This is a genomic window from Lutibacter sp., assembly GCF_021647475.1.
Classification (GTDB): domain Bacteria; phylum Bacteroidota; class Bacteroidia; order Flavobacteriales; family Flavobacteriaceae; genus Lutibacter.
This window is the reverse complement of sequence record NZ_JAKIUR010000026.1, coordinates 1-41563: the sequence shown is the minus strand read 5'-3', so window position 1 is coordinate 41563 and position 41563 is coordinate 1. Positions and strand designations below refer to the sequence as shown.

The window sequence follows — 41563 nt, the reverse complement described above, 5'->3', positions numbered from 1 at the left end:
TTCCCATAATTGCGTCAGGTGGAGCAGGAAATATACAACATTTTACAGATGTGTTTATAAAAGGAAAAGCAGATGCAGCTTTGGCTGCTAGTGTTTTTCATTTTAAAGAAATAGAAATAATAGATTTAAAGAAAGAATTAAAAAACAATAATATACCAGTTCGATTGTAAAATTGATTGGACGCTGAGCGGAGTCGAAGCGGTAATAATAACAATTGTGATTTTGACTCCGCTCAATCACCAAAAAATAAAATTATGAACATAAATTTTAATAAAAACAACGATGGTTTAGTACCAGCTATTATTCAAGATGCAACTACTAAAAATGTATTAATGTTGGGTTATATGAATGCTGAGGCCTACTCAAAAACAGTTGAAACGAATAGTGTTACATTTTTTAGCAGAACAAAAAATAGGTTATGGACTAAAGGAGAAGAAAGTGGTAATTTTTTAAAGGTAGTTTCTATAAAAAACGACTGTGATAAGGATACTTTGTTAATTGAAGTAAATCCAGCTGGACCAACTTGCCATAAAGGGACAGATACTTGTTGGGGAGAAACAAATAACCAATCCTTCGGTTTTTTATCGGAGTTGGAAAATGTAATTCAACGTAGAAGAGAAGCTGCTGATTCAGAAAAAAGCTACGTTGCTTCATTGTTTAAAAAAGGGATTAATAAAATTGCTCAAAAAGTGGGTGAAGAGGCAGTTGAAGTTGTAATTGAAGCCAAAGATAATGACGATAATTTATTTTTAAATGAAAGTGCAGATTTGCTGTTTCATTATTTAATTTTACTACAAGCAAAAGGTTTCACATTAAAAGATGTTGTGAAAATTTTAGAAGGAAGACATTGATAAATACAAAAAATAATAATAATTGTAGATAGAAATAAAATTTAATAAATACCTTTGTTTGTATTTATTTATTCACCTCAAGATTATGTCATTAACTGTTAAACGAAATAAATTTCGTTTTTATCCTGACCCTAAAAGAATTATCACTCGCTTTTACAGACCTAGTAGTGATAAAAGAGTTGAAATGATTATTAAAAACATTTTAAATCTTTCAGAAGAAGAAACCTATTTAGTATTAGATCAAATATTAAAAAACTTTTCTAAACGTCATAGAAACATCTCTAAGATTCTGAAAAAAAATTATGCTGAAGTTAAAGAAATAGTTAAAAGACTAAAGATTAATTATAAAGGTATTTCTAAAAAGAAAAAATTACTTATTGGAGCTTACTTTACGCAGGAATATTCTATAGAATCTGCTGCTTTTTTTAATCCATCAATTGTATTAGATCCTAATCAATTTAATTTAGAGGAGGGTGAAACAAGAGTAATTATTAGTTTTAGAGCTACAGGTGAAGGACATATTTCTTCTATAGTTTTTAGAAGCGCCATAATTGATGAAAATAATAAAATTGCTGTTGTTGATCCAGGATATCTTGTTGATGTACCTGAAACTATAAAACGTTATGTTTATGACAAAAAAAGATTTAAACAAAAATTTGAGGAAATTGAACATGATGGAGCTATACTTAATAATATTTTAGGTAGGCTTAATGATAAGTTTATTTATGGTGAACTTATGGGTAGCATTGTAGAAGTATTAAAAGATGAAAAGTTGTCTGAATATGATAAAGATGAAATAAATAGAATAAAATGGTTTGCAACTTCACATTATGAAACAACCTATTCTTTAGATACTGCTTTATCTGAACGCGTAATTTTTCCAGTTTCCTATTCAGAAACTAATGGAATTGAAGATGCTAGGTTTGTAAGATTTACTAATGATAATGGCAAAATAACCTATTATGCAACTTATACAGCCTATAATGGTCGTGCTATATTATCTACCTTATTAGAAACAAAAGATTTCTATAATTTTAAAATAGAACCTCTTAACGGTAAATATGCTATAAATAAAGGAATGGCACTTTTTCCTAGAAAAATTAATGGTAAATATGCCATGATTTCACGTTATGATGGTTATGCCAACTATATCATGTTTTCTGATAATTTAAATGTTTGGCAAAATGCAAAAAAAATACAAGAGCCTACTTTTCCTTGGGAATTTACAAAAGTAGGTAATTCAGGTTCACCTCTTGAAACAGAAAAAGGTTGGTTATTAATAACGCATGGTGTTGGTCCGATGAGAAGATATAGTTTAGGAGCAATACTTCTTAATTTAGAAGATCCTTCAAAGGTAATTGCAAGATTAAAAGAACCATTGCTTATGCCAAATGAAGAAGAAAGAGATGGTTATGTACCTAATATAGTTTATTCCTGTGGTTCAATTATTTTAAATGATGAATTAATAATTCCTTATGCAATGTCAGATTATGCATCTACATTTGCAACCATTTCATTGGATGAGTTATTTGATGAAATGGTATTTGAATAAGATTTTTCTTAAAATATTAATTTTATATCACCATGTTTAAATAGAGTTAATACCCGTTGTGCATTATAACTTTTTAAACTTACTGTTCCATCAGTTCGAGTAATTTTTGATAAAAAATTGTATCGAGAACTGGCTGTTTGTAAATAAAAAACCTATTCTCGATACTAATTTTAAGCCTAAAAAGGCTAAAATTTACTCGAATTGACGGAATTTTATCATAATGCACAGCGGGTAGAGTTAATGTGTAATGCTATTATCTAAAGCCTTTAAAATTTTTATATGTGCTATTAAGTAAGCTATGGTACTTTCTGCTCCCTGATTTTTGTTTATTCCATAACTTTCGAGACCATCAGCACAGCCCATAGTGTCAAAATTATAAAGTGGAATTCCTAATCTGTTCTCTCCTAAAAACCATAAATAGGAAGCATACATTTTTTTTAAATAAGCTTTGTTTTTTGTTATTTTAAAAGCCTGATAAAACGCAAGGGTTAATACTGTTGCATCTATAGGTTGTTGAGCAAAGCTAGCAGGTTCTTTTCCTTTTTCATACCAGCCATTATTTCCAACAATTTCAAGATAATCATTTTTAAAATTAATCTTTTCTAAAAAATGAATTACTTCTTCTGCTAAATTTAATATTTTGACATCTTTCAATATCTTATAAGCATATAAAAGCGATAAAGGAACAATACCATTGGCGTAGGTTAATTTATCGTTAAACCAAATCCAGTCTTTATCTTTTCCTTTATTAATACTTAAAACTATTTTATTGGTTAAATTTTTAAGTAAACTTATCATTTTTTCATCACTTGGAAAACGCTTCAAATATTGATATAATCCATTTATTGTTAATGCAATACTTCTAATTTCTTTTAGCGTTTTAAAATTAGGAAGTGCTTTCATAAAAATTTCTAAAGACATTTGAAAATATCCAGGATTAGGGGATCGCCGTATTAAATAACCTAAAGCCCAAATAGTTCTGCCAAAAGAATCTTCTGATCCTTGTTCATCAAGATATTGATTATTAAATCCTAGAAAATTTTTAAAAGTACCATCATCATTTTGCATATAATTTATAAAACCTAAATATTTAGGTAATAATTCAAGTGCATCTTCATCTTTGAGTTGCTCCCAAGCCATTATAGTCATTAGTAAAGCTCGTGAATTATCATCAATACAATATCCTGTTTTTAAATTTGGTACATTGTAGCTTGCATGTTGAATAATGCCTGTATTATAAGTTAATCGTTTAACATGTTTTAAAGAAAAATCAGGAAGTAACATTGGGTTAAAAACAGGATATTCATCAGTTTTAATTTGTTTTTTGTGTTTAACAATATCCTGAATTAAATTGGCATATTGTTCTCCAGCTTTTTGCCAAATTAATGTTCTACCATATACATACGCTTTTTTTTGTAAAGCAAGTGTTTTATCAGGATTATCAAGTAAATTAATTAGTATTTTAGATAAAGCTTTAGCGTCTCCAAAATCATAAAGTAAACCTCTTTCATCTGCTAACAATTCTTCGGCGTGCCAAAAAGGCGTTGCAATTACAGCACAACCAGCACCAACGGCGTAGGAAAGTGGTCCACTTGTCATTTGGGCTTTATTTAAATACGGAGTTATATAAATATCAGTTGCAGAAACATAATCAAATAATTCTTCATCCGTTACAAAGTGATCATAAAAATACACATAGGGTTCTAACGCATGTTTTTGAACAAATTGATGTAAATAATTTCTGTATTCTTCCCCAGTTTCTTTTATAACGTTAGGATGTGTTTTTCCTAAAATGATGTAAACAAAATTCTTGTGTTTTTTTACAACTTCAACAAGTGCTTTTAAAACAGTTTCAACTCCTTTATTTCTATTTAACAATCCAAAGGTTAGCAGTACTTTTTTACCTTTAAAATCGTGCCTTTTTTTCGTGATATTAGTATCGTTAAATTTAAAATCAGGCACTCCGTGTTCAATTTTTGATATTTTTCTTTCAGAAACTCCATAAATATTTTTTAAGAATTTAATCCCCAAATTACTCATAACAATAACCTTGCTAGCTTTGTTGCTTAATTTTTGGATAATTGTTTTTTGAGTATAAGTAGGTTCTTCTAATACGGTATGAAAAATAACAATAAAAGGTATTTTTAAATTATGGATAAGTGATAAAATATAAGTACCACTATCTCCACCAAAAATACCAAATTCATGTTGTATTATACACATTTTGGCATGACTATAATTAATAAATTTAGCCGCATTTATATAATCTGATAATTGATGTTGGCGAATAGTATGCTTAACATTTTTTGGATAAACAAACCCATCTGTATCTTTATCTATAGCAACTACAAAAGGATTTATTTTTATATTATTGTTTAAATTATTTGAAATTATAGCCTTTAACAAATTATTTGAAAAAGTAGCTATACCACATTCTCTAGGTAAAAATGTTGAAATATTAGCAATCTGAATTTCTTTCATAAGGCACATTATTTTTATCTATATAAAGGTAAGAAAAATAGAAACGTTTAAATTGTAATATAAAGTTAAAATTAAAGTATTTAAAACTATTGTAATAGGCTGATAGCTACTACTTAGTATTGGCTGTAATAAGAATTGGATTTTGAATTCAACAATAAATCGATATCGTAATTCATAGTTTTAAATCTTTTATATAAAAATTAAATAACCTTAAATTAAAATATAAAACATTTGTTAAATCAATTTTTCGAAAATTTTCGTAATCAAATTAGAAAATACTAGTACATTTACAAGGTTATTCAAATTTTTTATTGAAAATGTTTAGAAAATTAATACCAATACTATTCGTTGTTTTTGCATTCAGTGCTTGTAGCACTGACCAAAAAACAAAAAATGAATTAACGTATTGGTCTTCTAATAACATGCAAGAAATAACTTTTACTCGTTACTTTGTTAAAAAGTGGAATGATAACCACACAAATAAAATTAAATTTCAACCCATTCCAGAAGGGCAATCTAGCGAAGAGGTTTTAATGGCTGCTGTAGTTGGTAAAACGACACCTGATATTTATGCCAATATGTGGCAAGGTTTGGTAGAAATGTATGCCAAATCAGGTGTGTTGGTACAGTTGGATACCATAAAAGGATTTGTAGATTTTATTAAAAAAAGAAGTGGCGAAAAAGTGCTAAAAGAAATCACTTCTACCGACGGGCATATTTACCAAATTCCTTGGAAAATAAATCCGATAATGTCTGTATATAATAAAAAAGAAATGGACAAAATTGGATTACAAACAGCACCAAAAACATACGAGGCATTTTTAAAAGCAGGAAAAATGTTTTCAAAAGATACTAATAACGATGGCTATATTGATCAATGGATAGGTAATACATCTATAAAAAATATTTGGTATCAACGTTTATTTGATTTTTATTCTTTGTATTTAGCAGCCTCTAATGGTGGACATTTAATAGAAAATAATAAACCTGTATTTAATAATAAATATGCACTAGAAGTTTTAACTTTTTTACAACAATTATATAAAAAACAATACTTTGCTAAAGAAAATAATGCCACTGGAAGTGATAAATTTTTAGGGGGTCAATATGCCACAAAATGGACGGGACCTTGGGATATTAGTTATACCAATAAATTTAAACCAAAAGGTTTTGAATTTGGATATTCACCCATTCCTGTACCAAATTCACATCAAGGTCCTGTATATACTTATGCCGATCCTAAAAATATTGTAATATTTAACACGTGTAAAAACCCACTAAAAGCATGGGCGTTTATAAAAACTTTAATTAGCGAGAAAGGCGATTTAAAATTATTATCCTTAACGGAGCAATTACCAAGACGTCAAAAAATGGAAGCATCTATTTTATTTCAAGATTACTTTAAAACCCATCCAAAAATTGTTCCTTTTATCAAGCAATCTAATTACGTTTATGGTACTGATAATTGTGAACTTATGATTGAAGTTTTGAGCATTATTTCTGACGAGTATGAAGCCTCAGTGGTCTATAATAAAAAGACACCAAAAGCAGCTTTAGATGCAGCTGAAAAAGCGATAAATATATTGTTAGGTAATTTTAAAACTACAAACTAATGACTAAACGAAAATTTAAAATAGGTCCTTATTTATTAGTTTCGCCTTATGTCTTGTTTTTTTTGATATTTGTGGCTTTTCCCGTATTGTTTTCTTTTTATTTAACCTTTCATAAATGGAATGTTATTTCGCCGATGGAATATAGTGGATTATATAATTATGAAAAGATGCTTCACGACCGTCTTTTTTATAAATCCCTGATTAACACACTTTATTTTTTAGCGATTCACATTCCACTACAACTCGTTTTTTCATTAGGAATTGCAGTTTTACTAAACACCAAAATTAAATTTAGTAGTTTTTTTAGGGCGGCTTTTTTCTTACCGTTTATTGTATCAGGTGTTGTAGTAACAATTATGTGGCAACAACTTTATGGTTTTAATAGCGGGCTTATTAACAGACTTTTAACCGATATTGGTTTAGATAGAATTGGTTGGTTAACTACCGAAAAAATGTCAATGCCATCCATTGCAATTATGGCAACTTGGAAAAATGTTGGACTTTATATTGTATTATTTTTGGTGGGATTGCAAACCATTCCAAAATATTATTATGAAGTAGCCGATTTAGAAGGTGCAACCGATTGGCAAAAATTTAAATACATAACCTTGCCGGCATTAAACCCAACCATTTTTATGGTAGTTATTTTTTCTACCATTGGTGGTTTTTCATTATTTATTGAGCCTTATGTTATGACAGGTGGAGGGCCGTTAAATAGTTCACTTTCTTCGGTGTTATATATATACAAACAAGCTTTTGACTTTTATCATATGGGTTATGCAGCTACTTTAGGATTTACCTTTGCCATTTTTATTTTGCTAGTAATTGTTTTACAAAAACGATTTTTAGAAAAAAATTATTAACCTATGAAAAAAGCATTAATTTATATAATACTTATCGTTTTTGCTATTGCATTTATTTATCCTTTTTTTTGGATGTTAATAGCATCAATTTCACCAGAAACTGAAATAGGTAGTTTAACTTTTTTACCTGCACATTTTACTTTACATAATTATATAAGTATGTTTAGTAAAATTCCTATTGGTCGTGCCCTGTTTAATAGCATCCTCGTATCAAGTATTATCACTTTTTGTGTCATATTTTTTAGTGCAATGGTGGGTTATGCTTTAGCTAAGACCAAGTTTATTGGAAGAGATTTTATATTTTATATTATAATATTTACAATGACTTTGCCTTTTCAAATAACTTTGATTCCCAATTATATTACAATGGTAAAATTAGGTTTTGTAGATCATTATGCCGCCTTAATTATTCCTTTTGTAATAAATAATTTTGCTATTTTATTATTTAGGCAAGCATTTATTTCTACCCCACAAGCTTTAATAGATGCTGCTAAAATTGATGGATGTAACAATATGAGAATTATCTTTCAAGTCCTTTTTCCAAGCATTATACCAACCATTGTAACGGTAGGGATTTTAACCTTTATGTCAACGTGGAATGAGGTGCTTTGGCCTTTAATTGTTATTAGAGATCAACAATTAATGACCATGCCGCAATTGGTAACTTTATTCTCGGTTGGCGGTAGAGCCGAAGGGCAATTGGGCGTTAAATTAGCCTCGGCAGTATTATTAGCTTTACCTATAATTATAGCATACACATTCTTTCAAAAATACTTTATCAGGAGTATGGCAAGTTCTGGAATTAAATAATAATAAATGATAAAAATAAATAGATCAAAAACTGTTTTAAAAACAAATCCAAAACGTGTTATTTTACTGTATAACAAACTTGGCATGGATACTTATATAACAAAAGATAGAGTACAAGGTTTGGTAATGCGTGTTTTAGATTTACCCATCAATCAAGTTAAATCCGTTTACAAAGATGTACTTCTTAATTTTAACCATCGTCATCTAAATTTAGAAGATACTTTTATTAACCATTTTAATATAGTAAAAAAATCAATTCCTGAAAAATATAAGGTTTCTGATGATCAAAAATTATTGATAGGAGCTTATTTTACAAAAGAATATGCCATTGAAGCAGCAGCTTTATTCAATCCTTCTATAGTGGCTTTTAATCATAATGAGACCCCAGATAAAGAAGGGAAACAAGTAGTAATTAGTTTACGCTCTGTGGGTGAAGAGCATATTTCGTCTATCTCATTTTTTAGTGGTGTGTTAGATGAAAATGGACAAGTTTCGTTAACGGATGCTAATCCAAAATTTGCGATGAATTCAGAAAAATATAGTAATAAAATATATAATAAAGAGACTTATAAAAAAAGAACTCAAATAATTGAACATTTTAATCAGGATATTTTTGATGAATTTAATGATTCTTTTACGCAAAAAGATTATGATATTTTAGAACAAAAAGGCGTTTTTAAAAAATATGATAAAATAACGCAAGAAATATTATTTGAAATAATCGACACCAATTACGATGTTATTTTTGATAAATCAATTCCTATTTCACAACGAGTTATCTTTCCAAATGCCAAAGGCGAATCTAAAGGAATAGAAGATGTTCGGTTCGTTACCTTTACCGATGAAAATGGAGCTAAGGAATACATTGGCACTTACACTGCTTATAATGGTCATAAAATAAGTCCGCAGCTAATTATCACCAAAAATTTTAGACATTTTAAACTGCGCACTATGTATGGTAAATCTGTAAGTGACAAGGGGTTTGCCTTATTTCCAGAAAAAATAAATGGAAAATATGTGATGACTGCTAGGCAAGGAGGAGAAAATTTAACCATGATGTATTCCGATGATTTATTTAATTGGGATAACCATAAAATAATTATGAAACCAAAATTAAATTGGGCTTTAGTGCAATTAGGTAATTGTGGTTCTCCTATTAAAACCAAAAAAGGGTGGTTATTAATAACCCATGCAGTTGGTGCTATGCGACGCTACGTAATAAGTGCCATTTTGTTAGATTTATATAATCCTGAAACAATTATAGCTACTTTAAATAAACCGTTGTTAGCACCAAATGAATCTGAGCGTGAAGGCTATGTCCCCAATGTAGTGTACAGTTGTGGGTCATTATTACAAAATGATAATTTGGTAATTCCATATGCTATGTCAGACTCGGCTTCAAGTTTTGTAAATCTTTCTTTAACTGAATTATTAAATGAAATGACACCTAATTAATGAAAAATTTAAAGTTGCATATTATACTTTTTTTATTACTATCTTCCTTTACAGGATGTCAAGAAAAGATACAGGTTAAACCAACTTTAAATTATGCACATCTTGATTATTTATATAAAGAGGTTGTTTTACCAAATGGCGAAAATGGTGGAATTATTCATATTTATAGCAATTATCCTAATTACAAATATGCTATAGAACCCAAAGAAGGTTTTGCTTGTGTTGATGATGCTGCAAGAGCTTTAATATTGTTGTCACAAGATAAAAATCAAATACAAAAATCTAAAAAGCTGACTTCTTTTTTGTTGTATATGCAAAATAAAAATGGTTGGTTTAATAATTTTATTTGGAAAGATTTGAGTATAAATACAAATTATAAAACTAGCATAGCTGAACCTTCTTGGTGGTCTTGGCGTGCTTTTTGGGCTTTGGAAGCCGTATTGCCAAAGTTACAAAATAGAGATACAATTCTTGCTAGCAAAGTAAAAAAAACTATCGATAAATTGGTTCCAAATATAGAGTTGTATCTAAAAAATTTACCAGTTGGGCTAAAAACGGTTCAAGGCATTAAAGTTCCAACGCAATTACCATTTGAGTCTGCTGCAGACCAATCTTCAATTTTATTAGTTGGTTTAACTTTAAATTATAAAAGAACCAAAAATCCTGAAATATTAAAACTCATAAAACATTTAGCCGATGGCATATTACAAATGCAAATTGAAGATGGGATTGCCAAAGGTGCTTTTTTAAGTTGGGAAAATCAATGGCACGCATACGGAAATCTGCAAAGTTTTGCCTTGCTAAAAGTCGGTGCATCGTTAAATGAAAAAAAATATACCAATGTAGCTTTGTTTGAAATCAACCATTTTTATCATTATTTATGGGAACATAAAATGTTTTCTGATATTGAGTTCAGTAGCATCAACGGCGAAACTCAAATTACAAAATCAAATATATTTCCACAAATTGCTTATGGTATCAGACCTATAATTTATGCAAATGTTGAGGCTTATAAACAAACAGGAGAAATTAAATATAAAAAGAATGCCCTAAAATGGATGAGTTGGTTTGATGGCAAAAACATAGCCTCAGCAAAAATGTATAACTCGAAAAATGGGCGGTGTTTTGATGGAATTTTGTCAAAATTTAAAATTAATAAAAATTCAGGAGCAGAATCAACTATTGAAGCATTGTTGAGTATTGCTGCTGTAAATTCAATCACAAAAACCAATTAAAATTGGAAAGAATAATTAATATAGAAAATAAAAAAATAGCTTTAAATTTATCAAATGTGGTATATCGTTTTGATAAAAACCCGATACTAACTTGTCACGACGTAAATAAAGTGTGGACAACACCACATTTAAAAGTAATAACTGTTCATAATGCGGGCATCACAATTTTTAACGATGAAGTTTTAATGTTGTTTCGTTCACATTTAAGAAATGGGATGTCAATTTTAGGCATCGCCAGAAGCAAAGACGGATTAACAAATTGGAAAGTTGATGACCAACCCGCTATGTTGCCCTGCGATTTAAATAATAGTTTTGCAAAACACGCAAATAAACAAGAAATTATTGAAAATGAATCGGGCGGATTAGAAGATGCCAGAATTGCCAAAATTGGAAATGATTACATCATAACTTATAGTGCCTATCATAACAAAATTCAGAACCGTGTCCGTGTATCAATAGCCATTACCCAAGATTTTAAAACCTTTAAAAGATATGGTTCTGTTTTAGAAACAGATATGCGTAATGTGGTTATTTTTCCAGAAAAGGTAAACAATAAATACTATGCTTTGTTTAGACCCAACGATGCTACTGATGATCATACTGGTGGGGTTTTTAAACAAATTTGTTTGGGAATTTCGGACGATTATCACCTTAATAATTGGGAGGTGAATACTGAAAAACCAATTATGAAACAAGACGGAATGCCAAGTGCTTTTGCCGATAAAATTGGTCCTGGTGCTACACCTATTAAAACAAAACACGGCTGGTTAAATATTTTTCACGGTGTTAGAGGTACTATGGATGGAAATCCTTATTGTTTAGGTGTGGCTTTGCACGATTTAGAAGATGTTTCTAAAGTAAAAGTGTCAAATATTCCAATATTAATGCCTTCAAAAGCAGATTGTAAAGTAGCTGAAACAGATTATGTTCACGTACCTAATGTCGTTTTTTCTTGTGGGGCTATCCGAAAGGAAAATGGAGAGATTTATATTTACTATGCAGGTAATGATACGGTTATGAATGTAGCAATAACGCATGAAGATATTTTAGCGGAATTATGTAACAACTATCCTCAAGATCCTTTAACAGGGATTGCACAATACAATATTAAAGACTCTTTAAAAGGAACCTTTTAATTTAAAAAAATAAGCAATGGCAGAAGTAAAACTCATCAATATCGAAAAAGAATATGAAGTTGGTGTAAAAGCGGTTACAAATCTTAATTTATCCATTAAAGATAAAGAATTTGTGGTTTTGGTTGGTCCATCGGGATGTGGTAAATCAACAACTTTACGGATGATTGCTGGATTAGAAGAAATCAGTTCAGGTGAATTGTATATTGATGAAAAAGAGGTAAGCCAATTGCATCCTAAACTTCGCGAAATTGCAATGGTGTTCCAGAATTATGCCTTATATCCACATATGACAGTTTACGATAATATGGCTTTTGGATTAAAGATAAAACACGTGAAAAAAGAAGAAATAAAAGAACGTGTTATGGCCGCAGCAAAAATTTTAGAATTAGAAAAATTATTAACAAAACGCCCTGGAGAAATGTCTGGCGGGCAACGCCAAAGAGTAGCTATTGGTCGTGCTATAGTACGTAAACCAAAAGTATTTTTATTTGACGAACCTTTGTCAAATTTAGATGCAAAATTACGTGGACAAATGCGTACCGAAATAGCTAAACTACATAAATCCTTAAAAACAACAATAATTTATGTTACTCATGACCAAGTAGAAGCAATGACTTTAGGTGATAGAATTGCTGTTTTAAATAAAGGGAAATTAGAACAATATGATACGCCTATGAATTTGTATAATCATCCCACCAATAAATTTGTAGCAGGTTTTATAGGAACACCTCCTATGAATTTTGTTGAAGGTAAAATTGCAAAAGAAGATGATAATTTATTTTTTGTAGAGGATCATAAAAAACTAAATTTTGAGATTAATACATCTTCTGTTTTATTGAAATATGAGAACAAAAAAGTTATTTTAGGTTTTCGAGCAGAGGCCGTGGGCATTCAAAAATTTTCTAAAGTGAGTTCTTTTAAAGGAAAAATTGAGTCATTAGAAATTTTGGGTGCCGAGCAATATTTAACAGTTTCAGGATTAGATAATCTAATTATTAGTAAAGTTTCAGCCGATAAAATGTATCAGTTAAATGATACAATTACTTTAAATATTAATTTAGATAAAATTTATTTTTTTGATAAAAAAACTGAAAAGTGTATTCATTAAAATATTATTTTTTGATAAAATTATTTCTAAATGGGTTTAAAAAGAACAACAATCAATGATTTAGCTGCGAAATTAAAAATATCTAAAAGCACCATCTCAAAAGCGATTAAAGGTTACCCTGATGTAAGTGAAAAAACTAGAAAAAAAATTTTAAAACTTGCAAAAAAACTAAACTATAAACCAAATAGTATTGCATCAAGTTTAAGAACGCATCAAACCAAAACAATTGGCGTAATTGTTCCTTCCGTTGTACATGATTTTTTTTCTAAAGTTATTGATGGCATCATTCAAGAAGCTGAAAATAACAATTATTTAGTGATTATTTTACAATCTGGGGAACAAGCTGATTTAGAGGAAAAACAATTGAATTTACTTAAAAATAAACAGGTTGATGGAATTCTACTTTCCGTTTCAAATGAAACAGGAGTAAAAGAACGGTTAAATAAGGTTTTAGAAAAAGGAATTCCTGTGGTATTGTTCGATAAAATTATAAAATCCTTTGATTGTTCAAAAGTTATTATTGATGATAAAAAAGCTGCTTATGATGCAGTATGTTATTTAATTCATAAAGGTTATAAAAGAATTGCCCATTTTGGTGGGGTTTTAACTGCTCAAAATTCAATTGATCGATTTTTAGGATATAAACAGGCCTTAATTGACAACAATATACCCTACAATCCTGATTTAGTGTATGTAAACCCAAATAATGATGACATAAACGATGGGTATTTAAATGCACAAAAAATGTTAAAAGAACATACTAATATTGATGCTGTTTTTGCAATTACAGATCTTATTGCTATTGGTGTTTATAAATATTTTAATAAAATTAATATTAAAATTCCTGAAGATATTGCTGTATTTGGTTTTAGTAATTGGCTAGTATCTTCAGTGGTTACACCAAAAATGTCCACCGTAAACCAACCTAGTTTTGAAATGGGTAAAAAAGCTACAGAAATATTAATTGATGAAATTAAAAAGATGAATAATGATATTGAATTCTCTTTTCAAAAAGTGGTATTACCAACCTCTTTAATCATAAGAGAATCTACTTAATTTTTTAAGAATTTAATATTGCGTTGTAGTCCAGCAAATTTTGTTCGCTTTACAGCTGATTTTTTGAAAACTCGTTTAAAAACAGTTTCAGTAATTTCTTCCCAATCCTTTTTCATACTGGTTAATAAATCTGGATTTGGGATGAATTTTTCTTCATAATGTGGTTTTGAAAATCGATTCCACGGACAAACATCTTGACATATATCACAACCAAACATCCAATCTTCAAATTTTCCTTTTACTGATTTTGGAATTTCTTCTTTTAATTCTATGGTAAAATAGGAGATACACTTGCTTCCATCAACAGTATTATTTAGTAAAATTGCTTGAGTAGGACAGGCATCCACACAACGAGTGCATTTCCCACAATGATTCGTTTTAAATGGAGTATCATATTCCAATTCTAAATCCAATATCAACTCAGCTAAAAAGAAAAAAGAGCCTTTGTTTTTTTGAATTAATAACGAATGTTTTCCTCGCCAACCTAAACCACTTTTTTGTGCCCAAGCACGCTCCAAAACAGGAGCAGAATCTACAAAAGCTCTTCCGTTTACTTCACCAATATTTTCTTGAATAAAAATAGTAAGTTCTTTTAATTTTGATTTTAATACATGATGATAATCTTCACCATAAGCGTATTTAGCTATTTTATAAGTATCATTGTTTTGAATTTGTTCAGGAAAATAATTGAAGGATAAACTAATTACCGATTTAGCTCCGTCAACCAATAGTCGTGGATCAAGCCGTTTATCAAAGTAATTTTCCATGTATTGCATATTGCCATGATAACCGTTTTTAAGCCACATCTCTAAATTTTTGGCTTCTTCCTCTAAAAAATCGGCTTTGGAAATACCACAATTTTCAAATCCTAATCGTTTTGCTTCTTGTTTTATTAAATTGGAATATTTTTGATTGTTTTTCACGTACTACAAAACTAATAGAATTTCTTGTATTTAGTAAAATTCAATTTAGTTCTATTCAAAAAAAATATTATGGGTTTTATTAAATTGTTAATCTCCAAAACTCATCCCAATTCCTTTTGCTGTTTTTACTAATGCCGATTGTGGATTTATATAATGGTATTTACTAATAGCTTCTAAAAAAGGCACTGAAACTACATCCGGATGGTTGTAGGCAACCATTTTACCAAAAACTCCACCAATGGCTAATTCCATCGCTTTTACTCCAAATTGAGTAGCTAACACTCTATCAAAAGCAATTGGAACACCTCCGCGTTGCAAATGTCCGAGTACAGTTTCTCTCATATCTACTTCGCATCCGGCATCTTTTAAATCATTTAATAATTTATTAGCAATTCCTCCTAATTTTAAATTTTCATTACCTATTTCATCACTTTTAGCTGATAAAACTTCACCTCCTTTTTGTTTAGCTCCTTCTGAAACCACAATAATTACATGTCCTTTTCCGTCTATAATTCGCTTATTAATAGCCTCTAATATTTTAGGGATTTCATAAGGAATTTCAGGGATTAAACAAATTTCGGCACCTCCAGCAATGGCTGAACTTAATGCAATCCAACCCGCATCGCGTCCCATAACTTCAAGTATAATTACTCTATTATGTGAAGAGGCTGTAGTTACCAACCTATCCACGGCTTCGGTTGCTATTTGAACAGCGGTTTGGTAGCCAAAAGTATAGTCCGTGGCCGATAAATCATTATCAATAGTTTTTGGTACACCAATAATATTTAGACCTTTTTCAAATAATGTTTGAGAAATACGTTGCGATCCATCTCCACCAATATTAATTACGGCATTTATACCCATGTTTTTCAACTTTCGAATCATTTCATCAGATCTATCAACAAAAGACCAGGTTCCATCGTTTTCTTTTACTGGCCAAGCTAACGGACCACCTTTAGTTGTAGTTCCTAAAATTGTACCTCCTTGATAATGAATACCTGCAACAACCTTGTCAGTTAAATTGATAATTTCCGTAGGCTCTTGTAAAACGCCATCAAAAGATTGAATACTACCTACAACTTCCCAATCTTTAGTTTGAGCTGCTCGTTTAACAATTCCTCTTATAACTGCATTTAAACCTGGACAATCTCCTCCACCTGTTAATACTAATGCTCTTTTCTTCATAATTGTCTATTTTTTATTTATTCAATTTCTTTTATGGGTTAATCTCCAAAACTAATACCAACTCCTTTTGCTGTTTTTATTAAATTATGTGATAAATTAACCTTATTATATTTATTAATTACTTCTTTTAATGGCATAGATAAAACCTCCGTATTATGATGAATTGCCATAGTTCCAAATTTCTTTTCTTTCACTAATTCAAAAGCTTTTACACCTAATTCAGTAGCTAAAATTCGATCAATAGCAGTTGGTGTTCCACCGCGTTGTAAATGCCCTAAAATAGTTTCTCTAATATCTGCTTCAAAATTAAAATTCCTTAATTTATTCGCGATTTTACGAGCTATTCCCCTATGGTTAATTTCAGAAGATTTTCCTTTTAAATAAGCACCTTCAGCAACCACAACAATAGCAAATCCACGTTTATTTATAGCATACCTAGTATTTAATTTTTCTACAATTTTATTCATTGTAAAAGGAATTTCAGGGATTAAACAAATATCAGCACCACCAGCAATTGAAGCTTGTAAAGCTATCCAACCTGCATCTCTCCCCATAACTTCTAAAATTAAAACTCTACTATGAGAATTTGCCGTAGTTACTAATTTATCAACAGCTTCTGTTGCCACTTGTACTGCTGTTTGAAAGCCAAAAGTATAATCTGCTACAGATAAATCATTATTTATTGTTTTAGGAACTCCAACAATATTCATCCCTTTTTTAAATAATTTATAGGAAATTTTATGAGATTCATTACCTCCAATATGAATTATAGCATCAAAATTTAAAACTCTAATATTGTAAAATAATTTATCGCTTAAATCTACATTTTCTATAGAACCATCTTCTTGTTTAACAGGAAAATTAAAAGGATTTCGTTTGTTGTTTGTTGTTAATATGGTGCCTCCTTCAAAATGAATTCCTCTAACTCTTTTTTCATCAAGTAGAAGTAATTCTAAGGGTTCTTTCAAAATTCCATCAAAACCATTAATACTACCTATTACTTCCCAATTTGTATCATTATCAGCACGTTTTACAATGGCTCTAATAACTGCATTCATTCCTGGACAATCTCCTCCACTATTTACTATTAAAATTCGTTTTTTCATGTTATCATCCAGTTCTAAAAAGTGTTCTAAAATTGTGTGAGATAATTTACTAATTAAGTTTAGAGACTCACAATAAAGAAACGCAAAATTAAATAAGTACTGCCTAGTAGGCAAAAAAATGGATAGTTATTATTTTATTAATTTAGTAGCTTTCATTACGAAAACGTTTTCATAACCTCTATAAACTAAAAATCTGCTATTAACAATTTCATCAATGGTAGATTTTTACAACTAACTACTTAAATTTTTATTTCTTAATTTTCTTTTCAATGTAATAAACCGATTCATCTGGTTTAAAAGCTCGGTTAAACCACAATGGTCTTCGCTCTCCATTTGGTCCAGGAGCTGACCGTGTCATAGCCAACCATTCTTTATAAATTTCGTGCGATTTATTAGTATCTACAAATATATCTCCATATTTTTCATCTTTCTCTGGCTTTTCAATTCGTACTCGTTGATGCCAACAATGCATACCACTAATTGGATCAGGATGAACGGCGTGTGTTATATTTTGATGCACACCGCCATCTTTCCAAAAAATTCGTTTAGAATCTTTATCAGAAGATTCAAAAGGTTTAATACCTGAAATGGTATTCATTTTCCATGCTCCTTTCCCATCTCCTTCAATTTTTACGGTATTGGTTGCCCAACGATTTCCTGTTTTATCTTGTGGTCTTCTCCATCTTCCAATATGATGTGAACAAGCGACAACTCCAGGCTTCATACTTTGTGTTACCCAAACTTTATCAATAAAATAGCCAATATCTGTATTCATTTTTACCAAATCTCCTGTTTTAAAATCCCATTTTTTTGCATCATCAGGATGCATCCAAATTGGATTTCTATTGGAAATTTCAACCAGCCATTTTGCATTTCCTGAACGGGAATGAATTAATGTTGGCAATCTAAATGTTGGAACTAACACGTATTCTCCTTTTGATTTATCTAACACATCATTATGAATATGACTTTTGATATATGTTGGAGTAGCGTATTCTGGCCATTTCCAATCTACCATAGTTTGCGAATAAAACTCATTTTTACGAGATGGCGTAGGGAACCCTACACAAGGTTTACCATTTATCATCACTCCAATAGGTTTTCCATCTTTTGAAATTACATCATTAGTTGGGTCTACTCTAGTGCCTTTTAGTTGTTCTTCCGTAAGAAGATTTTCATTCATTTTATAGGACTCACCTTTTTCAATTTCGTAAGCACCATACTTTTTCATGTACTCAAGAGCAGCAAACTGTCCTGTAAATCCATCAGCTTTTGCTGTTTCATTTAATCCTTTAATTCTTTCAAAAATATATTGGTAATATTCATCAATTGTAATTTTTTCTCCTGGTCTGTATGGAGATTCAAATGTTTTGCGAATTCCCATACTTCCATCAGGGTCAATTCTCCAAGAAAGTTCAATGAAAAATTCATCTTCTTCCCAAACTTCTCCTGGATTTGCCTCATAGGTTAACTTCACTGGTTTTCCATTTCTACGTGCTGCCTCTCTTAATACTGGTTGTCTAAATGCTACCCAAGTTCCTCCGTGTGTAGCATAACTATTTAAATCGTGACGTTCAGATGCTAGTCCCATTGGCAATACAAAATCTGCATAAAAAGCAGTTTCATTCCATGTTGGAGTTAATGCTGCATGCAATCCGAATTTACTTTCATCAGAAAACATTTCCATCCAAGTAAATCCATCAGGATAGGTCCAAACAGGGTTAAATACTCGTGAAAAATACACATCCATTTTCCCTCTTCCTTCTTTTAAGAAATGTGGTAATAATTGACTCATTTCAAAGAAAGCTAGTGGGTATTCTTTTGGAAAATGCAATTCATTCCATTTTTTTTGTGGTGCAGGTGGATTTGGTTGTGTTGGTTTAAATTTATTCCACGAATTAGGAGAAGTTCCTCCTTTTGCTCCAACAGCTCCTGTTAAAACCGATAAGAAATGTAAACAACGAGCCACTGCCCAACCTCCTAAGTTTGAAGCTCCTGCAGCACGCCAGTTATGTGATGCAAATCGTTCACCGGCTTCCCCAATTTTATGTGCAATTTCAACAATCATATCCGCTTTTACACCTGATTCTTTCTCTGCATATTCTGGAGTAAATTCTTTATACTCTTCAATCATTGCAGCAATATAATTCTCAAATGTAATTTCTTTGTCGCTATGACGAGCTTGTAAATATTCTTTCCAATTAGTCCAATTTTCTAAATAATCTCTGTTGTATAATCCTTCTTCTAAAATTATTAATGCCATAGCTAATAAAACAGCTGCTTCAGTACCTGGATATGATGGTAACCAGTAATCTGACATACTAGCAGTATTCGATAAACGGGGATCCATGGTCGCTAATTTAGCGCCTCTCATTTTTCCTTCAATAATACGTTGTGCGTGCGGATTGAAATAATGACCCGATTCTAAATGTGCAGATATCAATAAAATAAATTTTGCTTCTGCATGGTCAGGTGATGGCCTATCGTAACCATACCATAAATTATATCCAAAACGAGCTCCTGAAGAACAAATATTTGTATGCGAATTATGTCCATCAATTCCCCAACCTTGTAAAATCCAGTTCATGAATTTTTCATTACCTGGTCTTCCAACGTGGTACGCTATTTCATTATGACGATCTTCCAAAATTGCTTTTCTAATTCGAGCTGCAATAGTATCTAGAACTTCATCCCAAGAAACGCGTTCCCATTCTCCGTCTCCTCTTTTTCCTTTTCGTTTTAGTGGAAATAAAATTCTGTCTGGATCTGTAACCTGATTAATGGTAGCAGGACCTTTTGCACAATTTCTACCCCTACTTCCAGGATGAAAAGGATTCCCTTCAAACTTTTTTACTTCTTGTGTTTCTTTATCAATAAAAGCTGTTAAACCACAGGCACTTTCACAATTAAAGCAAGTTGTAGGTACAATTTGGTATGTTTTTTTCTCTTTTCTAGGCCATACTTTCGGATTGTATTCTACCCAATTATCCCACTTTTCTGGTGGAGGAAAATTTTCGTATAATTGTGCTACTTCTTCGTCAGAAAACTGACGCATATCGCCATCAAATTCTTGATATCCTTCTTTGTGCAGATTTGGAATAATTCCTAATTTTTCTGCTATATTTTCTATAAACGATGGTTTTTTATAACCCATGATAATTTATGATTTACAAATTTTTTAATTATGAATTACGAATTGTTCGTTAGACTGAGAATGGATTCCTGCCTTCGCAGGAATGACAAATCATCACCTTTCAGCTTTTGAACTTTGCTTTTCAAACTTTTAGATTTCGATATTTTAATATTTAATTTTTTCATTTAAAATTCCACTTTTAGAATTACGAAGAATCTAAGCTAACGGAATTCTTTGAGGTGCTTCAATCCAGATTTTTTCTGTTGCGTAAATTCCTAATAACATTAATATTGCTACGATTGTTAATATACTTCCATCAAGAGATTCCTCGATTCCTCGGAATGACAGTAATACTAATGGCAATACATTTCCTACAAACACAACTCCTATCCAAAATAGATTTTTATATCGTCCTTTAGTAATCATTTTAACAACCGTTTTTGCGGCTGTTGTTGGGTGTGTAATTGTTAGTTCTGTTACTAGCGTAAATAAATTAACAACCAATGCAATTATCATGGTGTTTTTTAGAATACTCATCCAATCTTCGTTTCCAAAAATTAAAGCAGCTATTATAAAAATGGAAGCACCTGCCATAACACTGTGCACTAACATATGCAATGGTAATGTTGGACTTTGCCAAAAATCACGCCCTTTTGCTTGTGCAAATAAGAATGCCGTATAAATTGCTAACAGTACGGCAAAAACAGCTGTAACCCACAGTAAAATAGTTTCTCCTGTATTTATATTAAAAAATGTCATTGCTCCCCAAACGGTTACCAACAATCCGAAAACAGTAATTGTATAACCACCTTTTACCAACCAAGAGTTCCATTGTGGACGTAACAAAACATTTAAAAAACGATCTGGTCTATCTAAGTCCATCACCAAGAATAATCCTGTTAATGCTAAAAATGTTAATGAAATTCCTGCCGACCATAATTTAGCTGTTGAAGAAACCTCATAGCCAAGCATTATAGCTATAAATGGAATTAAAAATGCACCTGCGGCAATTGCCTTTGTAAATACGTAGGTTGAAACTTCCCAACCCCATAAAATCCCTTTATCTGGTGTATCATAAACTCTACGTGCTTTGCCTGTTAACACATCAATATAATTTGGATTCTCACTTTCTTTCTTTTGATATGCTGCTTCAATTTCATTATTTATTGTCATTTGCAATAAATCTACATCATCATTTGTATGCATCATTTTTTCAGCCGCTTTTGCAAAATGCCCAACACCACGAGCTTGTGAGCTCCATAAACTTGGCCCTGATTTATCCGTAGCTTCAGGAACTAATGAAGCATCATCAGCATCAATATAAAATAAGTTTGGCTTTGTTCCTTTTTCTGGTTTTCTAACTTTTACTGCTTGGCGTGCCAATAATTGAGAAATCTCAGTAGTTGGATTTTCCATATCTCCTGCAATAATTGCGTGTTCAGGACAAACAGAAACACAAGCAGGCTCTCTACCAACATCAACTCTGTGTGCACAATAATTACATTTTGCTGCTGTGTTGGTATCAGGATCAATGTATAATGCATCATACGGACAAGCTTGCATACAAGATTTACAACCAATACAACGGTTGTTATCAAAATCTACAATACCATCTTCACGTGTATATAATGCTTCCACCGGACAAATTTCTACACAAGGAGCATCTGTACAATGATTGCATCGCATTACAGAAAAAATTCGCCTTGTATCTGGAAATTCTCCTTTTTCTATTTGTTTAACATAGGTTCTGTTAACACCAATAGCCACATCGTGTTCTGATTTACAAGCTGTTGTACAAGCATGACAACCAATACATTTACGATTGTCAATAATAAAACCGTACTTCATATTTTATTTTAAAGTTAGCATTCAACAAATTTAATTATTGATAGTATTAGTATTGTGATTAGAATCACATTGAATATTATTTAGATTAAATATAAATAGTGGGAATATCCTTTATTAAAATTTGGCTTATCTTTGTATAAATTTATACATTATTAATGACAATTCAACTTTTATTTTTTGGGATTACAGCTGATTTGGTTGGAGACAATAGTTTGGACTATAAAATTGATAAACCCATTAGTATTCAAAAGTTTAAAGAACAATTAGTAAGTGATTATAAGGTATTGAAAAATATAAACGAATTTGTAATTGCAGTAAATGAAGAATATGCAAATGACGAATTAATTATAAAAGATGGTGATGTTGTTGCTATTATTCCACCTGTTAGTGGTGGTTAGTTTCTAAGATATTTCTTATCAATATAAAATGTTCCAAACGGAACTAGTGATGCTCCAAGAATTATCCAAAAAGTTTTAGTTTTCCACTTTAATTCATATTTCAACATAACTACCAATATAACATAAGTAAGAAATAATATTCCGTGTGGCATACCTAGCATTTTTACGTACGTATCATTATCTACTAAATATTTTATTGGAGTTGCAATAAATAACAATAATATAAATGACAAACCTTCTAACAAACTAATAACTCTAAATGTATTTTTCATTTGATTTCCTTAAAATTAAAGATTTTGCAATAATAGACTTTAGATTTGTAAATTTGTATAAATTATAGTTAAAATAATGATTGAAAGAACATCTATAAAAATAACATCCGATACGTTAAATTTACAAGATTGCACTAATTTTGTTGATGATGCTTCTTGTGGTGGCGTAGTGTTATTTGTAGGAACAGTAAGAAATTCTACTAAAAATAAAACCGTAAACTTACTTGAATTTAGTGCATATGAGCCTATGGCGGTTAAAGAACTACAAAAAATAGCCGATAAAGCTTTAACACTATTTCCCATTTATAAAATTGCAATACATCATGCTGTTGGTAAATTAAAGATAGGTGAAGTTCCTGTAATTATTGCAGTATCTTCAGCGCATAGAAAAGCTGCTTTTGAAGCTTGTGAATTTGCCATTGATACCTTAAAAGAAACGGTTCCTATTTGGAAAAAAGAGTATTTTGATGATGGTGAAATTTGGGTAAATTCGCATCCTTAAACTATTTTCATTTTAGTTAACAAAAAAGAAGCATTCATATTTTTACAAACTCCTTCTTTTAATTTGTAATCAAAATTTAATTCATCCTTTATAATTTCAGCATCAAAATAATAGTTTTTAACTTCTGGTAACTCCTTTTCTACTTCACACAAGCTTAAATCATGTGTTGCTATAATTCCTGTTGAATTTGAAGCGACTAATTTTCTAATAAATTTTTTAGAGCCAATTGCTTTATCTGTACTATTTGTTCCTTTTAAAATTTCATCTAAAATTATAAAATACTCATTATCTGCTATTTTATCTACAATAAACTTTAATCGTTTTAATTCAGAGAAAAAATATGATTCATCATCAACTAAAGAGTCTGTAGTTCGCATACTGGTAATAAGTTTTATTGGAGCATACTTGAATTTTTTGGCACAAACGGGCAAACCACTATTTGCCATTACAATTGCCATGGAAACTGTTCTTAAAAAAGTACTTTTCCCAGCCATATTGGCACCGGTAATAATAAAAAATTGGTGCTTATCAATTTTAAAATCATTACTTATTCTAACAGTATCATTCAATAAAAAGTGTCCTAGATTTTTGGCTTCTATCATATTTTTAGAATTTTGAATTTCTGGAAATTCATATTCTGGATGATTGAATGCGAAATTTGCCAATGAATTTTGTGCATCAAAAAAGGCAATAACTTTAAACCATTTCTCAACTTTTTCTTTATAATTAATTATCCATTGTTCTATTTTATAAACTTGTTGTAAATCCCATAATAAAAATCCGTTTCCTAAAAAACCAACTATCAAATTATTACGCTGATCTAAGGCATCTAATATTTTTGAGAATTTAGCAACTATTTTTGAAGCTTTTTCAGTTTCATTTTTAATTTCTAGTTGTTTTTCTTTTAAAATTGTTGATGTAAATGAAGTGTTTTCAATTTCATTTAACAATTTATGGTATTGTTTAAAAGTATCTTTTGTTTTGTTAGCATATTTGTACAATATGTTTACTTTTTTTAGAAACATGCTAGATATTCCTAATCCAATAAAAAACCAAATCCATAAAATTTTATTTGGAATAAATTGAAAACTGGTAAGTATTATTACGATTAATGAGATTACTGAAAATAGTAATGGCAAAACTGCCAAATATTTTGGAAAAACTATTTTGTAATTATGTATCCACCTTATTAAACTTTGAGTAGAATATTCAACTTTTACTAAACTACCTAGTGCAGAAAATTGTTGTCGCCATTTTGATTTTTCACTCAATTCTTTAATTCCGCACTGCTTTTCTTCAATATTAGAAATATCGTTTTTTGTAATATATGCAGCAAACTCCTTTTTGCCATCACTTGTTACCGTTCTATTACAGTATTGAAAAAAAGAACCTTTTCCAAACAAATCTATATCATAACTAAAAAAATGAGATGGGTTTATAAATTCTTTCCCTTCATTTAATCTATTAAAATCACCTTTTAAAACAGCTAATTCTGTGTTATTTATTTGAAGTAATTCTTTATTAAAATTCCATTTATATTGTAATTTACTATGTCTTAAAATTAAAAATATAAACAAAATAATCCAGCTTACAATTATGGAAATCATAATTCTAGAATTTCCAAAAAAGAAATAAATTCCAAAAGCGGCAATTAAAAAAACAAATAAACGTATTGTACTAGAAACAGCTAACTTGTGTTTTAACTCTTTTAATTTTCTCTCAAAATATAGTTTTTGAGTTGTATAAAATTCTACTGGATTTTTCATTTAATAATTTTGTATTCCTTCCGATAAACTCAATACAGAAAGTAATGGATATTTTTCTTTTAATTTTACTACTACATCATAACTTGTAATTCCTTTTTTACAAATAATCACATAATTTTTATTGAAGTTCGGTTTAAATTCATCCATCTCAAATTGTGAATATGGTATTTTTTGAGTTACTGGAAAAGGAAGTTCTATATCAATATTATTAATAACGCTAATAATTTCTAAAGAATTATTTTCTAATTTTTGTTTTAATTCCTTTGATGAAATTAAAAACTCAGCGTTTTGTGTAGCACAATATTTTTGCTGATAATCTGAATTTAAAAACAGCTCACTAATATTTAACGCATCGTTCTTTTTAAGTTTTATTTTAAGTTGTGAATTTTTTAAACTATTATAAATCAATAACGTATTGGTTAACAAATTACCTGTTTTAGTAATTAATTTTATTACTTCATTTACTTGCAACAAAGCTATTATTCCAACAATAGGATTTAACGTTCCAGCTTCTTCGCAGTTAGGAATATCAGTAGCTATTTTTGGAAAAGCATCTCGTAAATTACACGTATAATTTCCATCTTTATTTAAAACATTAAACGTTGCTACATAACCATCAAATTTGTATAACGAACCATAAACCAATGGTTTTTTTGTTAAAAAACAAGCATCATTTATTAAATATTTTACAGGTAAATTATCGGTAGCTTCAACAATTACATCATATTTTGAAAGTACATTTAAAATAGAATCTTTTGCAATTGCTATTTCTGAGAATGTGACTTTTGTAAAAGGAGCTCTCTTTTTTATTTCATTTGCTAAAATTTTCGCTTTCGATTGTTCAACATCTTCTACTTTATAAAAAACTTGTCGGTGTAAGTTTGAAATAGAAATGGTATCAAAATCTACCAAATGAAGTTCTCCAACTCCGCTAGTTGCCAAATAAATTGCTATTGGACTCCCCAAACCTCCACAACCAATAACCAACACTTTTGCTTGTTGCAATAATTGTTGCCCTTTTTCGCCTATTTCTGACAAAGTGGTTTGGCGTTTAAAATAGTTTGTTTTGTTTAGCTCCATTCTTAATTTAATATTATTGATCGTCCTTAATTAATCATAAAATGTTCGTCACCCTAAACTTGTTTGAGGGTCTCACTTTATTATGTTGATTTACAATCATCATGAGATTCTGAAACAAGCCTGCCTTGCCGACAGGCAGGTTCAGCATGACGTATAAATATGATACAAAACGGATATACATTTTAATTTTTTATCATCAATTTTATTCAATTTTTTTGTTTGAAAATTCATTTAAATAGTGTTGAATTGCTTTTTGTAGATATTTAAATTTATCTGATTTATTAAAATTGAAGTTTTCTAATTCTTCTTTATTATTATTTACAAAAATATCCCAACATTCTTTTGCATACACTAAATTATTTCTACTTAACTTAATTTTATGTTGATACAATTCCTCATATTTTTCCGAAATATTATCAGAAAATATTAATTGCGATTTTTCTTTTTCGTCAATACAAACTAAATAATATTGATGATCTTTTCTATAGTTTTTTAGTAAATATGTGCAAACTGCCAACATATTTATTTGGTTAACCAAATTATAATTGAACCATAAAACTACTTTATTATAAGTATCGGCATTTTCTAATTTTACTAAAGGTTTAATGGAAGCATCAAAATAGGCAAGCTTATCTATTTGATATTCTTTTTCAAAATAAGCATAACGCAATTTAAAAAAAGCATCACTACCAATATCTTTATGAATTGGTCCTTCATTTAACATTTCATTAAAAACAATTCGCTCACCCATTAAATTGACTTCTTCAAATTGCTGAGCTGTTTTTTCACCATTTAATACGTGAATACTATTATTCATTTATTTCTTTTTTGGCTTTTTTAAATTCTTCTGGTGTATTTATATTTCTAATTAAATCATCCTCTACTTCAATAATTTCAACTTCTGAATTAATCAACACTTTACGTGGACAAGAATATCCTTGAGCTAAATAATTGAGTAATAATGGATAACTTTTGGGTTCCCAAAGAGTAATTAAAGGTTCAGGAAATTGTTTTCCTTTTCCTTTAATAGTAGTTGCTGCTTTTGAAGGATTTCTGTATTTTAATAATTTTTGAATAACTTTATCATCTACAAAAGGCAAATCAGTTGCCAGCACTAACCAAGCTACATTTGGATTAGATTGAAATGCGGAACAAATTGCACCAAACGGACCTAATCCTATAAAAGTATCAACTATTTTATTTTCTATAGTAATATCTTGTTCTTTTCTAACGGATAAATATGTTTTTAAATGATTTTTTTCAAGCAATTCAATAGCAACATCTCGTTGATTTTTACCATAAAAATATAATGTGCCTTTATCTGTTCCCATTCTGGTACTTTTACCACCTGCCAACACCAATCCTTGAATGGCTGCAATTTTTTCTTGAATTAAATTTTCAATATGTTTTGAAATCTTATCAATTTCAGAAACTTTATAACATTTTAAATTTTTGATTTGTGGATTTTTCTCCAATAAAAAATCAAAATATTTAGCATCTTCAGTTAATTTAATTACAAATTGGATATTATTTAGTTGCTCCAATCGTTTTAAAACTGAAGCTTCTTTTTCATTATCCAATACTAAAATTTGCTTGGTTGCCTGATAATGATTTCCGTTTATAAACACAAAATCGTACTGCGAAAATTGGATTCTTTGATTGAATTTGTTTAGGTTTCCAATACTATTGATTGTGATATTCCCGTTAGCATTAAAAACGAATTCTTCAACGTTTTGTTTACGTTCATCTTTTGAGTGAGACGCATCAAAATAAGCTAATTTGTAGTTGGTTAATTTTTCGGAAACTTGCTGTACTAATTTAGAAACTTCATTGCATTTTGTACCCACAATGGCAATTTCATTTGGTGCGAAATTATTATTATTTCGTAAACCTAGTTTGGCATGTTTTTGATGTTTACCCATTGTTTATATCACTTTTTCCTCCTGATTTTTTCACTAATTTCACTTCTTTTATCACCATTTTTTGTGAGATGGCTTTACACATATCGTACACGGTTAAAGCAGCAATATTTGCTCCTGTTAACGCTTCCATTTCAACGCCAGTTTTTCCTTCAATAGAAACTTCGCAAATAATTTCAATGTGTTCATTATCAATAATTTGAATATCAATATCGGTTCCATTAATTAATAACGGATGACACATTGGAATAAGGTCTGATGTTTTTTTAACCGCCTGAATTCCAGCAACAATTGCCGTTTGAAAAACCGGTCCTTTTTTGGTAATTAATTCTTTTCCCTGAAAATGTGCAATAATTTCACTTCCTAAAAACATAGTAGCTTTAGCCGTAGCTTTTCGTTTGGTGATTTTTTTATCACCCACATTTACCATTTTTGGGTTGTTTTTTTTGTTTATGTGAGTAAATTTATCTTTCATAATAAAAAGATTGCTTCACTGCGTTCGCAATGACGGGTTATTTTATCTGTACGTTATAATTGGAAAAACTTCTCCTTTTGTAAAATTACTCTTATCATCTGGCAATTCCAAAAAAGCATCAGCATCAACTAAATTTGCTAAATCACCAGAACCTTTTCCTGAAACTGGAGTCGCCATTAGTTTTCCATCAACATTTTTTAAAGTAACTTGTAAAAAATAAGTTAAATCTGGTTTAAAATAAAAATCTTCGGATAAAATTGCTTTATTTTTATTTTCAAAATTTAATCCTACCGATTTATAATACCAAGGATAAAAATATTTTAAACAACTTACATACGTTGAAACTGGATTTCCAGGAAATGCAAAAACTGTAGTATTGCCATTTCGACTCCGCTCAGCATAAACTTTTTTACCAAACCAAAATGGTTTTCCTGGTCGTTGTTTTACTCTGTGAAATAATTTTTTAACGCCTAAATTATTTAAAATTTCCGGGATAAAATCTAGTTTACCTTTAGATACTGCCCCGCTAAAAAGCAACACATCATATTCATTTAAAAAAGTTTCAATTTTTTGAGATAACATTTTTTTATCATCTTCAATATGAGCTGTTTGGGCATTTATATTTAACTTTTTTAAATGTGCTACTAAGGTAAATACATTGCTTCTTCTTATTTGAAAATCTGCAGGTTTTTCAGAAACTTTTACTAATTCATTACCTGTAGAAATAATCATTACTTTGGGTTGCTTGGCAACTTTTACGGTAGTTTTACCAACCGTTGCAAAAACTCCTATTTCTGCAGCTGATATTTTAGTGTTTTTTTTGATTAAAATAGCTCCTTGTTTTCTATCTAATCCTTTTTTATGAATATTTTGAAAATCTTTTATAACATCTGTTTCTAACGTTGCTATTCCGTTTTCAATTTTCAATAATTCATATTGAACAACAGCATTGGTGTTTTTTGGTAAAACTGCACCTGTCATTGCTTCTAAACAATTGGCTGTGTTTTGTAGTGTTTTTTGAGCATCACCTGCGGCTTGAATTCCTTCAATTTTAAAATTGGTTTGACCTTTTTTAAAAGTATCAATATTTATTGCAATACCATCCATACTAACTCGGTCAAATGGAGGAAAATCTCGATCTGCAATAATATCTTCTTTTAAAACCCTGCCTAATGATTTTTCAAAATCTATATTTTCTGTTCCAAAGTTTTGCTCATTATTTAAAATGATAGCTAATGCTTCTTTTACTGTAGTTAAGCTCATTTTCTATTTCTTTTCAATTAATTTATCCTCCAATGGTTGACATACTTTCGGAAACGTTGTTATCTCTGGTGGCTTCTGCCACAAATCCATTTTCAGGTTTATGATGAACTGTGTTGATAAATAAATCTTTCAATTCATCATCTGTTGCTCCGTTTCTTATAAAATCTCTTACATTAAAAACACCGCTATCAAACAAACAGTTTTTAAAAAGTCCGGTTGCTGTAATTCTAATTCTATTGCAATCGCCACAAATTGTTCGGGTAAAAGCTGGTATAATTCCAAAGGTTCCTTTGTAATTTGGTATTTGATAGTTTACCGAAGTGGAAGATTTTTTAGATTTTACTTTATTTATAGTTTTATAATGATTTTCAATAAAACTATAGATATTTTTAAAGTTCCACTCTTCATCCATTTTTCGTTGTCCTTTGCCGTTAAAAGGCATTTCTTCTATAAACCGAACGGCAATATCTTTATCTTTTGAAAGCTGTACAAAATCAATAATTTCATCGGTATTAAAACCTGATTGAACTACTACATTTAGTTTTAATTTCAGTTTGCTTTTTTCTAAATCTAAAAAGGTTTCATACACATTATCAAAAACATCTCTTCTAGTAATTTTTGCAAATTTCTCTTTTTGCAGACTGTCAATACTTAAGTTAATACTGTTTATATTTAGCTCCTCTAATTTTTCAATATGTTTAGAAATTAAGGCTCCGTTTGTGGTAATGTTTATTTCATTTAACTTATCATTAAATGATAAGGATTCTAAAAAATGTATAAAATCTTTTCTAACAAATGGCTCTCCGCCTGTTAAACGAACTTTGTTTACGCCCAACTCCGAAAGTATCCGAACAATTCGATACATTTCTTTATACGTAAGCAACTCTTTTCTAGCTACAATATTGATTCCTTGAGCTGGCATACAATATTGGCATCGTAAATTACATCTGTCTGTAATTGCCAGTCGTAAATAGCTTATTTTTCTTCCAAATTTATCTTTAAGTTCCAAAATACTTTTATTTTAATATAAAAAATCTAAATACGAACAAGAGCTGTCATCTTTGTTCTCTACATCACTACCGCAATGTTTTTTTAAAGAATTTATAAGATATTCTTTATCTTTAATTACTATTTTCTGATTTTCAACTGAAATTACATCTTTTAATTTTAATTTTTTTAATTCTCTTATTACTGTTTCATAAGTTGTATTTGCAACAGCGGCAATTTCTTTTCTTTGAATACAATATGTAATTTCAATTCCTTCTTCAGTACTTTTTCCGTAGGAATTTGCAATTATTAATAATGCTTCTATCACTTTTCCTTTTACTGAAAATAAGGCGTTATGTTTTTGTCTTAGCTCAAAATACTGCAACTCTAAAGAAAGATAGTTAATTAATAAAAAGCTTAATTTAGGTGTGCTTTTTAATATTTTTTTCAGGTTTTTTAAACTAATAAAATAAGCTTTTACGTGATTTAAAGCTGAAGCACTAAACAAGTATTTTTGAAAATTTAAACTTGATAACCCTACAATATCTCCTTTTGAAGCTAATTTTAAAATAGTTGATTTAGCAAATTCAGTATTAAATATTTTTACTTTACCTTTTGTTATAAAATAAATTCCGTCAACTTTTTCACCTTGTTCAAATAAAAAAGCATCTTTTTCATATTTTTTAATGTAAAATAAATTCTTTGTTTTACTATTTTGAGCTAAAAGGTTTAAGTTAAAATTTATACTTTTTTTTAACTTTAACTCCAGCTCTCTAAAATTGTGTTTACTATATTGATTAAACATAAAATAAATTTAGTAGTTGGTATTTTTATCTCGTTCCATAAATATAAAAATAGGATAAAAAAATTGAATGCAAAGTTACAACTTTTAGAAGGTTTATTTGTAACAAAAATTTTATGGAAATAAGGTGTGTAACGCTCAAAAAAGAAAGTCAATTATTAACAATAACTGTCTTTTAAAAAATAGATCTCAAAAAATAATCATCAATTATTTTCAGATTTATAATCCATTAAAGAAGATTTTTTTATAAGATTAACTAGTTCCAATTTATTTTTAATTACAATTAGTTTAGAACCAATATCAATATAATTCATTTTTTGCAGTTTGCTTAACGTTCTAATAGTGTTTTCTAATGAAACACTTGAAAATGAAGAAATATCCTTTCTGGAAGTGCAATGTTCAATTAGTATTCCTTCCGTTGTTTTTACACCAAATTTTGCAGAAATTAACAAAAGAGCATCAATAACTCTTTCGGTAGCAGATAATAAACTTAAATGCTTTTGACGAATTTCATAATTACGAACTTTGGCTGCCAATGCTTTTATAAGTGTTAAACTAAAATCATTATACTTGCTTAATAAAATTTCTAAATTTTTAGGAGTAATAAAATAGGCTTCCACTTTTTCTTCTGCCACAGCACTTGCTCCATAATATGCTGAATTAAAAGCCGATATGCCAATTAAATCTCCTTTTGCTGCTAATTTTAAAATTTGTTTTTTATTTTTAGAACCTGAATTATATACCTTTATTTTTCCTTTTAAAATAAAATAAAATCCTGTTACCAATTGATTTTCTCTTACTAAAAAATCGCCTTTATCAAATATTTTTGATTCAATTAATGAAGCTGTATTTTTATCTTTAGCTATTTTAAGAAGCTTTTTGAATAAGGCATTTTGATTAAATTTATAATTTTTATTTTTAAAATGATATAGTTCTTCCATTAGCTCATTTTTCACAGATAAAAAGATTTAATTATCCTTAATTTAATTAATATTATTGATTGTCCGTAATTAATCATAAAATGTTCGTCACTCTGTACTTGTTTCAGGGTCTCATTAATATAAATCGGTGATTAGTAAAAACTATATGAGATGCTGAAACAAGCCTGCCTGCCGGTCAGGCAGGTTCAGCATGACGTATAAATATGAAATATGACACAAAACGGATATACACTTTAATATTTACAAAAATTTGAATTATTTACAAATAAAAGATGATTTTTCATATTAATATATGACATCTATCATATTTTGATGTTAAATTCTTGAAATAATTAAAAATTTAACATAATTTTATTTCGATTAAGCTGAACAACTCCCTGATTTTCTAATTTTTTAAGCGTTCTGGAAATTGCTTCTCTAGATACTTTTAAATCACGAGCAATATCAAAATGCTTCATTTCAATTAAATTATTTTGGGTTACTTGTGAAGTGTATTTTAGAAATTTTATAACTCTATCTTCAACTTTTGTAAACGCCAAACTGTTTATTTCATTAATTAAATAAGAAGTTTGTTTTTGATTTAAAGTTGTATAAAATTTTCTCCAAGATTCATATTTACTAAACCATGCATTTGCTATTTTAGTAGGAATGGCAACATAGGTAACCTCAGTCATAGCTTCTAATCTAATTTCGCTAATTTTACTTTCTAACGCGTAGGTTAATGCAATGGCACTAGTTTGATTTTTGCTTAAATAATGTATAAAAATTCCATTCCCTTTACCATCGCGTCGTTTCACTTTTACAATTCCTGAAATAATTATGGGAATAAAATTAATTTCTCTACGAACTTCTACTAAAATTTTATCGGGTTCAATATTTTTTAAAATCCCATTAGATGAAATTTCATTTAATAATTTTTTTTCAAATTGATTAGAAAAATTTTGGTTTATAATTTCATCTAACTTCATGTTCCACAAATTTAGATAAACTTTTAGAAATAATATTTTGAAATATAAGAATCAAATTAGATTTAATGAGGGATTTTATCTTTAAACAAACCATACAAAAAAGCTCCTAAAGTAGCTCCAAAAATAACGACCAAGATGGATACTACACCTTTCCCAAGCAATACAAACATTGGTCCTGGACAAGCACCTGCCAATGCCCAACCTAAACCAAAAAGAATACCACCCAATAAATTTCTATACAAACCTTTCTTTTTTGGAGGAACGTGAATTTCTTTACCTTCAAAAGTTTTAACTACTTTTTTACGAAATAAAAACATGCTTACCATTCCAATTAAAACAGCAGATCCGATAATGCCATACATATGGAATGATTGAAACTTAAACATTTCATATATTCGATACCAAGAAATTATCTCGGCTTTGCTCATAACTATTCCAAAAAGAATACCTACTAAAAAAAATTTAATGTTTTTCATTTGATTTATTTTTTTAGAATAGCAATGGTAGAATATACCACGTCATAATTAAACCTCCAATAAAAAATCCGATTACCGAAATTAGTGATGGAAGTTCTAAATTACTTAAACCCGTTATAGCATGACCTGAAGTACAACCACCAGCCCAACGTGCTCCAAAGCCTACCATTAAACCAGCAACTAATAATATTAAAAATCCTTTTAAAGTTAACATTGTACTTATACTAAAAATTTCTTTCGGCATATAGGTTGCCCCAGCATTTTCAATGCCTATATTTGCTAAGTCTTTTACTGTTTGAGGGTTTATTGCAACTACATTGCTAGTTGTTAACCAAGTTGAAGCAATAAAACCTCCTGTAATGGCACCAGCTACAAACATTAAATTCCATTTGTTTTGTTTCCAGTCTATTTTAAAATAATCGGTAAATTTTCCTGCACCGCCAATGGCACAAAAAGTTTCAAGATTTGAAGAAACACCAAAGCGTTCGCCAAAATAAAAAAGAAGAAACATGATTAACGCAATAATTGGCCCAGCAACATACCACGGCCAAGGCTGCAAAATAAAATCCATAAGTAGTTAATTAGTTAGTATATTATAAATTAGGTGGTCAATTTATAATTAAAATTCTAATATTTCAATTTTATTTCGATGCAATTTAATTTTCCCTTCGTTTTCCAATTGTTTTAAAAGTCTAGAAATTACGACTCTTGAAGTATGTAAATCGTAGGCAATGTCTTGATGAGTTGTTGTTAAAGCAGTTTCTCTCATTATTTGAGCTCTATCCATTAAATACTTGTACAAACGCTCATCCATTTTCATAAATGCCAATGTATCTATAGTTTCCATCATTTCATTTAAACGAATATTAAAACTATCAATCACAAAATTTCTCCAAGATTTATATTTAACCAACCATTCATCTAATTTGGCAATAGGTAAAAATATAATTTCTGAATCTTTTTCTGCAATGGCTCTTATACCGCATTTTCTATGAGATAAAGCACTAGAAAAAGAGCTGGCACAAGTATCACCTCTTTCTAAGAAGTACAATAATATTTCATCTCCTTTTTTATCTTCTCTAACAATTTTTATAGCTCCTTCTAATAATAATGGTACACCGACCATTTTATCTCCTAAATCCACTAATAATTCGTTTTCACGTAGTTTTTTATAGGTTCCTACTTGTACTATTTCATCAATCAACTCATCTTCAAATACAAATGAAAAATAGTTACTTAATTTTTCCCTCATCTTTTAAATATTTTAAAATTTTGTCTGTTGCTCCAGTTCGTTCTTCAATATACTTTTTGGCAACATTTCCTGCTAATTTTCTAGTTTCATTTTGCAAAAATAAATTCTTTAAATGTACGGATAATTTCTCGGAATTATTTACTACAAAACAAGATTTACTTTTTACTAATTCAATAGCCTCCTTAAATTTATTATAATTAGGTCCTATTAGTATTGGAACACCAAAAGTAGCTGGCTCTAACACATTATGAACGCCTGTTTTAGTAAATCCGCCTCCTACATATGCAATAGTGGCATAACTATATATTTTAGTTAAAATACCAACAGTATCAATAATAAAAACCTGAAAATCTTTTAAATTTTTATGCTCCATTTCAGAATATAAAACGGTTGGTTTTTTAATTTCATTTTTTAATTTTTGAATATCCTCTGAATGAATATTATGCGGTGCAATAATAAATTTATCCTCTTCGGAAGCTTCATTATTTATATAATTTATCAACATTAATTCATCGTCTTTCCAAGTACTACCCGCAACTAAAACTTTGTGATTATCTATGAATTTATTTATAAAATCTAATTCATTATTTTGTTTGGTAATTTCAAAAACCCTATCAAAACGAGTGTCTCCACTTACTGTAACATTCTCAAAATGAATAGTATTCAATAATTTTTTTGAATTTTTATCTTGAACAAAAAAATATGAAAATGCTTTTAACGAGTTACGCATCCAACCACCATACCATTTAAAAAAGATTTGATTTTGTCTAAAAATCCCTGATATTAATAAGGTTTCAATATTTCTTTTTTTAAGTTCTTTTAAATAATTTGGCCAAAATTCATACTTAACAAAAAATACTAATTCTGGATGAATAGCATCTAAGAATAATTGAACATTCTTTTTGGTATCTAAAGGCAAATAACAAACTACATCTGCAACTTTATAATTTTTTCTTATTTCATATCCTGATGGAGAAAAAAAAGTAATTACAATTTTTATAGCAGGATTTTCTTTTTTTAGACACTCAATAATTGGTCTTCCTTGTTCAAATTCTCCTAATGAAGCACAGTGAAACCAAAAAACACGATCTTTTTTAGAAATTGCTTGTTCTAGTTTAAAAAAGGTTTCTTTTCTTCCTTTAATAAAAAGACTTATTTTACTATTGAAAATTGCTATAATTTTCAATAAAAACTGAGCAACTACAACTACAATATTATAGATAAAATACATAGTTTACAAAGGTACAAAATAGCCAATAAAAAACTCCTAAACTTATAAGTCTAGGAGTTTAAAATTATTTAAATATGTTTTTTAAGCTTCAAAAGGCTCAATAGAAACATATGATCTGTTGTCTTTTCTTTTACGGAATTGTACCAAACCATCCACTTTCGCGTGTAAAGTATGATCTTTTCCCATATATACATTATCACCTGGGTGATGTTGAGTTCCTCTTTGGCGTACAATAATATTACCTGCAATTGCAGCTTGACCACCAAATATTTTAACTCCAAGTCGTTTAGATTCTGATTCTCTACCGTTCTTCGAACTACCTACTCCTTTTTTATGTGCCATGATATTATGGTTTTAAAATTGTACTTATTTTTTTAATGCTTCAATTAATTCTGCTTTCTTTAAAGAAGTATATCCTGAGATACCTTTATCTTTAGCCAAAGCTTTTAATTCAGCTACTGTTTTTGAACTTAGATTATCTGAGCTTGTTTTTTCAACCACTTCAGTTTTTGGTTCTGCTTTTTTAGTTGCTTCCTTTTTAACTACAGCTTTTTTAGCTACTTTTTTCTTAGCACCACTTGTAGCAATACTTTCAATTTGGATTTCAGTAAAAGCTTGTCTGTGACCATTTTTTACTCTGTATCCTTTTCTTCGTTTCTTTTTAAAAACGATTACTTTATCACCTTTTAAGTGACCTAAAATTTTAGCCGTTACTTCGGCTCCTTCTATAGCTGGGGCGCCAACTGTTACTGTACCTTCGTTATCTAAAAGAAGAACTTTATTAAAAGAAACTTTGTTTCCTTCTTCTTCTTGTAAACGATGCACAAAAACTTTTTGGTCTTTTGCTACTTTAAACTGCTGCCCTGCTATCTCTACAATTGCGTACATAAGTCTTGTTTTATTCGCTTTATTAATAATTAATAACCTTTTGATTAAGGCGGGTGCAAATATAAGTTTTTTTTCTTTTTTTGCAAAACAAATTTAAACTTATAAATCTGCTCATTTTAAACTAGTTATATTGTCAAATACTAAGGTTTCGTTAAATATTACAAAATATCATATTCTTTAAATAAAGTTTAATAAATTTGATATAGTTACTTGCTATGATTCTTTCACACAAAAGAATATTAATTGTGATTTCATTTCAAAGTTGTAACAAATCATAAATAAAAGCGTCCTATACGCTAAAATATTTTAACTTAACCTACATTAACTATGAGAAAAACATTTTTTTTAAGTTTCTTAACCTTACTTTTAAGTTTGGGCACGTTTGCCCAAAAAGTATCGTTTGAAGAATACAATTTAAGTAATGGCTTGCATGTAATTTTACATCAAGACAATATAGCACCTGTGGTTACAACTTCTGTGATGTACCACGTAGGCTCAAAAAACGAAGTTGTTGGTAGAACAGGATTTGCCCATTTTTTTGAACATCTTTTATTTGAAGGAACAAAAAATATAAAAAGAGGAGATTGGTTTAAAATTGTTTCCTCTAACGGCGGAACAAACAATGCAAATACCACACAAGACCGAACTTATTATTATGAAGTTTTTCCTTCTAATAATTTGAAGTTAGGACTATGGATGGAGTCCGAAAGAATGATGCATCCAATAATTAACCAAATTGGTGTTGACACCCAAAATGAAGTGGTTAAAGAAGAAAAAAGATTACGCGTAGATAATGCTCCATACGGACAATGGAATGCTCAAATTTTTAAAAATTTATTTAAAAAACATCCATATCATTGGGTTACCATTGGTGCTATGGCTGATTTAGACGCCGCCACTTTAAAAGAATTTAGAGCTTTTAACAAAAAGTACTACCTTCCTAATAATGCGGTGTTAGTAGTTTCTGGAGATTTTAAAATTGCACCCGCAAAAAAATTAATCAAAGAATACTTTGAACCTATTCCTGCTGGACCAAAAGTAATTCAACCTTCTATTAAAGAAGAACCAATAACTAAAGAAATTAAAACTACTTTCTACGATCCAAACATTCAAATACCTGCTATTTTTACTGCATACAGAACTCCAGCAATGACCACAAGAGATGCTAGAGTTTTAGATATGATTTCTGATATTTTAAGCGGGGGGAAAAGCTCTAGATTGTATAAAAAATTAGTAAATGATAAGAAAAAAGCACTTCAAGTTGTGGCATTTAATTATTCTTTAGAAGATTATGGAGCCTATATTATATTAGCACTTCCACTTGGAAAAACTTCTTTAGATGATTTGGTTAAAGAAATAAATGACGAAGTTGTAAAACTACAAACTAATCTAATTTCAGAAAGAGAGCTTCAAAAATTAAGAAATAAATTTGAAAATAACTTTGTAAACTCAAATGCAAGTGTTGAAGGCATAGCACGTTCATTAGCTAAATATTATTTACTTTATGGTGATACCAATTTAATAAACACTGAAATTAATATATACAACTCCATTACCAGAGAAGAAATAAGAGCTGTTGCTAAAAAATACTTAAATCCTAATCAACGTTTAGTATTATACTATTTACCAAAAAAAGATAAAGAATAAAAAGAGACATTATGAAAAACAAAATAATAACCATTATTACCCTATTTTTAATGACATATTCCATGTCTGCTCAAATAGATAGAACCATACAACCAAAACCAGGACCTGCACCAAAAATAAACATTGGTAAGCCTGAAACTTTCGAATTAAAAAATGGTTTAAAAGTACTAGTTGTAGAAAATCATGTACTTCCAAGAGTTTCCGCTACTTTAACCTTAAATAATAATTTAATTTCTGAAGGTGATAAAGCAGGTGTTAGTAACCTAACAGGTAACTTATTAGGAACCGGAACAGCTAAATTAAGCAAAGACTCTTTTGATGAAGAAGTAGATTATTTAGGTGCCAACATTAATTTTTCAAGCCAAAGTGCCAGTATGAGGTCTTTATCAAAATATTTTCCAAAAGTATTAGGGTTGATGGCTGATGCTGCTTTGCATCCTGTTTTTACACAAGAAGAATTTGATAAAGAATCTAATAAGTTAATTGAGAACTTAAAAAGTGGTGAAAAAAGTGTTAGTAATATTGCTAATAGAGTTGAAAACGCTTTAGCTTACGGTAAAAACCATCCTTATGGCGAGTTTGCAACTCCAAAATCCGTAAAAAATGTTAATTTAAATGATGTTAAAAATTTCTATAACACCTATTTTAAACCTAACAATGCCTATTTAGTAATTGTTGGTGATGTTAATTTAAAAGAAGTTAAAAAATTAGTGAAACATGATTTTGCGAAATGGAAAAAAGGAGTTCTTCCTGTTTATACCGTACCTGCCGTTAATAACGTTGTAAAAACTGAAATAGATTTTGTGAATATGCCAAATGCCGTGCAATCAAACATTGCAATGGTAAACTCGGTAAACTTAAAAATGAGTAATCCTGATTATTTTGCCGTAAAATTAGCTAATTATATTTTAGGTGGAAGCGGAGATGCTCGTTTGTTTTTAAATTTACGTGAAGATAAAGGTTACACTTATGGTGCTTATTCCCGTATATCAAGCGATGATAAAACTGCTGCTTTATTTTCAGCATCTGCTCAAGTTAGAAATATGGTTACAGATAGCTCTGCTGTTGAATTTGTAAAAGAAATTAAAAAAATTAGAAATACAAAAGTAACCGATGAAGAATTAAAAACAGCTAAAGCGGCCTACACAGGAAGCTTTGTTAGAAATGTAGAAAAACCTGCTACCATTGCCAGATATGCTTTAAACATTAGAAAAAATCACTTGCCTGAAAATTTTTATGAAACCTATTTACAAAATATAAATGCAGTTACAGCAGATGATATTCAACGTGTTGCTAAAAAATATTTTAGTGCAGACCATGCCAGAATTATTGTAGTTGGCAAGGCTCTTGATGTTCTTCCTAATTTAGAAAAATTACCTTATAAAATTAATTATTTTGATAAAGAAGCTAATAAAACCAGTAAACCAGATCTTTCAAAACCAATACCTGAAGGAGTAACAAAACAAACTGTTTTAAATCATTATTTTAATGCTATTGGCGGTGTAGATAAAATTAAAAATGTAAAATCTACGTTAGTTACTTATGAAGCAACAGCTATGGGTAACACCATTCAAAGTACTGAAAAAAGAACTGCTGATAAATATGCCAATGAAACTAAAATGGGTGGTAATGTGGTAGCAAAAGTTGTGATGACTAAAAATGGCGTTACCATGAATAAACAACCACTTCCTGAAGCAATGGCTAAAGATATGATGAGTGGTTTAGGTACTTTTTCAGAATTAGGCTTGTTACAAAATAAAAATTCTAAATTAACAGGAATTGAACCTATTAACGGAAAAGATGCTTATGTAATTACCACCAAAGGAACTGTTGTTTCTACCGCAATTTATTTTGATGTAAAAACTGGTTTAAAGGTTAGAGAATCTCAAACCATTTCTATGGGAGGAAGAACACAAACTCAAACAGCTAATTTTAGTGATTATAAAGATTTTAATGGAATAAAATTTCCTGCAGTAAAATCTGCAAAAGTTGGTCCACAAGACGTAACTTTTAAATTAATAGATGCTAAAGTTGATGAAGGCGTTTCTGATGCTGATTTTCAATAAAACTTAATTGAATATAACCCCGTTATGCATTTTGATAAAATTTCGTCAATTCGAGTGAATTTTAGCCTTTTTAGGCTTAAAATTAGTATCGAGAATAGGTTTTTTATTTAAAAATAGATGTTCTCGATACAATTTTTTATCAAAAATTACTCGTATTCTATGATTAAAACAAATAAAAACATTAAAATTTATCACTAATTTTTAAGCTGCATATTTCATAAAATCCACATAAGGTGTTTCACGATTTACAACGGCAAATATTCTTGATAAAAGTT

The 41563-nt window shown here is 29.6% G+C and carries 38 protein-coding genes; 15 read left to right on the top strand and 23 right to left on the bottom strand.

The features are described from left to right. From L3J60_RS07855 to L3J60_RS07845, 3 genes are all read left to right on the top strand, one after another. Positions 1-170, top strand: a 170-nt coding sequence (locus L3J60_RS07855; RefSeq protein WP_291974947.1) for a HisA/HisF-related TIM barrel protein, incomplete at its 5' end; no start/stop codon positions are given. 84 nt (positions 171-254) lie between these two features. Next, entirely contained in the window at positions 255-851 is a 597-nt protein-coding gene (gene hisIE / locus L3J60_RS07850; protein WP_291974945.1) for a bifunctional phosphoribosyl-AMP cyclohydrolase/phosphoribosyl-ATP diphosphatase HisIE, read from the top strand. Positions 852-936: 85 nt separating this feature from the next. Then, on the top strand, positions 937-2403 hold the full coding sequence (locus tag L3J60_RS07845; RefSeq protein ID WP_291974944.1) for a glycoside hydrolase family 130 protein: 1467 nt from the start codon (positions 937-939) through the stop codon (positions 2401-2403). Positions 2404-2640: 237 nt separating this feature from the next. On the opposite strand, the gene L3J60_RS07840 is transcribed toward L3J60_RS07845, so the two are convergent. Then, positions 2641-4884, bottom strand: a complete 2244-nt coding sequence (locus L3J60_RS07840; RefSeq protein ID WP_291974943.1) for a glycosyltransferase family 4 protein — start codon at positions 4882-4884, stop codon at positions 2641-2643. Positions 4885-5201: 317 nt separating this feature from the next. Here L3J60_RS07840 and L3J60_RS07835 point away from each other — a divergent pair, with 317 nt between their 5' ends. From L3J60_RS07835 to L3J60_RS07800, 8 genes are read left to right on the top strand one after another with little or no spacing between them, the layout of a single operon-like run. Beyond that, positions 5202-6497, top strand: coding sequence for an extracellular solute-binding protein (locus tag L3J60_RS07835; RefSeq protein ID WP_291974942.1), 1296 nt, complete (start codon positions 5202-5204; stop codon positions 6495-6497). Further along, positions 6497-7360 (top strand): sugar ABC transporter permease, encoded by an 864-nt coding sequence (locus L3J60_RS07830; RefSeq protein ID WP_291974941.1) that lies wholly within the window; start codon positions 6497-6499, stop codon positions 7358-7360. The genes L3J60_RS07835 and L3J60_RS07830 overlap by 1 nt, the downstream gene beginning before the upstream one ends. Before the next feature lie 3 nt (positions 7361-7363). Further along, positions 7364-8170 (top strand): carbohydrate ABC transporter permease, encoded by an 807-nt coding sequence (locus tag L3J60_RS07825; RefSeq protein ID WP_291974940.1) that lies wholly within the window; start codon positions 7364-7366, stop codon positions 8168-8170. A 6-nt stretch (positions 8171-8176) separates the two neighbouring features. Beyond that, complete coding sequence (locus L3J60_RS07820; RefSeq protein ID WP_291974939.1) at positions 8177-9625, top strand: glycosidase; 1449 nt, start codon at positions 8177-8179, stop codon at positions 9623-9625. Further along, positions 9625-10860, top strand: coding sequence for a hypothetical protein (locus L3J60_RS07815; RefSeq protein ID WP_291974938.1), 1236 nt, complete (start codon positions 9625-9627; stop codon positions 10858-10860). The genes L3J60_RS07820 and L3J60_RS07815 overlap by 1 nt, the downstream gene beginning before the upstream one ends. A 2-nt stretch (positions 10861-10862) precedes the next feature. After that, positions 10863-11996, top strand: a complete 1134-nt coding sequence (locus L3J60_RS07810; protein WP_291974937.1) for a hypothetical protein — start codon at positions 10863-10865, stop codon at positions 11994-11996. Between the two features lie 16 nt (positions 11997-12012). Next, positions 12013-13104, top strand: coding sequence for a sn-glycerol-3-phosphate ABC transporter ATP-binding protein UgpC (ugpC, locus tag L3J60_RS07805; RefSeq protein WP_291974936.1), 1092 nt, complete (start codon positions 12013-12015; stop codon positions 13102-13104). A 30-nt stretch (positions 13105-13134) separates the two neighbouring features. Further along, entirely contained in the window at positions 13135-14160 is a 1026-nt protein-coding gene (locus L3J60_RS07800) for a LacI family DNA-binding transcriptional regulator (RefSeq protein ID WP_291974935.1), read from the top strand. Here L3J60_RS07800 and queG read toward each other — a convergent pair. The 5 genes from queG to nrfD form a co-directional block, all read right to left on the bottom strand. Further along, positions 14157-15083 (bottom strand): tRNA epoxyqueuosine(34) reductase QueG, encoded by a 927-nt coding sequence (queG, locus tag L3J60_RS07795; protein WP_291974934.1) that lies wholly within the window; start codon positions 15081-15083, stop codon positions 14157-14159. The genes L3J60_RS07800 and queG overlap by 4 nt on opposite strands. Before the next feature lie 87 nt (positions 15084-15170). Beyond that, positions 15171-16268 (bottom strand): ATP-dependent 6-phosphofructokinase, encoded by a 1098-nt coding sequence (locus L3J60_RS07790; RefSeq protein WP_291974933.1) that lies wholly within the window; start codon positions 16266-16268, stop codon positions 15171-15173. A 38-nt stretch (positions 16269-16306) separates the two neighbouring features. Further along, on the bottom strand, positions 16307-17374 hold the full coding sequence (locus tag L3J60_RS07785; RefSeq protein WP_291974932.1) for an ATP-dependent 6-phosphofructokinase: 1068 nt from the start codon (positions 17372-17374) through the stop codon (positions 16307-16309). Between the two features lie 247 nt (positions 17375-17621). Next, a complete protein-coding gene (locus L3J60_RS07780; protein WP_291974931.1) occupies positions 17622-20528 on the bottom strand; it encodes a molybdopterin-dependent oxidoreductase in 2907 nt (968 codons plus the stop codon). Positions 20529-20723: 195 nt separating this feature from the next. Continuing rightward, entirely contained in the window at positions 20724-22355 is a 1632-nt protein-coding gene (gene nrfD, locus L3J60_RS07775; protein WP_291974930.1) for an NrfD/PsrC family molybdoenzyme membrane anchor subunit, read from the bottom strand. A 155-nt stretch (positions 22356-22510) separates the two neighbouring features. Between nrfD and L3J60_RS07770 the strand changes: the two genes are divergently transcribed. After that, the gene (locus tag L3J60_RS07770) at positions 22511-22753 is read left to right on the top strand and encodes a MoaD/ThiS family protein (protein WP_291974929.1); all 243 of its coding nucleotides are present in this window, start codon (positions 22511-22513) and stop codon (positions 22751-22753) included. On the opposite strand, the gene L3J60_RS07765 is transcribed toward L3J60_RS07770, so the two are convergent. After that, on the bottom strand, positions 22750-23025 hold the full coding sequence (locus L3J60_RS07765; protein WP_291974928.1) for a DUF3817 domain-containing protein: 276 nt from the start codon (positions 23023-23025) through the stop codon (positions 22750-22752). The two genes, L3J60_RS07770 and L3J60_RS07765, sit on opposite strands and share 4 nt — an antisense overlap. 79 nt (positions 23026-23104) lie before the next feature. Between L3J60_RS07765 and L3J60_RS07760 the strand changes: the two genes are divergently transcribed. Further along, positions 23105-23527 carry a molybdenum cofactor biosynthesis protein MoaE gene (locus L3J60_RS07760; protein WP_291974946.1) on the top strand — a complete coding sequence of 141 codons (423 nt, stop codon included), beginning with the start codon at positions 23105-23107 and terminating at the stop codon, positions 23525-23527. On the opposite strand, the gene L3J60_RS07755 is transcribed toward L3J60_RS07760, so the two are convergent. The 16 genes from L3J60_RS07755 to rplU all read right to left on the bottom strand — a co-directional run bounded on the left by L3J60_RS07755 (position 23524) and on the right by rplU (position 37575). Then, the gene (locus tag L3J60_RS07755; RefSeq protein WP_291974927.1) at positions 23524-25293 is read right to left on the bottom strand and encodes a DNA mismatch repair protein MutS; all 1770 of its coding nucleotides are present in this window, start codon (positions 25291-25293) and stop codon (positions 23524-23526) included. The two genes, L3J60_RS07760 and L3J60_RS07755, sit on opposite strands and share 4 nt — an antisense overlap. Continuing rightward, positions 25294-26373 carry a HesA/MoeB/ThiF family protein gene (locus L3J60_RS07750; protein ID WP_291974926.1) on the bottom strand — a complete coding sequence of 360 codons (1080 nt, stop codon included), beginning with the start codon at positions 26371-26373 and terminating at the stop codon, positions 25294-25296. 202 nt (positions 26374-26575) lie between these two features. Beyond that, positions 26576-27190 (bottom strand): DUF1835 domain-containing protein, encoded by a 615-nt coding sequence (locus tag L3J60_RS07745; RefSeq protein ID WP_291974925.1) that lies wholly within the window; start codon positions 27188-27190, stop codon positions 26576-26578. Next, positions 27183-28295 carry an NTP transferase domain-containing protein gene (locus L3J60_RS07740; RefSeq protein WP_291974924.1) on the bottom strand — a complete coding sequence of 371 codons (1113 nt, stop codon included), beginning with the start codon at positions 28293-28295 and terminating at the stop codon, positions 27183-27185. Before L3J60_RS07740 ends, L3J60_RS07745 begins: the two co-directional genes overlap by 8 nt. Beyond that, positions 28288-28767 (bottom strand): cyclic pyranopterin monophosphate synthase MoaC, encoded by a 480-nt coding sequence (gene moaC / locus L3J60_RS07735; RefSeq protein WP_291974923.1) that lies wholly within the window; start codon positions 28765-28767, stop codon positions 28288-28290. Before moaC ends, L3J60_RS07740 begins: the two co-directional genes overlap by 8 nt. A 42-nt stretch (positions 28768-28809) precedes the next feature. Further along, positions 28810-30030, bottom strand: a complete 1221-nt coding sequence (locus tag L3J60_RS07730; RefSeq protein WP_291974922.1) for a molybdopterin molybdotransferase MoeA — start codon at positions 30028-30030, stop codon at positions 28810-28812. 22 nt (positions 30031-30052) lie between these two features. Continuing rightward, positions 30053-31039: a GTP 3',8-cyclase MoaA gene (gene moaA, locus L3J60_RS07725; protein WP_291974921.1), complete on the bottom strand. Its 987-nt coding sequence runs from the start codon at positions 31037-31039 to the stop codon at positions 30053-30055. A gap of 12 nt (positions 31040-31051) precedes the next feature. Beyond that, a complete protein-coding gene (locus tag L3J60_RS07720; RefSeq protein ID WP_291974920.1) occupies positions 31052-31822 on the bottom strand; it encodes a Crp/Fnr family transcriptional regulator in 771 nt (256 codons plus the stop codon). Positions 31823-32022: 200 nt separating this feature from the next. Beyond that, positions 32023-32760 carry a Crp/Fnr family transcriptional regulator gene (locus L3J60_RS07715; RefSeq protein WP_291974919.1) on the bottom strand — a complete coding sequence of 246 codons (738 nt, stop codon included), beginning with the start codon at positions 32758-32760 and terminating at the stop codon, positions 32023-32025. Between the two features lie 332 nt (positions 32761-33092). After that, a complete protein-coding gene (locus L3J60_RS07710; RefSeq protein WP_291974918.1) occupies positions 33093-33728 on the bottom strand; it encodes a Crp/Fnr family transcriptional regulator in 636 nt (211 codons plus the stop codon). Positions 33729-33790: 62 nt separating this feature from the next. Then, positions 33791-34204: a DUF6691 family protein gene (locus L3J60_RS07705; RefSeq protein WP_291974917.1), complete on the bottom strand. Its 414-nt coding sequence runs from the start codon at positions 34202-34204 to the stop codon at positions 33791-33793. Positions 34205-34217: 13 nt separating this feature from the next. After that, positions 34218-34775 carry a YeeE/YedE thiosulfate transporter family protein gene (locus tag L3J60_RS07700; protein ID WP_291974916.1) on the bottom strand — a complete coding sequence of 186 codons (558 nt, stop codon included), beginning with the start codon at positions 34773-34775 and terminating at the stop codon, positions 34218-34220. A 48-nt stretch (positions 34776-34823) separates the two neighbouring features. After that, positions 34824-35456 carry a Crp/Fnr family transcriptional regulator gene (locus L3J60_RS07695; protein ID WP_291974915.1) on the bottom strand — a complete coding sequence of 211 codons (633 nt, stop codon included), beginning with the start codon at positions 35454-35456 and terminating at the stop codon, positions 34824-34826. Then, positions 35437-36687, bottom strand: a complete 1251-nt coding sequence (locus L3J60_RS07690; protein WP_291974914.1) for a glycosyltransferase N-terminal domain-containing protein — start codon at positions 36685-36687, stop codon at positions 35437-35439. The genes L3J60_RS07695 and L3J60_RS07690 overlap by 20 nt, the downstream gene beginning before the upstream one ends. Positions 36688-36768: 81 nt before the next feature. Then, positions 36769-37029, bottom strand: coding sequence for a 50S ribosomal protein L27 (rpmA, locus tag L3J60_RS07685; RefSeq protein WP_291974913.1), 261 nt, complete (start codon positions 37027-37029; stop codon positions 36769-36771). A gap of 24 nt (positions 37030-37053) precedes the next feature. Then, positions 37054-37575: a 50S ribosomal protein L21 gene (rplU, locus tag L3J60_RS07680; protein ID WP_291974912.1), complete on the bottom strand. Its 522-nt coding sequence runs from the start codon at positions 37573-37575 to the stop codon at positions 37054-37056. A gap of 327 nt (positions 37576-37902) precedes the next feature. Here rplU and L3J60_RS07675 point away from each other — a divergent pair, with 327 nt between their 5' ends. Both L3J60_RS07675 and L3J60_RS07670 read left to right on the top strand, forming a co-directional pair. Continuing rightward, entirely contained in the window at positions 37903-39222 is a 1320-nt protein-coding gene (locus L3J60_RS07675; protein WP_291974911.1) for a pitrilysin family protein, read from the top strand. An 11-nt stretch (positions 39223-39233) separates the two neighbouring features. After that, positions 39234-41288 (top strand): pitrilysin family protein, encoded by a 2055-nt coding sequence (locus L3J60_RS07670; protein WP_291974910.1) that lies wholly within the window; start codon positions 39234-39236, stop codon positions 41286-41288. Positions 41289-41563: the final 275 nt, after the last annotated feature.

Bases quoted from the DNA above. Each gene is read 5' to 3' on its own strand.
- hisIE (WP_291974945.1), top strand. From the start codon at position 255: ATGAACATAAATTTTAATAAAAACAACGATGGTTTAGTACCAGCTATT.
- L3J60_RS07845 (WP_291974944.1), top strand. From the start codon at position 937: ATGTCATTAACTGTTAAACGAAATAAATTTCGTTTTTATCCTGACCCT.
- L3J60_RS07840 (WP_291974943.1), bottom strand. From the start codon at position 4,884: ATGAAAGAAATTCAGATTGCTAATATTTCAACATTTTTACCTAGAGAA.
- L3J60_RS07835 (WP_291974942.1), top strand. From the start codon at position 5,202: ATGTTTAGAAAATTAATACCAATACTATTCGTTGTTTTTGCATTCAGT.
- L3J60_RS07830 (WP_291974941.1), top strand. From the start codon at position 6,497: ATGACTAAACGAAAATTTAAAATAGGTCCTTATTTATTAGTTTCGCCT.
- L3J60_RS07825 (WP_291974940.1), top strand. From the start codon at position 7,364: ATGAAAAAAGCATTAATTTATATAATACTTATCGTTTTTGCTATTGCA.
- L3J60_RS07820 (WP_291974939.1), top strand. From the start codon at position 8,177: ATGATAAAAATAAATAGATCAAAAACTGTTTTAAAAACAAATCCAAAA.
- L3J60_RS07815 (WP_291974938.1), top strand. From the start codon at position 9,625: ATGAAAAATTTAAAGTTGCATATTATACTTTTTTTATTACTATCTTCC.
- ugpC (WP_291974936.1), top strand. From the start codon at position 12,013: ATGGCAGAAGTAAAACTCATCAATATCGAAAAAGAATATGAAGTTGGT.
- L3J60_RS07800 (WP_291974935.1), top strand. From the start codon at position 13,135: ATGGGTTTAAAAAGAACAACAATCAATGATTTAGCTGCGAAATTAAAA.
- L3J60_RS07790 (WP_291974933.1), bottom strand. From the start codon at position 16,268: ATGAAGAAAAGAGCATTAGTATTAACAGGTGGAGGAGATTGTCCAGGT.
- L3J60_RS07785 (WP_291974932.1), bottom strand. From the start codon at position 17,374: ATGAAAAAACGAATTTTAATAGTAAATAGTGGAGGAGATTGTCCAGGA.
- L3J60_RS07780 (WP_291974931.1), bottom strand. From the start codon at position 20,528: ATGGGTTATAAAAAACCATCGTTTATAGAAAATATAGCAGAAAAATTA.
- nrfD (WP_291974930.1), bottom strand. From the start codon at position 22,355: ATGAAGTACGGTTTTATTATTGACAATCGTAAATGTATTGGTTGTCAT.
- L3J60_RS07770 (WP_291974929.1), top strand. From the start codon at position 22,511: ATGACAATTCAACTTTTATTTTTTGGGATTACAGCTGATTTGGTTGGA.
- L3J60_RS07765 (WP_291974928.1), bottom strand. From the start codon at position 23,025: ATGAAAAATACATTTAGAGTTATTAGTTTGTTAGAAGGTTTGTCATTT.
- L3J60_RS07755 (WP_291974927.1), bottom strand. From the start codon at position 25,293: ATGAAAAATCCAGTAGAATTTTATACAACTCAAAAACTATATTTTGAG.
- L3J60_RS07750 (WP_291974926.1), bottom strand. From the start codon at position 26,373: ATGGAGCTAAACAAAACAAACTATTTTAAACGCCAAACCACTTTGTCA.
- L3J60_RS07745 (WP_291974925.1), bottom strand. From the start codon at position 27,190: ATGAATAATAGTATTCACGTATTAAATGGTGAAAAAACAGCTCAGCAA.
- L3J60_RS07740 (WP_291974924.1), bottom strand. From the start codon at position 28,295: ATGGGTAAACATCAAAAACATGCCAAACTAGGTTTACGAAATAATAAT.
- moaC (WP_291974923.1), bottom strand. From the start codon at position 28,767: ATGAAAGATAAATTTACTCACATAAACAAAAAAAACAACCCAAAAATG.
- L3J60_RS07730 (WP_291974922.1), bottom strand. From the start codon at position 30,030: ATGAGCTTAACTACAGTAAAAGAAGCATTAGCTATCATTTTAAATAAT.
- L3J60_RS07720 (WP_291974920.1), bottom strand. From the start codon at position 31,822: ATGTTTAATCAATATAGTAAACACAATTTTAGAGAGCTGGAGTTAAAG.
- L3J60_RS07715 (WP_291974919.1), bottom strand. From the start codon at position 32,760: ATGGAAGAACTATATCATTTTAAAAATAAAAATTATAAATTTAATCAA.
- L3J60_RS07710 (WP_291974918.1), bottom strand. From the start codon at position 33,728: ATGAAGTTAGATGAAATTATAAACCAAAATTTTTCTAATCAATTTGAA.
- L3J60_RS07705 (WP_291974917.1), bottom strand. From the start codon at position 34,204: ATGAAAAACATTAAATTTTTTTTAGTAGGTATTCTTTTTGGAATAGTT.
- L3J60_RS07700 (WP_291974916.1), bottom strand. From the start codon at position 34,775: ATGGATTTTATTTTGCAGCCTTGGCCGTGGTATGTTGCTGGGCCAATT.
- L3J60_RS07695 (WP_291974915.1), bottom strand. From the start codon at position 35,456: ATGAGGGAAAAATTAAGTAACTATTTTTCATTTGTATTTGAAGATGAG.
- L3J60_RS07690 (WP_291974914.1), bottom strand. From the start codon at position 36,687: ATGTATTTTATCTATAATATTGTAGTTGTAGTTGCTCAGTTTTTATTG.
- rpmA (WP_291974913.1), bottom strand. From the start codon at position 37,029: ATGGCACATAAAAAAGGAGTAGGTAGTTCGAAGAACGGTAGAGAATCA.
- rplU (WP_291974912.1), bottom strand. From the start codon at position 37,575: ATGTACGCAATTGTAGAGATAGCAGGGCAGCAGTTTAAAGTAGCAAAA.
- L3J60_RS07675 (WP_291974911.1), top strand. From the start codon at position 37,903: ATGAGAAAAACATTTTTTTTAAGTTTCTTAACCTTACTTTTAAGTTTG.
- L3J60_RS07670 (WP_291974910.1), top strand. From the start codon at position 39,234: ATGAAAAACAAAATAATAACCATTATTACCCTATTTTTAATGACATAT.